General features: G+C 42.1%; 42 protein-coding genes (1 of these 42 running past the window's edge). 16 read left to right on the top strand and 26 right to left on the bottom strand.

Going from position 1 to position 57671, the window contains the following annotated elements:
- From OCK74_RS18150 to ruvA, 11 genes are all read right to left on the bottom strand, one after another.
- On the bottom strand, positions 1 to 1205 hold the 5' end (the start) of the coding sequence (locus tag OCK74_RS18150; protein ID WP_279298489.1) for a PKD domain-containing protein. The gene continues 1420 nt to the left of window position 1, outside the view; only the first 1205 of its 2625 coding nucleotides appear in the window; it begins with the start codon at positions 1203 to 1205; the stop codon falls past the left edge of the window.
- Positions 1206 to 1254: 49 nt separating this feature from the next.
- Entirely contained in the window at positions 1255 to 2073 is an 819-nt protein-coding gene (locus OCK74_RS18145; protein WP_279298488.1) for an alpha/beta fold hydrolase, read from the bottom strand.
- A gap of 89 nt (positions 2074 to 2162) precedes the next feature.
- Complete coding sequence (locus tag OCK74_RS18140; protein WP_279298487.1) at positions 2163 to 3341, bottom strand: Lnb N-terminal periplasmic domain-containing protein; 1179 nt, start codon at positions 3339 to 3341, stop codon at positions 2163 to 2165.
- Positions 3342 to 3400: 59 nt separating this feature from the next.
- On the bottom strand, positions 3401 to 4066 hold the full coding sequence (locus OCK74_RS18135) for a hypothetical protein (RefSeq protein ID WP_279298486.1): 666 nt from the start codon (positions 4064 to 4066) through the stop codon (positions 3401 to 3403).
- Between the two features lie 121 nt (positions 4067 to 4187).
- The gene (gene guaB, locus OCK74_RS18130) at positions 4188 to 5669 is read right to left on the bottom strand and encodes an IMP dehydrogenase (protein ID WP_279298485.1); all 1482 of its coding nucleotides are present in this window, start codon (positions 5667 to 5669) and stop codon (positions 4188 to 4190) included.
- Positions 5670 to 5694: 25 nt separating this feature from the next.
- The gene (gene dprA, locus OCK74_RS18125; RefSeq protein ID WP_279298484.1) at positions 5695 to 6714 is read right to left on the bottom strand and encodes a DNA-processing protein DprA; all 1020 of its coding nucleotides are present in this window, start codon (positions 6712 to 6714) and stop codon (positions 5695 to 5697) included.
- Positions 6715 to 6840: 126 nt separating this feature from the next.
- Complete coding sequence (locus tag OCK74_RS18120; RefSeq protein WP_279298483.1) at positions 6841 to 8769, bottom strand: OmpA family protein; 1929 nt, start codon at positions 8767 to 8769, stop codon at positions 6841 to 6843.
- 85 nt (positions 8770 to 8854) lie between these two features.
- Positions 8855 to 9505 carry a 7-carboxy-7-deazaguanine synthase QueE gene (locus OCK74_RS18115; RefSeq protein ID WP_279298482.1) on the bottom strand — a complete coding sequence of 217 codons (651 nt, stop codon included), beginning with the start codon at positions 9503 to 9505 and terminating at the stop codon, positions 8855 to 8857.
- Between the two features lie 35 nt (positions 9506 to 9540).
- Positions 9541 to 10422 (bottom strand): bifunctional methylenetetrahydrofolate dehydrogenase/methenyltetrahydrofolate cyclohydrolase FolD, encoded by an 882-nt coding sequence (gene folD, locus OCK74_RS18110; RefSeq protein WP_279298481.1) that lies wholly within the window; start codon positions 10420 to 10422, stop codon positions 9541 to 9543.
- A gap of 39 nt (positions 10423 to 10461) precedes the next feature.
- Positions 10462 to 17589 (bottom strand): T9SS outer membrane translocon Sov/SprA, encoded by a 7128-nt coding sequence (gene sov, locus OCK74_RS18105; protein ID WP_279298480.1) that lies wholly within the window; start codon positions 17587 to 17589, stop codon positions 10462 to 10464.
- A gap of 57 nt (positions 17590 to 17646) precedes the next feature.
- Complete coding sequence (gene ruvA, locus OCK74_RS18100) at positions 17647 to 18228, bottom strand: Holliday junction branch migration protein RuvA (protein WP_279298479.1); 582 nt, start codon at positions 18226 to 18228, stop codon at positions 17647 to 17649.
- An 88-nt stretch (positions 18229 to 18316) separates the two neighbouring features.
- On the opposite strand from ruvA, the gene OCK74_RS18095 reads away from it, so the two are divergent.
- Both OCK74_RS18095 and OCK74_RS18090 read left to right on the top strand, forming a co-directional pair.
- Positions 18317 to 19315, top strand: a complete 999-nt coding sequence (locus OCK74_RS18095; RefSeq protein WP_279298478.1) for a beta-ketoacyl-ACP synthase III — start codon at positions 18317 to 18319, stop codon at positions 19313 to 19315.
- Between the two features lie 122 nt (positions 19316 to 19437).
- A complete protein-coding gene (locus OCK74_RS18090; protein WP_279298477.1) occupies positions 19438 to 20316 on the top strand; it encodes a DNA/RNA non-specific endonuclease in 879 nt (292 codons plus the stop codon).
- Here OCK74_RS18090 and OCK74_RS18085 read toward each other — a convergent pair.
- From OCK74_RS18085 to OCK74_RS18070, 4 genes are all read right to left on the bottom strand, one after another.
- Positions 20309 to 20704 (bottom strand): hypothetical protein, encoded by a 396-nt coding sequence (locus OCK74_RS18085; protein ID WP_279298476.1) that lies wholly within the window; start codon positions 20702 to 20704, stop codon positions 20309 to 20311. The two genes, OCK74_RS18090 and OCK74_RS18085, sit on opposite strands and share 8 nt — an antisense overlap.
- A gap of 261 nt (positions 20705 to 20965) precedes the next feature.
- Positions 20966 to 21388, bottom strand: coding sequence for a response regulator (locus OCK74_RS18080; protein ID WP_279298475.1), 423 nt, complete (start codon positions 21386 to 21388; stop codon positions 20966 to 20968).
- A gap of 65 nt (positions 21389 to 21453) precedes the next feature.
- Positions 21454 to 23472: a T9SS type B sorting domain-containing protein gene (locus tag OCK74_RS18075; RefSeq protein ID WP_279298474.1), complete on the bottom strand. Its 2019-nt coding sequence runs from the start codon at positions 23470 to 23472 to the stop codon at positions 21454 to 21456.
- 122 nt (positions 23473 to 23594) lie between these two features.
- Complete coding sequence (locus tag OCK74_RS18070) at positions 23595 to 25868, bottom strand: PAS domain-containing sensor histidine kinase (RefSeq protein ID WP_279298473.1); 2274 nt, start codon at positions 25866 to 25868, stop codon at positions 23595 to 23597.
- 301 nt (positions 25869 to 26169) lie between these two features.
- Here OCK74_RS18070 and OCK74_RS18065 point away from each other — a divergent pair, with 301 nt between their 5' ends.
- Both OCK74_RS18065 and OCK74_RS18060 read left to right on the top strand, forming a co-directional pair.
- Positions 26170 to 26811 (top strand): response regulator, encoded by a 642-nt coding sequence (locus tag OCK74_RS18065; RefSeq protein WP_279298472.1) that lies wholly within the window; start codon positions 26170 to 26172, stop codon positions 26809 to 26811.
- 323 nt (positions 26812 to 27134) lie between these two features.
- Positions 27135 to 27509, top strand: a complete 375-nt coding sequence (locus OCK74_RS18060; protein ID WP_279298471.1) for a DUF6717 family protein — start codon at positions 27135 to 27137, stop codon at positions 27507 to 27509.
- 45 nt (positions 27510 to 27554) lie between these two features.
- On the opposite strand, the gene OCK74_RS18055 is transcribed toward OCK74_RS18060, so the two are convergent.
- Entirely contained in the window at positions 27555 to 28694 is a 1140-nt protein-coding gene (locus tag OCK74_RS18055; RefSeq protein ID WP_279298470.1) for a TIGR03118 family protein, read from the bottom strand.
- A gap of 572 nt (positions 28695 to 29266) precedes the next feature.
- Here OCK74_RS18055 and OCK74_RS18050 point away from each other — a divergent pair.
- From OCK74_RS18050 to OCK74_RS18035, 4 genes are all read left to right on the top strand, one after another.
- Entirely contained in the window at positions 29267 to 29890 is a 624-nt protein-coding gene (locus OCK74_RS18050) for an HAD family hydrolase (RefSeq protein ID WP_279298469.1), read from the top strand.
- Positions 29891 to 30077: 187 nt separating this feature from the next.
- A complete protein-coding gene (locus tag OCK74_RS18045) occupies positions 30078 to 32549 on the top strand; it encodes a sodium-translocating pyrophosphatase (RefSeq protein WP_279298468.1) in 2472 nt (823 codons plus the stop codon).
- Positions 32550 to 32957: 408 nt separating this feature from the next.
- Positions 32958 to 34511, top strand: a complete 1554-nt coding sequence (locus OCK74_RS18040) for a SulP family inorganic anion transporter (protein WP_279298467.1) — start codon at positions 32958 to 32960, stop codon at positions 34509 to 34511.
- A gap of 43 nt (positions 34512 to 34554) precedes the next feature.
- Complete coding sequence (locus OCK74_RS18035) at positions 34555 to 37410, top strand: M16 family metallopeptidase (RefSeq protein ID WP_279298466.1); 2856 nt, start codon at positions 34555 to 34557, stop codon at positions 37408 to 37410.
- Between the two features lie 75 nt (positions 37411 to 37485).
- Here OCK74_RS18035 and OCK74_RS18030 read toward each other — a convergent pair whose 3' ends face one another.
- Together OCK74_RS18030 and OCK74_RS18025 are read right to left on the bottom strand one after the other, a co-directional pair.
- Entirely contained in the window at positions 37486 to 38109 is a 624-nt protein-coding gene (locus OCK74_RS18030) for an L-threonylcarbamoyladenylate synthase (RefSeq protein WP_279298465.1), read from the bottom strand.
- A gap of 300 nt (positions 38110 to 38409) precedes the next feature.
- On the bottom strand, positions 38410 to 39768 hold the full coding sequence (locus OCK74_RS18025) for a 3-keto-disaccharide hydrolase (RefSeq protein WP_279298464.1): 1359 nt from the start codon (positions 39766 to 39768) through the stop codon (positions 38410 to 38412).
- A 150-nt stretch (positions 39769 to 39918) separates the two neighbouring features.
- Between OCK74_RS18025 and OCK74_RS18020 the strand changes: the two genes are divergently transcribed.
- Complete coding sequence (locus OCK74_RS18020) at positions 39919 to 41253, top strand: Gfo/Idh/MocA family protein (protein WP_279298463.1); 1335 nt, start codon at positions 39919 to 39921, stop codon at positions 41251 to 41253.
- Positions 41254 to 41290: 37 nt separating this feature from the next.
- Here the strand turns inward: OCK74_RS18020 and OCK74_RS18015 are convergent, their stop codons facing one another.
- Complete coding sequence (locus OCK74_RS18015) at positions 41291 to 41770, bottom strand: Calx-beta domain-containing protein (protein WP_279298462.1); 480 nt, start codon at positions 41768 to 41770, stop codon at positions 41291 to 41293.
- Positions 41771 to 42200: 430 nt separating this feature from the next.
- Positions 42201 to 42821, bottom strand: a complete 621-nt coding sequence (locus OCK74_RS18010; protein WP_279298461.1) for a ribonuclease HII — start codon at positions 42819 to 42821, stop codon at positions 42201 to 42203.
- A 38-nt stretch (positions 42822 to 42859) separates the two neighbouring features.
- On the opposite strand from OCK74_RS18010, the gene OCK74_RS18005 reads away from it, so the two are divergent.
- Positions 42860 to 43837 carry a c-type cytochrome gene (locus OCK74_RS18005; RefSeq protein ID WP_279298460.1) on the top strand — a complete coding sequence of 326 codons (978 nt, stop codon included), beginning with the start codon at positions 42860 to 42862 and terminating at the stop codon, positions 43835 to 43837.
- A 248-nt stretch (positions 43838 to 44085) separates the two neighbouring features.
- On the opposite strand, the gene OCK74_RS18000 is transcribed toward OCK74_RS18005, so the two are convergent.
- The gene (locus OCK74_RS18000; RefSeq protein ID WP_279298459.1) at positions 44086 to 44778 is read right to left on the bottom strand and encodes a hypothetical protein; all 693 of its coding nucleotides are present in this window, start codon (positions 44776 to 44778) and stop codon (positions 44086 to 44088) included.
- Between the two features lie 150 nt (positions 44779 to 44928).
- Between OCK74_RS18000 and OCK74_RS17995 the strand changes: the two genes are divergently transcribed.
- From OCK74_RS17995 to OCK74_RS17985, 3 genes are all read left to right on the top strand, one after another.
- Positions 44929 to 45342 (top strand): DsrE family protein, encoded by a 414-nt coding sequence (locus tag OCK74_RS17995; RefSeq protein ID WP_279298458.1) that lies wholly within the window; start codon positions 44929 to 44931, stop codon positions 45340 to 45342.
- 66 nt (positions 45343 to 45408) lie between these two features.
- Positions 45409 to 46467, top strand: a complete 1059-nt coding sequence (locus tag OCK74_RS17990) for a COX15/CtaA family protein (RefSeq protein ID WP_279298457.1) — start codon at positions 45409 to 45411, stop codon at positions 46465 to 46467.
- Between the two features lie 177 nt (positions 46468 to 46644).
- A complete protein-coding gene (locus OCK74_RS17985) occupies positions 46645 to 48789 on the top strand; it encodes a patatin-like phospholipase family protein (protein ID WP_279298456.1) in 2145 nt (714 codons plus the stop codon).
- 56 nt (positions 48790 to 48845) lie between these two features.
- On the opposite strand, the gene OCK74_RS17980 is transcribed toward OCK74_RS17985, so the two are convergent.
- A complete protein-coding gene (locus OCK74_RS17980) occupies positions 48846 to 49745 on the bottom strand; it encodes a diacylglycerol/lipid kinase family protein (protein WP_279298455.1) in 900 nt (299 codons plus the stop codon).
- Between the two features lie 126 nt (positions 49746 to 49871).
- Between OCK74_RS17980 and OCK74_RS17975 the strand changes: the two genes are divergently transcribed.
- From OCK74_RS17975 to OCK74_RS17965, 3 genes are all read left to right on the top strand, one after another.
- Positions 49872 to 50096 carry a DUF2905 domain-containing protein gene (locus OCK74_RS17975; RefSeq protein WP_341483205.1) on the top strand — a complete coding sequence of 75 codons (225 nt, stop codon included), beginning with the start codon at positions 49872 to 49874 and terminating at the stop codon, positions 50094 to 50096.
- Between the two features lie 145 nt (positions 50097 to 50241).
- The gene (typA, locus tag OCK74_RS17970) at positions 50242 to 52050 is read left to right on the top strand and encodes a translational GTPase TypA (protein WP_279298453.1); all 1809 of its coding nucleotides are present in this window, start codon (positions 50242 to 50244) and stop codon (positions 52048 to 52050) included.
- A 198-nt stretch (positions 52051 to 52248) separates the two neighbouring features.
- Positions 52249 to 52479 carry a hypothetical protein gene (locus OCK74_RS17965; protein ID WP_279298452.1) on the top strand — a complete coding sequence of 77 codons (231 nt, stop codon included), beginning with the start codon at positions 52249 to 52251 and terminating at the stop codon, positions 52477 to 52479.
- Positions 52480 to 52638: 159 nt separating this feature from the next.
- Here OCK74_RS17965 and OCK74_RS17960 read toward each other — a convergent pair whose 3' ends face one another.
- From OCK74_RS17960 to ruvB, 4 genes are all read right to left on the bottom strand, one after another.
- Positions 52639 to 53580, bottom strand: a complete 942-nt coding sequence (locus OCK74_RS17960; RefSeq protein WP_279298451.1) for a glycosyltransferase family 2 protein — start codon at positions 53578 to 53580, stop codon at positions 52639 to 52641.
- Positions 53581 to 53605: 25 nt separating this feature from the next.
- Positions 53606 to 54661, bottom strand: coding sequence for a glycosyltransferase family 4 protein (locus tag OCK74_RS17955; RefSeq protein ID WP_279298450.1), 1056 nt, complete (start codon positions 54659 to 54661; stop codon positions 53606 to 53608).
- 303 nt (positions 54662 to 54964) lie between these two features.
- The gene (locus OCK74_RS17950; protein WP_279298449.1) at positions 54965 to 55984 is read right to left on the bottom strand and encodes a glycosyltransferase family 9 protein; all 1020 of its coding nucleotides are present in this window, start codon (positions 55982 to 55984) and stop codon (positions 54965 to 54967) included.
- Between the two features lie 407 nt (positions 55985 to 56391).
- Positions 56392 to 57429 carry a Holliday junction branch migration DNA helicase RuvB gene (ruvB, locus tag OCK74_RS17945; protein WP_279298448.1) on the bottom strand — a complete coding sequence of 346 codons (1038 nt, stop codon included), beginning with the start codon at positions 57427 to 57429 and terminating at the stop codon, positions 56392 to 56394.
- Positions 57430 to 57671 lie beyond the last annotated feature (242 nt).

The raw sequence follows: 57671 nt of genomic DNA, 5'->3' as shown, positions 1-57671 counted from the left end.
GTTGGTCTATTCAGACATTGTCCCTGGATTTCCATATTTGGATTAAAGAAAGGATATACATTCACCTTTGTAGTAGCAGAATCGCCACAAGGCTCACCACGGTTGATCACCAACTTCACGTTGTAAGTTCCGGCACTTGCATACGTATGGGTTGCAGAAATATTGGTTGAAGAAGTGCCATCACCAAAGTCCCAGAAGTAGGTTTTATTCAGCGGCGAGTTATTCTCGTTTAAGAAAGAAGCTGACAGGCTTTTGCAATAGCTATAGGAAGGCCTTAGCTGAGCACCGGCAAAATCGCAATCCTCAACATTCACTATAAAATCTTTACGATGAACACCAATGAGTTTTCCTTGCCGGTATTCGCTGATGCAAACACAGATCACATAATCTCCTTCTTCCGGAGCGACGCCTGAAATGAGACCGGTTTTGGGATCAATTATAACAGTAGGCCCCATTGGTGAACTACTGTTAAAGCCATTAATGTAAGGTACAGACCCATAAGGTGGTGGTGCGGGGTTTACATTGGTGGCACTGCGTGTAGCACCGCCATTATAGGCCTCACAGAAAGAATACACCAATTCGTCAGTTCCGTCTGGTTCATCAGCTCGGAAGTCCAGTTGAAATGGCTTTCCATGGCAAATGGGAGAAACGCCTATGAAAAATTTAGGGCTGCTATTATTTTGCCCGGAAGGCAATTGATTTTTACCAGGAATGGAACAAGCATAAGTGGAACCGGTGCCGTCGCCTTGTGAAGGTATATTAAAAACATTGGTAAGCCCGTTGACACGGCAGCATGTTTGGTAAACTGCAGTATAGCCATTGTTATTCTCTGGCAGATCGACAGTAAATATATACTCAGCAATATGATATTCCAATACAGGAGGGTTGACCACACAAGGTGGTGTATTGCCAACAGGCACTTCTACTTCACTGGTTTTCAGAATATCGAAATACCTTCCATCTGAAGGATATTGCCGATTGTCATCATTATTGAAAATGCCTATAAATACATTTGGTGGCATACCTGCACAAGGAGGCACGCAATGTTGGTCACGAAAAAGGCGTAATGTAATACGATACTTTTTGGTACCGGCAGTTGAACCTGCACCTACATACTCATAAATCATCTCTCCACCTACAATATGCGATGCATTTGCACCCAAACAGGGCAAAAGAAAGATTAGTAGAATGAAGATTCTTAACATTGGTTTCGTATCGTTTATTTACATAAACAGCTGGATTTCAACCTGTAACTCAAGAGCTGCCACTTAGTTGAACAAACTCCTTCAACAGCAGATTGCTCTTATCCTCCTCTTCGCGCATGCCCATATGACCAGAGTTTTCCATGATGTACACCTGTGAAATACCAGGCAAATGCGTTTGTTGCAGTCCGTCCTGGAGCGGCACTGCAGCATCGTGTTTACCTAATACGAATAATACGGGGATTTTATTTTGTCTCAGGACATGAGTCCGGTCAGGCCGTCTAATCATAGACTCATAATAAGCAATCAAAGCTGCTTTAGAAAATTCCTTTAACGATTGCAGATGCGCTTCTATCAGTTCCGGGCTGAACTCCTTTGTACCTGGACTATACATATTGGGTATAGCTGTTTTCAAGAATTCGAAGGCTCCATGCTTCTGTACAAAATCGATTCCTTTTCTGCGTGTGTCTTTTTTTTCCTCCGTGTCAGCAAATGCTGTCGAATGAAACAGTCCGAAAGCCGCCAGGTCATCAAAATATTTTTCAGCATAAGCAAGGGTAATATAGCCCCCCATACTATGGCCGATCATGATGGCAGGATTGGAATTTGATTGCGTTTTTTGCTCTGTTTTTATTATTTCCCTAATGGCATCGGCCAATCCTTCCATGCTCATATCTGCTATTATTTCTGATTGGCCGCTTCCAGGAAGATCAGGAATAATCAGTGTATTATTGGGAAATATATCAAACTGCGGTGTCCAAACAATCCCATCTTCACCAAAGCCATGCAGCAATACGACCAATGGACCTTCGCCCTGAATGCGATAAACCAACCTTTTGCTATGGTAGCTAATCTCTTTCTGATGCATCATAAAACAGTTTTGGCATGCCACGGTTTTAAAACCATATTATGTCATTAACAAAGTTCAGGAAGAAAAAAGACAACTCCGATTGATAAGAGCTAAAAAGCCTTTTTAACGTTCTTACCTGAAAGACGCCAACTACGCAGGAGTATTAAAGCTACTAAAGGTAATAATGCATTATTCATTTCCTGCGGGAGAAAGCCCCAGGCTGCTGCCAATAAAATTGTTATCCAGAAAACAACCTTGTAATACTTGCTTACCCACTCTTTCTTGAGGTGTACAAAAAAAGCTATTACCACATGTGTTGGCAAAGCCCATAACAAGTTAAAATTATTCTGGCAAACAACATGATCGGTACCAAACCACATAAACAAGAGCAGAATCCCTGTAAGGCCTAAAATAAAAAAGAAGAGGAAGTCAAACACCTGCAATGCAGCTGTAGCCCAGTTTGCTTTAATAAAAGTCAAAGCAGAAACCAATACAAGCAATAAAGTAAAAACAATTGCCGGTTTGAACAGCGAGCCCTTATTAAGCGGAGAAGGCATTGACAAAATAGTTTGCGGCTTTGATGTCAAAGGCAGCTTTCCTATGGAGGCACTATCGCCAAGAGCGGCTCTATCAAATCCTTGTAAGAGGTAATCCGGCAAGAACATTGCCTGTTGATTCGTCACCCGATGATCTAGTTTGGCCCCGAGCAAAATATCGATGCCTAGTTTGCTCCAGTATTGCCCTCCCCGGTCTAAGTAGGAATGAATCATATCCCGGAAGGTGGGCACATCTTTGGGTAGAATATTTCGGAAAATAACAGCAGGTATTGTGTTACGGGCTACAATATCTCTCGCCCTTGTGGTACAATTGTCAAACAGAAAATCATAGCGGTAATACCTGTTCTCTGGTCTTGAATTTGTCTGAAGGGCAGTGTATAGTTCCTGCTTTTCCTGGCAATCAAGTTGTAATACCTGCTCTTGAATACTACGGCTTTCCCATTGATACTGAGCAACAAAATCATTAAAGTTCTCTACTGACAAATAATAAAGCAACTTACCCCGGATAAACTGAATATAAAAGTCTGAACCGAACTCAAAGGTTCCATAATTGAACACATAATCAGTACCAGCAATACTATCAGTTACCCGCAATGCCGTATGACCAAAAGTAGAATACAATTCTTCGCCAGGAGCACAAGTGAGCAGGCTAATACGCAAATGGCAGGATTGGGAAAATGAAGTATTGAATATATAAAATGTAAAATATAGAAAGAGAAACAGCTTTTTCAATGCAAAGTTTTTTAAAGGTGGAAAGATAGTGGGGAATTACGAATGATTCGAATACCGAATCATGTATGAAGATGGTTAAGCTTTGGCAAGTATTGACGGTACTGTTCTCTTCTCTTTTCTGGTGTGAGGCTTCCCCATTGTTCAGCAAGGGGCGAAGGGGAATAAAGGGTTATCGATTTTATTGGGCGTTGTTTTCCACTTTTTTCTGTAAACAAGAAACTACGCATGCGCGGACCGCTTTTCTGGGTAATCTTCATTTTGCTGGCTCGGTCGGCTTCTTTTAACACCCTGAGTGTGAGTGTTTCTGCATTTACCTTCCCGGAACTGCTGGTAAAAAACAGGGTATCAATTGCAGGATTATTGTCCAATACATCGATGATATAAATGTTTGGCTCTATGTTTTGCAATGCTGTATCCATGGCGCTGCCAGTAGTTTCGCAGGCAAAGATGGCATCAGACATAGCCAGTTTCAGATCGTCCAGCAACTTCATTCTTTCTTTTATGGCTTCCGTTGATCGGTTAAAAGAAAAGGAACGATTATATATGATGCCTAAATCTTTCCAGAAGTTGTTGTCAATGCTGCCATAAAAAAAGTCAACATCGGTAGGCCGTAAACGGCCAAAAGCCTCGCGAACAAGCACGCTGGGGAAGGTGCCAATAAGCAAACAAGTAGCCCCAGGCGGCGTATAGAGGCCTTGTTTAATATAGCGGTGTTCAACACGCATATGGCCAATCACACCCCTAGCCCCTAAAGGGGAATCTGCGCTTCAAATCCTTATTAAATAATTTTTAAAAAGGCTTTGCAGCATAGCCCTCCCCTTTAGGGGCGGGGGTGTGAGGTGGGTTTTATTTTCTTGAGTAGTTGGGAGCTTCCCTTGTAATTTCCACGTCGTGTGCATGGCTTTCGCGCATACCGGCATTTGTAATCTTTACAAAGCGGGCTTGCTGGAGCTCGTCAATGTTTCTAGCACCACAATAGCCCATACCGGCACGGAGGCCGCCTACATATTGATAAACGATCTCTTTCAACATGCCTTTGTAAGCCACACGGCCTTCAATACCTTCCGGTACATATTTCTTTACATCTGCTTCAGGATCCTGGAAGTACCGGTCGCTGCTGCCTGTTGACATGGCGCCTAAAGACCCCATTCCACGGTATTCCTTAAACTTACGTCCCTCGTATATAATGGTGTCGCCCGGGCTTTCTTCCGTACCAGCAAAGATGCTACCCATCATCACACAATCAGCACCGGCAGCAAGAGCTTTCACCATATCGCCAGTGTAACGGATACCACCATCAGCGATCAAAGGGATACCAGCTTTAGACAGAACGGAATGCGCTTCCATCACAGCCGTTAACTGGGGCACGCCAGCACCGGCTACAATGCGGGTGGTACAGATAGACCCAGGACCAATACCTACTTTCACAGCATCGGCACCAGCATCAACGAGCGCCTTGGCGCCTGAGGCCGTTGCGATATTACCTGCAATCAGGTTGATATGTTTGAAGTTCTTTTTCACATTCTTCACAGAATCTAATATTCCCTTGGAGTGGCCATGGGCACTATCCAAACAAATTACATCTACCCCTACGCTTTGCAAAGCGGCAACACGGTCCAGCAAATCGCGTGTAACGCCTACAGCTGCGCCCACCAACAAACGGCCAAAAGAATCTTTAACAGCATTGGGAAAGCTGTATAGCTTCAGAATGTCGCGGTAGGTAATCAGGCCGATCAGCCTGCCAGACTTATCAACCACTGGCAGCTTTTCGATCTTGTGCTTTTGGAGGGTCGCTTCAGCCATTTTCAGGTTGGTACCTTCGGGAGCGGTGATAAGGTTTTCCTTTGTCATTACCTCGCTTACCTTCCGGTGTCCGTCTGCTTCAAAACGAAGGTCACGGTTGGTAATAATACCGGCAAGAGTTCCGTTACCATCAGTAACAGGGATACCGCCTATTTTATTTTCGCGCATCAAACGCAGGGCATCACCAATGGTAGCCTCGGTTGTAAGTGTTATAGGATCCAGGATCATTCCGCTTTCACTGCGTTTTACTCTTCGTACCTGGTCGGCTTGTTTTTCAATACTCATGTTCTTGTGCAGAACGCCAATGCCACCTTCGCGTGCAAGGGCAATAGCGAGGGACGCTTCTGTTACCGTATCCATTGCCGAAGAGAGCATGGGAACATTAAGTGTAATGTCTTTAGTAAGACGGGTTTTAATATCAACGTCGCGAGGCAGGATTTCCGAATAAGCCGGAACCAGCAGTACATCATCGAACGTTAAACCTTCTAATTGGATTTTTTCTGAGGAGGTATTTTTTTCTGCCATGTGCAAAGGTAAGGGTATTATAGGACTATATCAGCCTGTACATCTTTCCGGGCAGGGCTTGTATTAGATTTTGGAGTTCGAGGTTTAGGATGGCGGCGGCGATAGAGGAGCTACTGAGACCGCTGCGCAGGTTGATCTCGTCGATATGTACCATTTCTTTTTCCTGCAGTAGTTGGACCAGTTGGTGTTCCTCGGGAGAAAGTTCTGCGAAGAGCTCAGGTTGCCGTGGAGTATTATCTTTTTTCTTCTCCTCCCAGCCCATTATCTGCAACAATTGTTTGGCATCAGTCAGCAGAATGGCTTTATTGAATTGTATCAGGTAATTACAACCCTTGCTCTTAGAATCATCTACCCTACCCGGCAATGCAAAAACATCGCGGTTATAGGAATCGGCAAGCTTGGCCGTGATCATGCTCCCACCTTTTACGGCAGTTTCAACTACAACTGTGGCGTCGGCCAGACCGGCAACAATGCGGTTACGCAGGGGAAAATTATGTTTATCGGGCTTGGTTTCACTAAAGAACTCCGAAATAATCCCTCCCTCCTGTTGCACCATTTCCTTAGCCAGGCTTTTATTTTCGGAAGGATAAATAATATCCAATCCATGACCAACAGCACCTACGGTAGGCTGCCCATATTTTAATGCAGCCTTGTGTGCTATAGCATCAATGCCAAAGGCAAGGCCGCTGACAACCAGCACATTTACCTCAGCAAGGTCCCTGACCAACTTTTCAGTAAAGTTTTTGCCGTATTCTGTATTGTTTCTTGTACCAACAATAGAAATGATCCGCGGAGCATTCAGGTTTGCTTTTCCTTTATAAAACAAAAGGGCAGGAGCATCGTAACAGTTAAGCAAGCGTTGTGGATAATCCTTGTCGTTTAGAAATAGGGTTTTAATCTTATATTTCTCTATAAAACCAATTTCTTTCTCCGCTCTTGCAAAATCTTTAAATGCCTTAATGCTATTGGCCCGTATAGAACCAATACCCTCAATACTTTCCAGGGTTGAAACTTTAGCTTTGAAGACAGAAGAGGCTTCGCCCAAATGCTGGATCAGTACTTTCGATTGTACATCACCGATATTTGGAACAAGCGTCAGCGCTAGTTGGTAAAGCAGTTCGGAGTTCAGAGTTTTGGTTTTAGATACCGAAAGATATAAAACCTTTTCTTTTTATTTACCAACAATTTTTAACTCTGTCCTCCTGTTTTGTGCGCGCCCTTCGTCAGTTGTATTGTCTGCAATGGGTTGGGTGGCTCCAAAACCTTTGGCAACCAGGCGCTTGCTTTCAATGCCTTTGCCGATCAGGTAATTCACAACTGCTTTTGCCCGGTTTTCTGAAAGCTTAAGATTATCGGTAGCATTACCAATATTATCAGTATGCCCTTCCAGCTGGATCTTAACACTAGGATTTTCTTGCAGTAATTGCACCACTTTATCCAGTTCTGCCTGTGATTGAGGCTCGAGGTCATATTTATTGAAGTCAAAGAATATATTCTTCAATACCACCGACGCATTTACTTCTATTGGTTGCAGTGGTATATCTTTCTTGTAAGTAGAATCCGGAATTTTATTGACCAGCGCATAATTATCCGAATAGAATAAATATCCACGGCGGGCGACATTGAATGCATAATCTTTACCTACTGGCAAGGTGATCAAATAATCACCGTTTTCATCGGTTTGTACCTTTGAAATGGTTTGTTTCGATGCCAGGTCGATCAATTCTACACTGGATGGAAGGCCGGCACTGGTTTTCTTGTCATACACTTTTCCCTTTACCCACAGTGTTTTTGCCGGACGGATATCAGGCCTCAGCTCAAAACTGTATATATCAAGCATGCCTTTACCCTGGCTGCGGTCGCTGGCATAGAAAGCCGTTTTACCATCTGCCGCAATGAACAAAGAACCTTCTTCATTTACTGTGTTGATGGGATAGCCTAAGTTTTTTGGCGTACTCCATTTTCCATCAGTCCCTTTGTGGGACACAAACAGATCTTCCTTACCATAGCCGGGCCAACCTGTTGAAGTAAAATAGAGTGTCTGGTTATCGGCATGAATAAAGGGACTGAATTCATTACCAGAGGTATTGATCTGGGGCCCTAAATTCTCTGGTTCACTCCAGCGGCCATTGGCCTGGAGATGAGAAACATAAATGTCGGCACCGCCAAGGCCTCCGGGGCGATGACTACTGAAATAGAGGTCTCTTTTGTCTGGAGAAAGGCATGGCTGGGAATCCCACTGTTCCGAATTGACCTTGCTTCCCAGATTGACAGCTTCACTCCAGCCGCTGGTTGTTTTATAAGAAATATAAATATCACAACTGCCATTACCGTCTGGGCGATTACACCCGGTAAAGACAAGCCATTGGCCATCCTGCGAGATCATTTGAGCGCCCTCATTTTGAGGCGTGTTGATACTACCAGTCAACCTGTGAGCAGGCCTCCAGGTACCATGGTCGTTTTCACTTAAAAAGAACTCTTCATTGAAATTATTCAGCCGCCTGGTGAATACGAGCCCACTTCCATCAATGGGCATGGAAGGAAAATACTCTGCTTCTGCAGAATTAATATTGTCGCCCATGTTTACAGGATTGAACACATAATCTTTATATGGATTGTTGCGTGCATAATCGATGGCAAACTGATAAGTGTTACGACGGTATTCGGCAGCCTTCCTTGTATTGGCTCCAAGATTAGGTCTTGACAGCAGGGCATTGACAGTATTCAAAGCTTTCTCAAACTGTCCCATTGCCGCAAGATTGATCGAATAAGGCAAACGTAGGTCAGATGTAAAGTTCGAATCTAGCGCGAAAGCCTTCTCATATGTAGCGGCACTTTGCTCATGATCCTTTAATTCGCCAAATACGCCGGCCAAAGAAAGATAGGCTTCAATATAACGCGGTTCTCTCTTTATAGCTTCCTGGAAGGATGCTATGGCTTCTTTATAATTGCCGCTCTGGGCTTTTTCAAGACCTTTATTGTAGACTTCAACAGTCTTCTTATTGATCTTAGAAGGATCGTATTGGGCAGAAGCATATGAAATGGAAAATATCAAACATAAAATGCAAATTGTACAACGCAAAGGGTGCAGTTTCTCCATTGGATGAAGTTAATAAATGATGATTCGGGTACGCCAATTGAAGCACCGAATTTAACGTTTACGCAAAACTTGCACCATAATCTTTCTAGGGTACGTTGATATATTTATGTATTTGCAGTGAAAGTTGCCACTGAGGGTGGTCTTTGATATAGTCAATGATGAGCGGAGTAACAGCCTCTCTCTTTCCCCATTCAGGTTGAAGGAATAATTTACAGGAAGGCGGAACAAGGACTGCATGTTTTTCGGCCCAGTCGAAATCGGATTTATTAAAAACAACGACTTTCAGTTCGCTTGCATGTTGCAGCACCTCGAGTAGCGGGGCTTTGAACTTTTTGGGAGAAACTGTGATCCAGTCCCAGGTACCTGATAGAGGTGAGCTACCAGAAGTTTCCATGTGTGTCCTCAGACCAGCAGCCTTCAAAGCCTTGGTCAGTTCTGTCAGGTCATGCATCAGTGGTTCGCCGCCGGTAATCACTACTATTTGTGAGGGTGTTTTCGTTACTTCATTGACTAGGAAGTCAATACTGCGCAATGGATGCCGGCCGGCTTCCCAACTATCTTTTACATCGCACCATACACAGCCAACATCACAGCCACCGAGCCTAATGAAATATGCGGCCTTTCCCTGGTGCACCCCTTCCCCCTGTATGGTGTAGAAGTGTTCCATTACAGGCAGCATTTGAGTATTATATAAAGTTGAAGTTGTAGTTTTCATTTCTAAATTCACAAAATCCATGTTCACCAATTCACGAGTTAACAATTCAAAAGATTTTAATCATAATTCCTTTTAACACAGGAGTGGTATGTATTCTTCAGCAGAGCTGCAATGGTCATCGGGCCTACACCGCCGGGTACAGGAGTAATAAACGAACATTTTGGCGCTACGTTCTTGTAATCTACATCACCTTTCAAAGCAAAGCCAGATTTCTTTGACGGGTCCACAACACGCGTAATACCCACATCTATCACAACAGCTCCTTCTTTTACCATTTCTGCTGTTACAAATTCAGGCCTGCCTAAGGCTGCCACAATTATATCACCCGAGCGGCAAATCTCTTCCAGGTTCTTTGTATGGGAATGGCAAACTGTAACGGTACAATTGCCAGGGTAACCAGAACCGCTCAGCAATATACTCATTGGTCGGCCTACAATATGGCTGCGGCCAATGACAACGGCGTGTTTACCTTTGGTTTCCACCTTATAGTGTTCCAGCAGCAACATAATTCCATAAGGAGTTGCCGGAATAAATGTAGGCTGGCCAAGCACCATTCGTCCTACATTGCTAGGATGAAATCCATCTACATCCTTATCTGGATCAATGGCATTGATTATTTCCTGTTCAGAAATATGTTTAGGGAGAGGTAGCTGAACAAGAATACCATCAATATCCTCGTCGTTATTCAGGTCACGGATAATATCCAATAATTTCAATGAAGTAATAGACTCTTCGGCACGGACCAGCGTAGATTTGAATCCAACTTCTTCACAGGCTTTTACTTTGGCTGCTACATAAGTTTCGCTAGCGCCGTTATTGCCCACCAGGATGGCAGCGAGGTGAGGCACTTTCTTTCCTTCTGCTAATAACTGGGCTACATTAAGCTTCAAGGCATCCTTTATAGATTGTGACGCTTCTTTACCATTTAAGATTTGCATGGCGCAAAGGTAAGATTCCTTAATTGACCCCAATTTAATTTATTGTGCCAGGGAAACGCGCACTTGCACGCCTGCTCTGGTGGTAGTGATCGGAGCAGAGGTTGCAATCTTCGGTATTACCCGGTTTTGTTCGAAATAGAGCTTAACGTTGATGCGGCTACTCATTACATAGTCGATAGAAGGTGATATCCGGATAACTTTTTGTCCGGCTGTACCAAAAGCTGTATTCTGATCGAGTTTGCTATTAGCAGTAGCATCATCGCGCCAGCTGAAATCGAAACGCATAGTCACATCATTTTCCAGCGTTTTACCTTTTTTACCAATCCTTACATTCTGCAGGAACGGCACACCGCGTTTGCGCCAGTTCATCCCTAACACGAATTCAGTTGAGCGGTTTTCAGCTAATTGATAATCAATAAGGCTTAAACTCAGCTGCCGGCTCTTCCTGTATTCAAAGCGAGTGGAAAGATCGTTAGTGAACGACATATCCATCTCAATAAGCGGACTGAATTGCTCCGCAATGGTAATATTTGGTACCAGGAAATAAGGCACAAAGTTGCCGGTCAGGGTATCCTGGAAATAGGGATAACCTACCCGGAAAGGATCCTGGAACAGCAAACTGGAATTGAAACTATTCATGCTCAGGGTACTGTTATAGCCATGGCGGATCGTAAAATTGGTAAATACCTTTTCGAAACCAGGTATCCTCGACAGGCCACTATAAGAAATATTCCAATTGGGCTTTGGCACATAACCTGAGAACGGGTTAGAACGCAGGTTGGGATTGGAGTTTTTAATCAAATCTACTTTTAATGGGTCTTTATCCGTATAAGCTGCAATGAAGGCCGGAACCAGTACATCCTGTGCATAGCGGCCATAACCTTCTGCATAGCCATCAGCAGTTACATTGCCTGAATAATAAGGGTTCTGCTTGGCCAAACGATCAGACAGCACGATCCTGTTAGCTTCAAACTGCTTAAAGGTTTGAGACACTTCATTCGGATCGAATTTTGAAAACAGGGTCTGGTAAGAAATATAGCTGATGCTAAAGCCTCCCATGGCATAAGGATTGTAACGCTGCAAGCCAGATGTTCCGCTGGTATCTTTATACAATTCGGAATATTGCTTGTCAAATGTTTTATCAAAATTGATATCAATGTTCAGATCTCTGATCGGGCTCACTTGCGCAGTGATATTCAATTTCTGGTTAAACCGTTGTTGAATCAGCGTATTTAAAAGAGGACTGTGCGTAAGAAGCCCCTCTTCGCCAAACTTGTTAATATCACTTGTGTCAGGCTGCTTGCCAAATACATAGTTCCAACCAGGCTGGTTGCTTTTCAAATTCATACCCAGGAACTGAGTACTATCCAGGTAGCCAGGCAGAAGTGTCCCCAAATCTTCACCAAACTGTACTCCAACCCTCTTTAAAGATGTCAGGAGACGGGCGAATACCTTAGGAACGGTGTTGACCTGGTTGCCCGTCCTCTCTATTATTTGTTTCGCTGAATCACCATTCTGTTTTGGCTGGGCCGGAACTTCGGCATATATATTCCTTAAGTACTTCGATTTATTGTACAACATATCGAAGTTGAACTCGCCAGTAACATTGCTGGTTTGCCCCATGGTAATAGAGTTACCTTGCTCTTTTGCTTCTGGCAGCAACGAGGATGCTATCCAATCGTACCTAGCTGTATATGAAGCCCGGATGGTAGTCCAGTCGAGTGCCGGCAGTTTTTGCATCGGGAGGTTGTAGGTAAATGTAACATCATGATGGTAGTGCGTATTTCTTCCACCTTTAAAAAGGTTTTTCCTAACAGTCTCCTTCTTGTCTTTAGTATCAATACGGCCTGCAGGCTCATCTACCCTTGCATTGTTAATTGCATTAAAGTCCAGGGCCAGCGAGCGTGTCAGATCCCACCTCATGGTATAATAACGGTCAAAGTAGAAGTATTTATCGTATGTTTCCGGGAATTTATAACTGCCACCCCCAACGTTCCGGGAACGCACTGCTCCAAACTGGCGGAAGACGTCAGCTTTGAATGAAAACATGGACGGTTTATAGTTAAAATTAAAATCTCTGATCAGTGCCAGCCATGGAGAATTTGACTTGACCGCTTTTTTCAACGGCTCTAAGTAGTGCGGTTGAGGCGCATAATTATAGCCTAGAGCAGCCCTTGTTCGGGTCAGTTCCTCGTTTTCGAGAATGGGATTAGTCCGTTCCTGGCGTGTCATTGAATAGTTTAAATCAATGTTTGAAATATCCCAGGGTTGAACAGGCTTATTATTGGTTTTATTCTTTTTGACATTGGTAAAGTTCACTGTTTTGATCGTCAACTCGTCTATGGCATCTTCACGGATAGAATCTTTAGCATTATCAGGAGCATTATTGATCTTATCTTTTAATTTAATATCCAGGTCATATGGATCATATTCCGGTGTGCTGGTAGTTTTGCTGATACTTGCATAAACCGGTACCTGAATAGCAGCACTTTTAGGAAGAAGTTTGCCCAAGTCGAGATTGGTGCTTAAATCAAACTGTTTAAAGTCTTCGCGGCTTCTTTCATTTACCCTTTGTTCCAGCGTACCAAAACCACGGGTGCGTACGCTACCTGCAAAGGTGACATTCCCAAGATCTGCCAAGCGAAGGTCTACACGGCCAACAGCAGCATATCCTCCTTTTTCATCCAGCCTTGAGAGACGCAATTCGTTGAACCAGACTTCCGAGCAGGCTGATTGCTGTCTTGTATTTTGCACAGCCAACATCATACCCCTTACCTCGCCAAGATTAGGATTTCCCAAAATGGCATAAGATCGGCCGTTTATCTCTTCCTTATAATAAGTAGAAGGAGTGACCCCATTACTGTTTCTGCGAGATTTCAGTCCCGTTAAAACATTCAGGTCAAAATCCAGGTTATTCAGTTCAGGCCATATTTCGAGAGAATCAGTTGCCCCCCAGCGGGTAATGTTCAAAGGAATCTTTACTTCGTAAAAATTACCAACAAAGTCATTACCAATGCGTACAACAGCATTCAACTCACCGTTTTTAATATCGTCTGAATAGTTAACGGATTCTGCATGAATAAACATGGAAAGTCTTCCGTATTGGCGAAGGTCCAGGTTCAATGTTTTAAATACCCCCCTTGCGTCGTTTGGTTCAAGACTACAAACTTTTAAGCTGAGAGACTGTTCGTTCAGAAACAGGTTTACATTATTATTGCTGATCTGTTGCTGGCGCTCAATGCCGGGCGGCTGTGCATAATGAACAGGCTCACGCTGGTCATTCTCTTCCAGGTTCACAGCAAGAATGTCCACAGAGGTAGGGTCATTGGCTGGAAGTGGTGTATAAATACCGGAAGAGTCGGTTTCATAATTGAATTTTCTCCACTGGTTGCGAATCAACTCCAGTTTCCCAAAGCGCATTACCGTTGAATCTTCGAAGTTAGTCATGAACATCCTGATGAAGCGAACTGATTTGAAATCCGGAATACTGCCCACTTTAGCAACGTAATCTTTCACAGGTATACGGAACAGGTACCACTTTTCCAAACGCTTAACACCATTCACAGGGGTTACCTCCACTTCGCGTATGTCAGTAATAAAGTTGGTATTCACCTGCATGTTAGGCTTGATTTCCACGCGATATTGGAAATATTCTTCCGTCTCGTTCAATGTATTATCCCGATTCAGCTCTTCCTGGTCCGGATAAAGTGTGAAGGCACTGGTGAACTGGTCGGTATTGTTAGCCACAGGCGAGTTGCCATGTGGGTTGTTGATGTCTTTATATCGAGCCAGGATGCCGGCATTGGCTTTATCATAAAGCGCATCGCGGTATCCTCTGAAATTATCGGCAGAGGGGTCCTGGATAGCCTTTTGGTACAAAGGAGCGTTGGCGCCAAAATTGGCTTGTACTTCTCCCAGGTAAGGCTGGAATTTCCGCACCTCCGCAGTATCTGTCAACCCATCGAAACCCACATCCTGGTATGGTCGGTCAGCAGGTTCATTGCTGAAAGCGTTCGTAACTTGAATAGGATTTCTTGGAACCTGTCCCCAAATGGTTTCTTCCACCGGATTGTTAGGACTGCTAGGTGTAGGCAATCCGTTCTCATACATGCGGCGGCTGTCCTTTAATAAATCTTCAGATAAATTTCCCAAATTAAAATACAATTCACCGCCAGTGCTGTTCGGTTTATTGATAAAAGGATCCTGCATCCAGAACTCAATGAACTCTATATTACTGGATTCAAAGTCTGTCTGGTCAATGTTGCGCATGATACCACCCCAGGATTTCTTTGGCTGCAAAAAATTACCATTGCCATTTATACGGGTTGGGTCGGCCAGGTAATTATAGGGTCCCTTCTCGGTTGGATAATAAGCAAGGTCAAAAGTGGTCAGAAGAGCCTGGCCAAAATCATTGGTACGTTGTGGGAATATTTCACGCTGATATACCTGCCTGGTTTCAGGTTTCGACAATTCTTCTTTATTACCCTTTAGCGGGTTATTTTCATTAGTGGGCTCCTGTAATACAGGTTCAATATTATACCAGGCTAACTTGGCCCGGTTGTAGCCAACAGCCAGGTCATTGGTCAGATCGGCCTCCGGAAATAAAATATTTCCGTTAGCATCAACAGCCCCTTTGGGCACTGATGAGAGTGTCCAGCTGGTGATCGGGAAGCGCAGGTCAATAGAACTACGGGTGCCTTCAAAATCATCAATATAAATAGCACCGGAACTACCCTTTCCTATCTGGGGCGCATGACCGGGATTCAGCATTGCAGCCTCGCCATAAGCTGTAATAGCAGATGGTGTTTTAGAAGAATAAAAGGGAAGCTTATCCAGCCACCTGGTCAGCTTGGGAATTTCATTGCGATAGTCAAAATCCACTCCATACATCGAATTGCGGATTGGGTCCTCGCCATAATTCTGCTTTGTAAAGAAAGGTCTTTCACCCAACCGCACTGCAGTTGCACCTACCGTCAGGTTTTTATTCCACAAATAATCCAAGCGCAAGCCCATATAATTGCGTTGTTGCAAACCAAAGGAGGCATTGTTTTCGTATTGCACCTGCACGGGAAGTCCTGCATTAATGATGGCTGTATTAATAACCCGTAGCGTTCCAAGGTCGTAATTGATTTCATAATCAACATTTTCCTGCAATATCTGCCCCCCGGCAGTTACCGTCACAGAACCCCGTGGAATATTGAAGCCCAACTGGTAGTCGGTGTTGCTGGCTGATTTGGAACGGCCTACCAGTTTAAAACGATTGAAGTTGGCATATGTCTGGGCTATTGCCTTAATAGTATCGTATAATGGATAATATAAATACTTCGACATTTCAGCCTGAGAAGGAAATGCAAATTCCAGGTCGCGGCCAAAGGGCTCCAGTACCGGAAAAACAATTCGGCTTTGTGATGAGATCACAGTAAATCCTTCCACATAATCGAATACACCATCTGGCTGAGGATCATTCTGATTATTCAACCGGTCAAGATTCACCAAGGTCAAAATAGGTGCGCCTCGAAAATCCTGCTTTACGGCAGAATCAGGAAGGTATCTTTTTTCTCCTTTGCTCGGCTCTTCGTAAACAATATTGAGTTGAAAGTCCTGGCGTTCCAGTTGTCCATAACCAACGCCATAGACGTTTTTCATCATGAGATCCCAAATTGGCAAATTCGGGCGTTGAGAGGTGGCCTTTAATAATTTAAGAAACAGTACTTTCTGAGAATTACCTGTGCTGTCCGGTGGAATGTCCTGAGAAAATTCACCAACCTGATATACTTGCCCGTTATATGTATATTGATAGGCCACACCCAGCACTTCATCGGGTTGCAACGGCTGATTTAAAGAAAGAAAGCCGACCTGGGGATTAAAATAATAATCAGTTGGCTGCAATTTGCGGGCAAATGTTTTTTCAAACTCTTCTACCGGCTGCATCCCTGTTGCCGTCAAAAGCCCCTGTACGAGCGCAGTGTTACGACTGTTTGGGTTGCTGATCAGGGTTTGATAAAGGGTATTCGAATTATTAGCCGGGTAAGGTACTGGAGAACTGCCCCATCGTGGATTGTAAGGATTGCTTTCTCCCAGGTCCATCAAGGCTACCACATCCCTTGTATCTGTAGTGATACCCGTACGGTTGGTAACCCATACTTCCATGCGCAGTACCTGTACGTTTGAGTTCACCACAGGCAGGGTCTTCATCCAGTTGTTATAATTGTTTCTAAAGTATTGAGCCAGTAGAAAGTGACGGTTTTCTTCATATTCATCAGCCTTCACGTTGAATAACTGGGAGGCAGAACCGCCCTGCATCCCCAGCGTTTGTCTTTGTGAACGCTGGTTGGCCAGCACAGTTGTCAGGTACAACTTTCCAAATTGAAGCTGCGTTTTCACCCCAAAGAGCGATTGAGCGCCGGGAATCAAGGTACCTTTTGAGCTAAAGCTAATATTACCTGCCTGGAACTGTTTCAGCACTTCATCATCCCGGCCCTGATAATCCAACTTAAGCTGGTTTTCAAAATCAAAGTTGGCCAGTGTATTATAATTTATAGGAAGTTTTATTTTATCGCCAATGTTTGCATCAACCTGGAACTGAGCATTCATAGGAAAATCCAACCCCCCATTTTTTCTAGCCCGTTCCGGCAGGGTTGGGTTCTTAATATTCTGCCCCTGGTATCCTAGGCCGATATCCACATAACCCGATGGGCGGATGTCCACTTTCCCAATACCAGTAAACCTGTTGACCCAGTCTTTTGAAAATCCAAAAGCAGGTTTACTCCTTCGGCGGTTCAGATTGGTCAGCAGGTCGGCTCGTTTACGGAAATAAGCTTCTTCATCTTTTTTACCCTGCAACTGAAGGAACTCCTGCATGGAGAACGTCATGGGAGTGCGGTAATACTTACTCCCTATTTTTTCAATTACATAATACTGCTTTGTGGCAGGATCATATTCAACTTGCCTTTTAATAAAAGAAGTATCCGAAAAGTCAAAAGGGCTACGGCGAGAATATGTATAGGGATCGCCCCTGCGGTCCCGCAGGGGAAAACGCCCTGTATCGCTCACGCCACGCCCGGTAGTATCCTGATAATTGGTTTCAGGATGATAAAAATGACCAGAATATGCAGATACCTTTATACAGGTACCCAACAGCAGGGCTGGTAATATTGCCCTACACATAATATTGTAAAAAAAATGTCCCAAGTCTATTTTCTCAAGGTGGTTCTAGATAGTGTTTCATAGGACCTGCAGCGATTTTTTAATTACATCCTCCACACTGGCTGATGCATGTTGCTTCAATACTTTCTGCACCGCCAATTCTGCAGCCTGCCTGTTGATGCCTAATGCAATCAGTGCATTTAACGCATCGGCTTGCAAACTATTGCCCGCAGGAGTAGAAATATTTACTTCAGTAGCTACCTTACCCAATTTATCCTTGAGCTCCAAAACAATACGCTCAGCCGTTTTGCGGCCTATACCTTTGATTGTTTCCAACAGGCGTGCATTGCCCTGTACAATTGCTTGTATCAGCTCTTCTGGTTTCATGTAAGAAAGCATCACACGTGCCGTGGAAGCACCAATGCCTGAAACTGATATCAATTGAAGAAAGATATCTTTTTCACTTGCGTCATAAAAACCAAATAAGGTATGGGCATCTTCGCGAATCAGGAGATGCGTGAACAAAGTGCCACCTTCAAGGTTTTGAATTTTAGAGTAAGTGTTCAGGCTAATGTTTACTTCGTAGCCTACGCCGTTTACATCTACATAAACGACAGCTGGAGTTTTATTAACGAAATTTCCTTTCAAAAAAGCTATCATATAACAAAGTAAAGGAATTTGGAGCTTGAAGCATGATTACTCCAAACATCAAACTCTCTATCTTCGCACACTCAAAATCTGAATTTACGTGCCAACTAGTAAAAAAATTACGGCTGCCATTACTGCTGTAGGCGGCTATGTACCGGAGGATAAGATCACTAATGCTGACCTGGAAAAGATGGTGGATACCAACGACGAGTGGATCAGAAGCCGAACGGGTATCGAGGAAAGACGAATTTTAAGGGGAGATGGTAAAGCAACATCCGACTTGGCAGTACCTGCTATCCTGCAAATCTGTGAAAAAAGAGGTATCGATCCCTCGGAAATCGATGCAATTATTTGCGCTACGGTAACTCCTGATATGGTGTTTCCGGCAACAGCTAATTTGATTGCACATAAAATTGGAGCAAAAAACGCCTTTGGATTTGATCTCGCAGCCGCCTGTTCAGGCTTTTTGTATGGCCTTACAGTAGGTGCAACACTGATCGAAAGTCGCCGCTACAAAAAAGTGATCGTAGTAGGAGCCGATAAAATGAGCGCCATCGTAGATTACAGCGATCGTACTACCTGTATTTTGTTCGGAGATGGCGCCGGCGCTGTTTTGCTGGAGCCAAATACAGACGGGTACGGTGTATTGGACAGCATCCTGAAAAGCGATGGCAGCGGTGGGGAATTCCTGAAAATGAAGGCCGGAGGTTCACTAAGACCAGCTTCTGCAGAAACTGTGGCGAACCGTGAGCATTTCATTTACCAGGAAGGACAATCTGTATTCAAGTTTGCAGTGAAAGGTATGGCTGATGTGAGTGCTGAACTCCTGGAGCGCAATAACCTGACCGGAGAAGATATCGCATGGCTGGTACCCCATCAGGCCAACAAACGCATTATCGATGCTACGGCAAACCGTATGGGCCTTTCGCATGACAAGGTGATGCTGAATATCCATAAATATGGCAATACGACGGCGGCGACAATCCCTCTTTGCCTGTGGGACTGGAAACAAGAGTTGAACAAAGGCGACCTGATCGTGCTGGCTGCTTTCGGTGGTGGCTTTACATGGGGCGCAACGCTGGTGAAATGGGAATACTGAATCACGGGTATGTAAGTTAATTAAGGATAAAAAGCCGGTAAGACATTGGTTCTTATCGGCTTTTTATCCTTTTACTCAAATTCAAAAAGCATATAAAAATTCATAGCCATTATATTTACGCTATGAACAATAGGGCAAACGCAGGTTTTTTAAGTGGTAGAACAGCGATCTTGATCATTATTTTATTGCTCCTGGCTGCCACTATTTATATAGTAGCCAGTAAAAAACACCAAAGTCAACAGACCTCTAGCCCGAACGTCAATGCACAAACGACAACGACCACTTCATTAGCGAACCTTGAACTTCCTGCTATAAAATCCAACCAGGACATCGTTGCCCATACAGGCTTTGCTCTTTCATACAATGAAGAGCACAAAGAGGCCAATTGGGTAGCGTATAAACTAACAGCATCTCAGGCCAACTCTTCCCAATTTAATAGAACCAATCACTTTATGGAAGACCCTGAAGTGGCTGAAGGAACCGCAAACGATGAAGATTATCAGGGCTCCGGTTATGACCGGGGGCATCTGGCCCCGGCTGAAGATATGGCCTGGTCAGCCAAATCGATGCAGGAATCATTTTATTACAGCAATATGACGCCCCAGGCACCAACATTTAACAGGGGTGTATGGAGAAGACTGGAAGAGCTCATCCGCTTTTGGGCTAATTACTATGACAGCATTTTTATAGTAACAGGCCCGGTATTGACCAATGACTTACCTACTATAGGAAGAGTATCAGTGCCCAAATATTTCTACAAAGTAGTTTTGGAATATAATGCCAAAGAAGTAAGGGCTATTGGTTTTGTGATGCCAAACAATGCATCTTATGCCACTTTGAAAAGTTTTGCAGTTTCCGTTGATAGTGTGGAAAAGCTAACTGGGTTGGATTTTTTCCCCAAGCTCCCTGACGATGTTGAAAATTCGGTGGAAAGCGATCCTGCCATCAATAAATGGCAATGGACCAGAAAAAAGCAAAAATCAGAACAGTCATTTAAATAGCCATAAATTGAACGCGTTGCTCCACCTGGTCAGTTACTCCATACATCGTTAGACTAAAATCCTCTCCATTAGGAAATACCTTAATATAATAGTGATAATCATTAATGTGCTCGAGATTCAAACTAAATTCGGGAATTTGGGAAGTATCCAGGATAAAAACTCCATTTTGATAAAGAAATTTCATCCGGTGTTGATACAATCTGATCACCCGTCTGCTCAACCCGGCCTTGATTTCAATTTCCAGGGAGCTAGGTGATTGCACATTTTTAATCTCAATGAGTTCAATAACAAAACTTTTAGCAGGAGGCCTGTAAAAGTCAATAGTATGCTCACCATTCAATTCATAAATAGTATCGTCCTGGTTTAAACTAATCTTTTTAACCCTCATAAGATCCATTTTAACGTCATTAGATTTTTAACCCGGCCGTTGGCCAACAATCCGTAAAGTAAGATACAGTATTTTGCCTTTTATAAAAACTTGCTTTGCACGTTTTTATAATTGTCACCGTTGCACCGGGGTGTACATATAACCAAATTCAATGCCCATTCCTTTGGGCAATCATAGTTACAAGAGTTAAATAATTATTTTATTCACGCCGGTTGATTGTATACTTAAACGAGTTGCTGAAATGAATTGACTCCTGGACCATCAGGAATTTGGGTGTATGGATTCACGCCAATAGTCGAAGATAATTTTTAATGTGCGGACAAGTTCTTTGTATTGATCGCTTTTCTCAAAAAAGCCTTGTACGGTCATTTTAGTATACGCCAGGTTTACAGTCATTTTATTAGCTGTTGTTGAAAAGAAAACAAAAGGAATGCTTTTTTTTCTTAGTTCCTTGTTTTCATCGATCCGCATTTTCAGTTCAATGCCATTCATTTTCGGCATATTCATATCACACAAAATAATGAATGGTTGCACAGTTGTTGTAACCAGGAACTGGAGTGCATCAGCACCATTATCTAAATAGATGATTTCATTGCTCATACCAACCTCTCTTATTGCTTTCCCAATCAATTCCTGATCATCAGTATCATCTTCAATAAGAATTATAGGTCCAGAGTTAAGCATAAAACTTAGAAAAGTAATTAGTATAGAAAGTTAATGGATTTATTTGAGTAATATCACACCGCTCACTACCTTATTAGCGCAGCAGTGCCCCTCATTATCCTTTTTTCACCAGTATTCCTATCTACGTATTGTAAAATCCAGGCATAAACACCTGCGGGTTGCGGCAACCCGTTTAAAGTTCCATTCCAGCCTTTTTTCCAGTCAGTTGTTTGATACACCAGTTGCCCCCAGCGATTATAAACTTTGAAAACCAATTGGCTTGCCTTAACCGCATTAAGTGGCCGCAGAAAATCATTCCTGCTGTCATTATTAGGGGTAAATGCATTAGGCACTGCCAGGTAACAACTACCATAGACAATGATGTTCTTTTGAGCTGTGCTTTGGCAGCCAATATCATCAGTAACCGTATAGGTGACAGTGAAATTTCTTGTGTTATCAGGCGGAGCAAAGATGTGCGCCGGAGAAGCATCTGTTGAACTGCCTCCATCGCCAAACGACCATTGATGCCTGACAATTGTACCCTGCGCCTGGCTGGTAAATGGAACAGATTCTTTGGGACAATTGTCTTCAAACACAGAAAAATCTGCTTTTAGAAAATTTGTTAACGCTACCGTCTGCGAGGACGTATCGCTGCAAAAGCCATTTGATACGATCAACGAAATATTCTTCTGGTTGAATTGCTTGTAAATTGCCACCGGGTTCTGTGTTGCACTCGACTGCCCTTCATCCAGGCTCCATTTCCAACTATTCACGCCATTAGTACCTGCATGGCGAAAGAGGACCGTATCTACGCTGCACCCATACTTTTTAACATAACTAAAAGTTGCAGTCACAGTGTCTTTTACTGAAAAAGCAATAGAGGAACCTTCAGGTGTTTCTTTACCACATTCATCTAACACAGTATTACCGTCTCCGCCTTTTTTTAATGCCAACGTAAAGTTGCCGCCACCAGACAATGGCTGTTGCAGCCTGATGATAATTTCTTTTGAAGTTGTGGCTGTGCCGCTGCAACTGCCTGAAGCACCAGCGATGCGCACCGGGTATGGCCCAGTGAGTACAAAGTCACTTCCATCCGCAGCTACACTACTGCAAAGCATTGGTTTACGGAAAAAGAGCCGGAGCGTTTGTGGAGCACATTGCACAGGCTGTAGGCTATCCATAGGAGTAGGCAATAGTGGGTAGACCGTAAAATCAACTTTACTACCAACGGGGATGGCATTATCACAATAATCCAGTAAGGTGTTATTATCGGTTCCCAATTTTGCAACCAAAGAAAAAGTGCCTGGCGGCAGGAAACCACTGAGCCTAAGTTCAATAGAATCTGTATCAAAACCAGAGGAACACCCGATACCATTTGCACTAATGACAGAAATACTCCCGGTGTTGATAGAAAATTCGGAACCTGTAGATGTCAAACTTTGGCAACGAATCCTCTTATTAAGCTTCACCCGGATCACATCCCCACCGCAACTTGCTTCAGCACTATGTAAACGAGGCAGTGAAGTATCAGTGATCACGGCAGTCCCTCCACCAAAAGAAAGTTCGTAGCCACTTTGAGAATCAGTGAAATGGCTTACCAGCAATAAATAGGTATGACCTGCTGTCAATTGTGGCATTACAGAAAATGAATTTTGCTTGGCTGCCGGATCAGAAGCACAATGAATAAAGTTGACACCCGAATTGGAGGCACCCGTATTGCCATAAGTACCAGCCCAATTGCCTGTGACCACCAGCGAACGGTTGGTGAAAACTTCATCCGGATCATGGCCAGTGATGTCATACAACTGCCAGTCATAATCATCACCCTGGTTAGTAGGTTTGATCAGGAAACCCAGCGAGCCTGATGTGTAACAGGTGAATTTATACCAGTAAGGATTTTTGTCAGCATAAGCAGCACCGTCGTTACTACAGCCAGGAACATACAGAGAACGAGTGCTGCATATTGGTACATTGGTTTGATGAAAAGTGCTGGTGCCACAAACCGGGAAGGCCGAAGAGGGCGTCTGCCCTAGGGAGGAACAAGTCTGAGCGTTAACACAGTTACCTAACAGTAAAAAATAGAAAACAAGTAGAAAATTTCTCATTGAACAGTCATCCCGATTAATTTACAAATCAATTTTCATTTGAGCATGTAAATATGCACAACGCTGCATAAAGCAATGGTAATAAATTGCTAAAAAGAGAGATTTTAGCGGCAAATCAAGTATTATTCTTGTCCCTGGAGCGGGAAAAACACCTGAAGTTCTGTTCCGTGGCCTACTTGAGAGTTAATCTCCACCTGGCCTCTGAATAGGTTTGCCCGGCTGGAAATATTGCGAAGCCCTAAACCCCTTGGTCCCTTTTGGGGATCAAACCCAATACCGTTGTCCCTCACATAAACTTTGACCTGGTTGTCAAACTGCACAATGCGTATAGCAATCTTTGTTGCCTTGGCATGTTTTACAATATTATTCAATTGTTCTTGTATGATGCGGAAGATGGCCAGTTTCAATGGCGCGGTGATCACTTCTTCATGCTCCAGCAAAAACTCGAATTCAAATTTATAAGCCTTTAAAGATTTAAGATTTAAGAATAATTCATCCAGTGCCTGCTTCAAACTTACTTCACCTAATGAGGGAGGCATCAATGTGCGTGAAAGCTGTCTTATTTCATGGATTGCTTTCGTGATATATTCACGGCTATGCTCTAGTAGTTCTGCTTGCTTATCTTTTTTTGTTAATGCATGTTCTATATATAAACGGGTCGTTGTTAAAACCTGGTTGATATTATCATGCAACTCCTTACCCAGTTCTGCTCGCTCATTTTCCTGGGCCGTCAGCACTGCGTCTGTAATCTCATGCTGCTTTTGCCGACGCTCTTCTTCCAGTTTTTTTTGCAACTGCACTTTTTCTGTAACATTGGTTCCAAGAGTTAATACAGCATCTCTGTCTCCATAACTTATTTTATGTAGGGAAACATTTAAATACATGAGATCTCCGCTTTTGGTTTTATATTTCCAAATTCCCGTGTTTGTTGTGCCCCCTCTTCTGAGGTCCAATGATAAGTGGATGATTCTTTCATGTTCTTCAATTGGCCTCATATCTAAAACACTCATACATTGCAACTCATTTCGTGTATAACCAAATAGGTTAATAGCTGTTTGGTTAACTTCCTGAATGCAGAGGTCATCCAACGTCCATATAATAATTGTAGCAGGACTGTTGTGAAAAAGATACCTGTATTTCTCTTCAGAAGCCAATAGTTGTTCTTCCTGCTGACGCCGGCTGCTGATATCACGGAAATTGAGCACAATAGCCTTGATCGTTTCTTCATACAACAAATTATGAAATGTTCCTTCTAGCCATTTATAGTTACCATCAGGCATTTTAAACCGGAATTCAACAGTTTTTCCATCCTTCGAATCTTTAATAATGTTCTGCAAAACTGTAACTCCAGGTTTAGAAATAGCATCATGACTCTCTAATGAGACTTTCACAGCACAATCAAATGCCTTTTTAACCTTTCGAAAATCTTTAGGATGAATAACCTCTTTATATTTCTTATCACCTATCAAATCGTGAGATTGATAACCCAGTATTTTTCGTCCTGAATAACTAATATCCATTATCTTCCCTCTTGTTGAAATAATGACCCAACCATCAGATATATTTTCTATCAAGGCTCTAAAGCGTCGTTCATTATTAACGATCACATCCTGAGCGTTTTTGCTTTCGGTAATGTTAACCAGAAAAGCAGTTAAGCCCTGTTCTGAAGGATAGGCATTGATTTGTAACCAGATATTTTGCAATGCATAATACTTTTCAAAATGCACAGGCTTGTTTTTACTCATAGCTTCATGAAAACATTTATATAATTTATTTGCATGGCTTTCCTTGATCACATCCCATAAGTAGCAGCCCAGAATATCTTTTCGACTGATGTTAAATATTTTTTCAGCTTGCCTGTTCCAATACTTAACAATCCAATTACGATCTGTAGAAATAAACCCATCCGCAATGCTTTCCAAAATCTGGGACTGCTCCCGGTGCAGGCGTTCTAATTCCTGCCTGGCCTTATCTTCAATTTCTTTCAACAAAACAGAGGACGTAACATCTTCAATAGAGTGGATAATGAAATGTATCTTTTGATCCGGACCCAGCACTGGTGTATTTACCGGCAGCCAATAGTGAACATTAAGATCATTCGTCTCCGGATTTAGGATGTCATATCTCAATATTGGCATCTGATGAGGCAGCTTTGTTTCCAACACGCTCGTTAAGGAAACGATCAAATTTTGGACGTAATCATTACCGGCTCGATTAGATCTTTCTTTGATCACTTCAAATATACCTTTCCCACAGATTTGATCATTGATCATTGCTGCGTTTTGAATTGCCTGATTCATTGCAACAATGGTAAAATGAGGAGCATTAGGCTTTAGGATCAAGTATAAACCTGGTAATGCATTAAAAATCAACTGGCAATCACTATTGGTTATCATTGCTCTCCTGATTTAATGATAAATGATATCAAACCCTAAAGCAGCTTGTTTGCCTCAATTCGAAGACAGTAATCCTGGCATACAATAGCATGAAATTTGCTTATCAATTCTTACAGGTTGCGCATCCTGATTTTCTTATTCCAAAACTATTCCAGCAAACCAGGGCGCTTCAAGAAATTACGGGGTTTATAGAGAACAACTTCGTAAAGTAATTGAAGGTTGGATGCTCTTAACGGTAAATGGATTACAGAATGCTCAATTGCAGGTCTTTTGGACAGGACTTTTGAATAAATGTTTGCAGATGAAAAAGTTTCTGATTATTGATGACCATGAAATTGTACGTCGCGGATTAAAGTTGTTAATTTCTGATTTTTATCCGGATGCCCAGATTTCCGAGGCGAATGATGGAAACTCTGCAGTTCAACAATTAAAAGAGAATAGTTTCGACCTCATCATATTGGATGTGCAGATGCCGAACACTAATAGTTTTGGGCTACTTGAATACATGATTACCCGGAATCCTGAGACAAAAGTTCTAGTTTTTTCTATGGGCTCAGAGAATCTTTTTGGTAAAAGGTTCATTAAATCTGGAGCTAAAGGATACCTGTCAAAAGAGGCTCCAATTGATGAAGTAAAAAAAGCGATCGAAACTGTTCTGAATGGCCGCAAGTATATAAGTGAACAATTAATAGATACTTTTTTAGATGAGGCCACAGGAGAAAGCCAAAGTAATCCTTTCTCAAAGTTGTCTGACCGTGAATTTGTAATTACCTCTTTCCTCTTATCAGGTCTTTCCCTCAGTGAAATCGCCAATCGATTACATTTACAGCCTTCTACTGTAGGCACTTATAAATCCAGGATATTTGAAAAGCTAAATATTTCAAACCTTATACAATTAAAAGAAATAGCATCCTTATATAATTTTTCACAACAGGCTTTGTAGTAAAATAACTACACATTTTTGCTGCTTATATGTACAGGATAAAAAATAGTCGACAGCTAAATTTGTTTCAATAAAAAAATGCCATATGAATAAGCCATTAACCATAAAAACATGCAGGCGACTGCCGCATTGTCCGAACTCTTCATGAAAACAAAGTAATGAACCCTTTACCATACGATAAGTTAGTATTTAAATCAACGGATGATTGCTTGCCAAATCTTCAATTTAGCTACCCTAACGAACTACCCTAAAAGAACTAGAAATAGTAATTTGTCTTGCAAACTCAGCATTAAAAGTTTAACTAACCAACCAATCACCCACATATGAACACTTTCTCATTTACGAAAGAAAATGGAACCTGGTACATTAACCTTAAAAATGACTTGAAGATATTCAACAAAAGTGATTTTGTCCTCTTGGAAGGATCAACTCCGTTACTCGATTATCTTTCCAATGAAAAGAAAAATATTACGCTTGCCATAGATACCATTCCTTTTGACAAGGCATTCAATTTGCAATTAACACAAATGTCTAACAGTCCTGCAGGAGGAGGTTATTATGAACTACGCGACCATAGAGGAAGGGTCATTCAAGAAGAGGTTTGGTTGAGTGATATCCCCCTTTTCGTATTCGGCGACATACCAGAACATATATACTTAAGAAAGGAGAAACATTTTAGCATTCAAAACATTTCGTAAATAAAAAGCCTTGGCAGTCCAAGGCTTTTTATTTACAACATTCATTTAATCTTTGACAATATAACCAAATAAGCCCTCCTCTTCATCATCGGGACCGGCAGTAAAATAGAGCCGGTTCTTGTCAATGTTTGAAGATACCGGAGGAAAAGTGATTGCCCACAGGCCTTCAATTTCGATTATCTTTTCTTCTGTTTTCAACTGTCCTAAGAATTCGCCATCCAGGCTATAAGCATTGATATGGCCATCACCAAAGTTCCCCACAAGAATGGCAGGTTGCCGTTTCCAGTGAAGCACTTTGCCCCAGGTCTCAATCCCATTGTCTTCATTGTCAGCAAAGAAACTTGCCGAAGCCTTTGCAAGCCCCCAGGGAGCATTCAATTTACCAGCTGTCGCAAACCTTTTTACAAACGATCCATCCTTATTAAATACGGATACAATGCCAAGCCCTTCACCCGCTTCTTCATCGCCATCAGCTGCTACTTTTGCATACGCAACATATAACCTGTCTTCTATACTCTGAATATTAAATGGTGCATAACCAGCTGGTATGCCGGGATCCTTAAAATCCATTGTTACAGGTTTGAATTCAGAATCCCATACATTGATTTTTCCTGTCTTGAAATTAGCAGCATATATGTAATCCTGATTATTGAAAGCACCAATGGCAAGGCCGGTGTAAACAGATGATTTTGACTCGTCTTTGATCAGTAGAGCATTATTTCCCGCTGTAGGATTCCAGCCCGACAATATACCATCAATACCTGCAAAGAGAAAAGCAGCTCTTTGGCCATTACTCAACACAAAATCATTTGTGCCGGCAGCACTATTAAAAACAATCCCCGTCGGACTGCCACCAGTTGCACCACCTGGTGAAGGAATGTTGACAGGTGGCCTGAGTGTATTGCCGTCTTTATCATAGATCGTGCTAACATGCCCCTCCTCAGCAGAAACCCAGGCTATACCCGTGGGATTAAAAGCGAGCCCCCAGGCATTTACTAACACGGGGTCTATATGGGCAGGCGCATATTCGTTATTATTACCCACCAGGTTAACCTGTTTGAATTCTTTTAGCGCATGCTCATCAAGATGCTTAATACATCCGCTAAGCAATAACAATAAAAAAGACATGAAAAGGACTGCTGATGAACGTGGCAAACGTTCTAAAGTTGGGTTGGCCGTTTTCATACGAAGCATATTTAAGGTTAAGGGAATACGCCGCCGCTAGCTTCCACGGGTATCATACTATTCAAAACAAAAGCTGTAAGTCCATTCCGTAATCCAATAAGTCCAATGCCCTAATTTGTCAATTATAATAAGTTCGGGATAACATAGTAGATACGAAACAAAATTACAAAGGTTGCTCATTTTATATTGAACGCATACTTATTATGAAACCATCAGCTTATTATTAGATGATTTTGATAAAGCTTTTATTGCTCGATGTAAGTAATTGATGAGATTATAAGTCAAAAAATGACTAATAAATTGAAAAAGCAACCATGTTTCCTTGTTTACGTATGATCATCCAAGTGATCATTGCTTATTGGTTATTATCCGGACAATTGTAATAATATCAATTAAGCCAGCTCATTTGCATATCATAAAAAGCTCCTTTTATAAGCCATCTCATCTTCACCTGGCCTAAAAGGCAAATTTGTATTTGGTAATTTCTCGAACGATTTGTCCATTATTAATGAATACATGAGTATTCATTAATAAACATTTACTTGAATTTAGGCAAAGTTGTACATTCAGGTATGAATAAAAAGGCAATCATTTTTGACCTTGATAATACCATTTACCCGGTCTCATCCATAGGCGATAAGTTATTTGCATCTTTATACCAACTTATACACGATAGTGGTGAACACGAGGAAAACTTTGAAGACATCAAGGCTGATATTCTACGTAAACCATTTCAACTGGTTGCAGCCACTCACGGCTTTAGTAATGAACTAACAGAGCGAGGCATCAACCTTTTAAAAAATACCGCCTACGAAGATGAGATAATGCCATTTGATGATTTCATTGAAATAAGGCGCATACCCGGAGAACGCTTTTTGGTCACTACTGGATTTACCAAATTACAGTACAGTAAGATCCACGGCATGAATATCGAGGCAGACTTCAAAGAGATCCATGTAATAGACCCGCAAACATCTGGACAAACCAAGAAAGATGTATTTGCGGATATACTTCATCGGCATAGATATGCGCCAACAGAAGTATTGGTGATAGGAGACGACCTTGAATCTGAAATAAAAGCAGCTCGAGAACTTGGTATTGATACAGTGCTCTATGATAAATATAACCTCCACCCCAATCACCCGGCAACCTATAAAATATCTGATTTCAAGGAACTAGTCAGCATTGCGCAATGACCTTCTTTCAATCTATTCTCCCAACCATCTCTACCATCATTTTCATTGTTTATTCCGCGGAAAATCTAAGAAAAGATTTTTAATATCTCCATCTCTTTTTACATTCTTCAGAATGATAACTGTCATGTATTTTCTTAGGCCTATTGCATAGCTTGACATCCTAATATTATCCACCAAAATCTTCTGTATGAAAAAAGCACTGGGATTAGCCTTCATCCTGGCATCACCGTTACTTTCACTTGCGGGTGAGGCAGACCTTAAGATCCCTGATTCAATCAAAGAGCAGAACATCCTTTATTACGGATTTGCGATCACTCTATTGGGTTTACTTTTTGGATTGTATCAGTTTCAAAAAGTAAAAAAACTTCCTGCACACGAATCAATGCTGGAAATTGCCCATGTTATTTACAAGACCTGTACTGCTTATCTGAAACAACAAGGTAAGTTTCTTGCACTCCTTTTTGTATTTATTGGCGCTGCTGTGGCTGGTTATTTTGGATTCTTAGCCAAAGATCATGATGGCAATGCATTATTTGGCCCCGGCGGTGTATTATTGATACTATTGTGGACAGTGATAGGTATTTTAGGTTCCTACTCTGTAGCAGCATTCGGTATTCGCATGAACACACTCGCCAATGCCCGTATGGCATTTGCTTCTTTAAGAAAAGATCCGTTAAAACTATTGAACATCCCATTAAATGCAGGCATGAGCATCGGTGTCGTCCTCATTTGCGTAGAGCTCATTTTAATGCTGACGATCCTTTTATTCATGCCGGGCGAACTGGCAGGTGCCTGCTTTATAGGTTTCGCCATTGGCGAATCGCTGGGCGCATCAGCGCTTCGTATTGCAGGTGGCATCTTTACAAAAATAGCAGACATCGGCTCCGACTTGATGAAGGTGGTGTTCAAAATTGGCGAGGACGATCCTCGCAACCCTGGTGTTATTGCCGACTGTACAGGTGATAATGCTGGTGACTCTGTTGGTCCTACAGCTGACGGCTTTGAGACCTATGGCGTTACAGGTGTCGCACTTATTTCTTTTATCCTGCTGGCAGTTACAGGTGGCGAAGCAATGCAAACCCAATTGCTGGTTTGGATTTTTGCTATGCGCATCTTAATGATTATTACTTCCCTGGTAGCCTTTTACATCAACGCAGCATGGAGTAAAATAAAATATAGCGGCAAGGAAGACATGGACTTTGAAGTACCGTTGACAAACCTTGTCTGGATCACTTCCCTGCTATCAATAGCTGTTACCTTTGCAGCCAGTGCCATCCTGATACCTGATTTGGCCGGCAATACCGATATGTGGTGGATACTATCTACCATCATTAGTTGTGGTACACTAGGCGCCGCATTAATTCCTGAATTCACCAAGATCTTTACCTCTCCCAAGTCTAAACATGTAAGAGAAATAGTAAGCGCTGGACGCGAAGGCGGACCATCACTTGTGATCCTTTCCGGTTTTGTTGCAGGCAATTTCAGTGCTTTGTGGAATGGTATGGTATTCTTTGTGCTGATGGCTGCTGCTTATTTTGCCAGCACCTTCGGGTTGGAAACACTCATGGTCTATCCTTCCATTTTTGCTTTTGGCCTTGTGGCCTTTGGCATGTTGGGTATGGGCCCGGTTACGATTGCAGTAGACAGCTATGGACCTGTTACCGATAACGCACAGTCTGTGTATGAACTTTCGCTTATTGAAGAATGGCCTTATGTAGACAAACAAATCCAAAGAGACTTCGGCTTTACGCCAGACTGGGAAAAGGCCAAGTATTACCTTGAAGCCAATGATGGCGCCGGTAACACATTTAAGGCTACAGCCAAACCAGTACTGATTGGTACAGCTGTAGTGGGTGCCACTACCATGATCTTCTCCCTTATTCTGATGATCGAAAAAACATTGGGCGTACAGCCGGAAGCTATTTTAAACCTCCTGAATCCATATACCCTCTTTGGTCTGATACTGGGTGGTGCTGTTATTTACTGGTTTACAGGGGCTTCCACACAAGCAGTGACTACCGGTGCCTATCGTGCTGTAGCCTACATTAAACGCCACATCAACCTTGATCCCAATGCTCCTAAAAAGGCATCTGTTGAAAAATCTACAGAAGTGGTAAAGATCTGTACACAGTACGCCCAAAAAGGCATGTTCAATATTTTTATTGCAGTTTTCTTCTTCTCCCTGGCATTTGCCTGCATCTCCTCCCCAGCTGGACCGGGTGGAAATAATGCAGTAGCCCTGTTTGTTAGCTACCTTATTTCCATTGCAGTATTTGGACTATTTCAAGCCATTTTCATGGCAAATGCCGGTGGCGCATGGGATAATGCGAAAAAGGTAGTAGAAGTAGACCTGAAAGCAAAAGGAACACCCCTGCATGATGCAACGGTTGTAGGTGATACTGTTGGCGATCCCTTTAAGGATACTTCTTCAGTAGCCCTGAATCCAGTTATCAAGTTTACCACCTTGTTTGGCCTTCTGGCAATGGAAATAGCTATATCTGCTTCCTTCCGGGATGCAGCTCCCTATGCAGGCTTGGTATTCTTCGCTATTGCTTTGGTGTTTGTTTGGCGTTCATTCTATAAAATGCGGATTGAAAAAGAAAAAGAACCAACAAGCTCTGAAAAGTCAAAGAAAAAAGAACCCGAAATGGCGTACTAGTCTCTTGATTTTCTGCCCATACATTTGAAAAGTGCCGGAATTCCTTCCGGCACTTTCTTTAACTTTCTCATCCACCCCACCCATACCCTCAGTATGGCTGAAGCACACCTGAAGCATACTTACAGCATACCTGAAGCACGAAACAGATTTTGACCCCTCCTGATCCACCCAACCCCAAACCCCTAATTCCCTCCTCCGAAATCCCAAATCCCATATCCTCACTCACCCCTCATCACCCCATTTCCAGATACCAGGCTCCTTTTAATCCTTTTATGAATTCCTCACAATACCGATACCCCAATCTTTTCATGTCAGCCCTCTCCTACCTGACAAATATCAGCCTTACCTAGCCGCTCACCCCCGACCAATAATGGTAAATTTGCACCAATAAATATATCACCTAGAACTTTGAAAAGAAAATTGAAGTATTACAGGCTTATCTGGCTCAAACATGATATGCCTGCGGGGCTTTCAGTTTTTCTGGTTGCCCTTCCACTCTGTCTTGGTATTGCGTTAGCTTCCAATGCACCATTATCCGCTGGTATAATTTCAGGAATTATTGGAGGACTTGTTGTAGCCCTGCTTAGTGGCTCCCCTTTAGCTGTATCAGGCCCCGCTGCCGGTTTAACTACATTAGTAGCTGCTACAATATTATCCTTAGGAGATTACAGGTTGTTTTTACTTTCTGCCATTGTTGCAGGGCTTTTTCAATTAATCCTTGGATTATTGAAGCTGGGATCCATTGCCAATTACTTTCCGTCATCTGTAATCAAAGGGATGCTGGCGGCAATTGGCATTCTGCTAATTTCAAAGCAAATCCCTATTGCACTTGGATATGATCAGCCCGACTTCTGGACCAGTGGTTTCCTTCGACTATTTTCTTCACACGAGATTCAAAGCAACATCAACAACTTTACCGATCATATTACTTCGGGGGCCATCCTGGTCAGCATGATCTCCCTTGCTTTGCTTGTTCTATTACAACAACCATTTGCTAAAAAGCTCAGGATAATTCCAGCACCGCTGTTTGTAGTAATCGTTGGCATTTTACTGAACCTTGTTTTCACCAATTTTCCGGATGGCGAACTCGCGCTTGATAAGAACCAGTTGGTGAACATCCCTTCCAATATTCTGGCCAGCATCACGTTTCCTGACCTGACCAAAATATTTTCCAACAGCATTATATGGAAACAAGGTTTAGTAATAGGATTGCTAGCTAGTTTGGAAACCTTGTTATGTATTGAAGCCATTGACAAACTAGACAAGCACAACCGGGTTACGCCCGTCAACCGCGAATTGATCGCACAGGGTATAGGTAATATGGCTTGTGGCCTGTTGGGCGCAATACCACTGACCGCCGTTGTGGTTAGAGGTTCCGCCAATGTTGACGCAGGAGCCCGCACCAAGCTCTCAGCTTTTACTCATGGCCTTTTCCTCTTGCTCGCTGTTTTGTTGATTCCTTTCGTCTTGAATATGATTCCCTATGCATCGCTGGCTGCTATCCTGATCATTACAGGTTATAACCTGGCTAAGCCCAGGCTGTTTGCCCATATGTGGAGTCTTGGCATGAAGCAATTTCTACCCTTTCTGATCACCATTGCGATCATCCTCATGACAGACCTGCTCATTGGTGTGAGCATTGGACTGCTGATCTCTATTTTCTTTATTATCCAGAACAACTTCCGTATTGAATACAACATTCGAAAGCAGATGCAGCATGCCACTGAGGTTTATTACATCAGGCTACACAGCAATGTGACCTTCCTTAATAAGATCAAGTTGCGTGAAGCTCTTGAACGCATACCTAAATATTCCATTCTTACTATTGATGGCAGCGAAAGCAGGTTTATTGATTATGACATCCTGGAAATCATCAGTGAATTTGAAGCCAAAGCCCACGACCGGCATATTGAAGTACATCTTAAAGGAATTGAGAAAGTGAATGTGACTGCGATACATTAACTTTCATCTACAATTACATTGTATACTTAACCCAATTCTGTTTATGAAACTTCTTACTTTACGATGGCTGACAACCTTTTTATTTGTCAGCTTTGTTATTCCTGTCTTTGCCCAGTTCAAATTAACAGATCCCATACCAGTAGACCCCAATGTAAAAGTGGGCAAGCTGCCAAACGGCCTTACTTACTATATACAGAAAAATCCAAAGCCTGAAAAGAAGTTAGAGCTACGCCTGGTGGTCAATACCGGCTCAGTATTGGAAGATGCTGACCAAAGAGGCCTTGCTCATTTTATGGAACATATGAGCTTCAATGGATCAAAGAATTTTCCCAAAAACGAATTAGTGGATTACCTCCAAAAGACTGGAGTAGAATTTGGCGCAGACCTGAATGCCTATACCAGCTTCGATGAAACTGTATATATACTTCCAATTCCCTCAGACAAACCAGAAACAGTTGAAAAAGGCTTCACAGTATTGGAAGACTGGGCATTCAACAACCTGATGGATAAGTCGGAAATTGAAAAAGAAAGAGGCGTTGTGCTGGAAGAATCCCGCCTTAGTAAAGGTGCCAATGAACGCATGAGCCGGAAATATTATCCACATCTTTTCAATGGTTCCAAATATGCAATACGTCTGCCTATCGGAAATGATACAATTCTAAGAACCTTTAAGCCCGAAACCTTGAATCGGTTTTATAAGCAATGGTATCGCCCTAACTTGATGGCCGTAGTTGTAGTTGGGGATATCGATCCGGTTGCAGCTGAGAAAAAGATAAAGGCACATTTTAGCAAGTTTACGAATCCGGCCAATGCAAAACCCCGCCCTTCAATTATTCCGATCGCAGTTAGAACCAAACCCGAGGCGATGGTGCTTACCGATGAAGAAGCAACAAATACTGTTCTGAGGGTATACAATTACGTGAAGCCTGCCGAAAAAGTAAAAACCTGGGCGGCCTATCGCGAGCAAGTAATAGAAGAGCTGGTTACCTCGTTGATCAACCAGCGCCTGCAGGAACTCACCCAACAAGAAAACCCGCCATTTATGTATGGTTATACGGGTTTCACTTCTTTCCTGCGTGGTTATGATGCATTTGTCTCTTATGCTGTAATAGGCAATAGCCCTGCTCAAAATGCAGTGGACGCACTAGTAGCAGAAACCGAACGGGCAAGGCAGTATGGCTTCCTGGCAAGCGAATTGGATCGTGCGAAAGCTGTTATGTTGAATGGAGCGGAAATGGCATATCGCGAACGCAACAAATCTGAATCGGGTGAACTTGTTTGGCGCTATGTCAGTCATTATTTGGAAGGTGAACCAGCACCAGGTGATGAAAACAATTATCTCTTCATCAAACAGGTATTACCGACCATTACGCTTGAGGAGATCAATACTACTATCAGCAAAATGCCTTCCAATAAAAATGCTTTTGCCCTCATTACAGCTCCTGCTAAAATGAAGGACAAACTCCCATCCAGCCCTGATTTGCTGAAAGAAATGGTGGCAGCAACAGCAAAGCCTGTAAAACCTTATGAAGAAAAGGCTGTTGCACAACAACTAATAGATAAAGAACCACTTGCGGGAAAAATTACAGATCAATCTGTCAATCAAAAGTTAGGTACCATCGACTTAACACTAAGTAATGGAATTACAGTTACGCTGAAACCTACTGCATATAAAAACGACCAGGTATTAATGGATGCATGGCGCTGGGGTGGATTTCATCAATTTAGCCTGGCAGATAAGGATAATGCGAAATATGCAGCTTCCATTGTTTCTCAAATGGGTGTAAAAGATCTGTCGCCAACAGATCTGAAAAAGTTCCTTTCCGGAAAAACGGCTTCCGTTTATCCTTACCTGAATAACCATGAGGAGGGCATTGAAGGCAGCAGCAGTGTAAAAGACTTTGAGACCTTTTTGCAGTTAACCTATTTGTATTTTACACAACCAAGAAAAGATGAAGGCTTGTTCAAGTCGTTTGTAACCAAGCAGAAAAGCTCTGTGCAGTTTCTCCGGCAAAACCCGCGTGCATTTTATCAGGATACTCTGACAAAGATCATTTATCAAAACAACCCATGGACTGAGGCATTCCCAACAGAAGAAACATTTGACAAACTGAACCTGGATAGAAGCCTGGCTATTTATAATCATATTTTCAGCAATGCTTATGGTATGCACTTTACGTTTGTAGGCAACCTTGATACGATCATGGCAAAACCACTGATAGAAAAATATTTAGGCTCTTTGCCAGCAACACCTAAAGAAAATGCATATAAAGACAACAATGTCCGCCCTGTTAAAGGAATAGTGAATGCCAACATAAAAAAAGGTAAGGAACCTCAAAGTATAATCAGTTTAGTATTTAATGGAGAGGCTGATTACAACCCAAAAGAAAACCTTGTTTTCAGGGCTCTATTGGAAGCCATGAACATTAAAGTAACAGAAAAACTACGTGAGGAAATGAGTGGCATCTATGGTGGAGGCTTTCATGGCGGTATATCTAAACGTCCATATACCAATTATTCCATCACGGCTTATATCCCATGCGGCCCTGAAAATGTAGAAAAACTGACGGCAGCATTGATGAATTTGATTCAAACAGCACAAAATAAAGGCATAGAACAAAAAGACCTGGATAAAGTGAAAGAGACTTGGAAGAAACAATACAATGTAAACATACAAAGTAATGACTTCTGGCTTTCCACCCTTTCCAATGCATGGATCAACCGCGACAATCCGGAAGATGTGCTGAGTTATGTTCAAAATGTAGATTCACTTACTGTTGAAGACCTTCAAAAAGCCGCACGTAAATACTTTAAGATGGATAATTATGTAAAGGCTGTACTCTATCCAGAAAATGCACAAGTTGCTTCGGACAAGATGCAACCCACTAAAAACTTTTAAAAATCACCTGCTATTATGGAAAAGCCCCGAACATCGGGGCTTTTCCATAATAGTCTACATCAACAACATCATTGATTAGATAGTTGCAGAAAGCTCTTCCCAAGCTCCAGCACCTTCCCTAATCATAACAGGCTCTCCTGAGGTAAAATCAACAATTGTTGACGGCACCATACCACCAATACCGCCGTCAATTACTAAATCCACCAGTTTGCCAAAACGATCATTTATGATTTCCGGATCCGTATAATCTTCTACAAATTCACCAGGTAAAGATGTACTTAGAATTGGATTACCAAGTTCCTGCACAATACAACGGGTTATCTTATTATCAGGCACACGAATACCAACTGTATCCTTCTTGGTCTTCAATAGTTTAGGCACCTGCTTGCTTGCTTCCAGGATGAAGGTATATGGGCCAGGCAGGTGTTGCTTCAGAGTTCTGTAAACTGGCGTGGATAATTGCTTAGCGTATTCACTTAAATGGCTCAGATCCTGGCACACAAAAGATAACTGTGCCTTTTGAGAATTGATGCCCTTTATCTGGCAGATACGCTCAATTGCTTTATGCTGAAATATATCGCAGCCTAAACCATAAAGAGTATCAGTTGGATAAATGATGATGCCACCTTTTCGTAGCACATCGGCCACTTGCTTCACAACCCGCATCTGAGGATTTTCCGGATGTATTCTTATCAGCATAAGATCAAAAAGATTACAAGTTTATGAATTCACAAATTCTTGACCTCGTGTACTACTTTATCAGGCGAAAACAACGCCAAATCTTCTTTTATGATTTTTATCCTTTTAAATAGAAGCCTTCCGGAAATAAGACTTTTTTATTGAGGATAAATTTCTTCAATTCAGTTTGGATTATGTTCACTTTACTATCGAAATACATTGCCTCTGGCCATTACTTCCTGGGTCTTCACTGCAAAAGTCGCTTCTTAACAACATAATTTTCGATTAATCGTGAACGATCAATTGCGCATGGTGCATCAATTATTTAAGTTCCTTGATTTTAATACTTCTGAATGAAACCAGGTTTCCATGGTCTTGCAATAGAATGTGTCCTTTAGGTGCCATGCCGAAGTCGGGCCACTTCTCATATTTACTGCGGGCTACAAGCGCATAGTAATAAGGCGCCCCGCGCTGGTATTCCAATACCTTCCAGCCATTGAGCCAATGTTCAACATGATTGTCGGGATAAACGATTACCATGCCCCTGTTCCATTCACCAATGGGTCGCCTGGCGCGTGGTTCTCTAAGAGATGGGATCAGATCATATAACGAAGCTAATGTACGGTTACCCACAACTCCCAGTTTTGCGTCAGGATGCTTTTCATCATCAAGAATCTGATATTCTAAGCCAATAGCAGAACCAGCATTACCTTCCTTTTCAGTTACAAAATATTTTACACCACTATTGGCTCCTTCAGTGAGCTTAAACTCAAATTGCAGAATGAATGCTCCATATTCTTTTTCAGTGACAATATCCCCACCATTCGTTGACTCTCCACCGCCTGAAGGAAGCACACTCAAAACACCATCTTTAATTTCCCAGCCTTTATCCGGGAAATTGTTTTTATAAGCACCTCTCCACCCATTAGTTGTTTTTCCATCCCACAACATTTGTACACCCTGCTTTTTCTCTAATTCAGAAATATTATTGGGAATTAGATTTACTACAAAAACATCACTCTGTGGAGACGCTTTCAAACTTTCCGTCTGGATATGGATATTGCGCCAGCGAATCTGCCGGCCCTCGTCTTCCTTTTTATTGATGGCATGTACCTGCAGGGCTATGAAGCCTTTAGGAGTCATATTATCAATGACATAAGCGGCCGGGATTCCATTTATCCAAGTACGGATATTATTGCCGATACATTCAATACGGCATTTATTCCATTGACCTTGCTTGAATGCCTTTTTTGCGGTGGGATTCAGATCCATTTGATACAGCCAATCCCTACGGGCTTCATCGTAAACTCCACCCGTCCAGGCGCGTGGCGAAGGGTCAATCTCATACTGGTACCCGTGCACTCTTCCGTTCTTGTAATCGGGCTTGCTTTCGCTCCTGAATTGGATACCAGAATTCATGGTACTGTCTACTTTAAACTCAAGTTCAAGTATAAAATCGCTGTAATCTTTATCTGTCACCAAAAAAGAATTGGGTTCGCCGGATACTGTAGTACCCACAATTTCACCATTCTGAATGGTATACTTGGCCTTTCCATTCAACTGCTTCCAACCGGTAAGGTCTTTACCATTGAACAGGTTTTTCCAATTTGAAACTGAATTCTGAGCAGTTGCATTGGATGCACACCAAAACATCATTGCGAAAAAGAGCATTTTTTTCATAATGGCCATGTTAGAAAAGGATGGTTTCTTAAAAGTATTTATCGTACCCCTAAAAATAGGCATAGGAAATTGAATTTCAATTGAAACAGTTTAGGAAAAAAATCTTTTATTTTTATCAATTGTTATTTTCATAAAAACATAACTTGTCATATGTCACTCAACAGAAGAAGCTTTTTGCGCAACACAACTGTAACAGCTATCGGCTCTGGAATACTGGCCGCTGTACCTATGGAAGTATTAGCAGCTATCCGGAAAAAGGTATCGCCCAATGACCACATCAATATTGCCCTGATCGGCTGCAAAGGAATGGGTTGGAGCAATCTTACTTCCATGTTAAAGCTCCCGGAAGTGCAATGCATTGCCCTTTGCGATGTGGACAGTAATGTACTGAACCAGCGTAATGAAGAGTTAGGAAAGATCAATATCAAACCAACGCTTTACACAGACTACCGCAAGTTGCTGGAAAATAAGGATGTGGATGCTGTGATCATTGCCACCCCTGACCACTGGCACTGCCTGCAAATGATCGATGCTTGTGCAGCTGGTAAAGATGTCTATGTGGAAAAACCGGTTTCCAACTCCATTCGTGAAGCACAATTAATGGTGGAAGCGGCCCATAAGTACAATAAAGTAGTACAGGTAAATCAATGGCAGCGAAGCCAGCAGCATTTTATTAATGCCATAGATTTCGTCAAGTCGGGCAAGCTTGGGAAAATTACCTTAACCAAAACATGGATGTTCCGGGCGGGCTCCACGCCTCTGCCAGTCTTACCCAATGAACCGGTACCAGCAGGTGTTGATTATGATTTCTGGCTTGGACCTGCCAAAAAGCGCCCTTTCAATAGGAACCGTTTTCATTATGAGTTCCGTTGGTTTTGGGATTATGCCGGTGGCCTAATGACAGATTGGGGCGTACACCTTATAGATATGATTTTATGGGGTATGAACGCCGAAGCGCCATTAGCAGTTATGGCATCAGGAGGCAAATATGTTTTCCCACAGGATGCTCGAGAAACTCCAGATCAGCAAACGGTAGTTTATGACTACAACAACTTCCAAATGATTTGGGAGCACAATATGGGTTCGGGGACAGGCAACTATGGTTTGCAGCATGGCATAGCCTTCATTGGGGAGAATGGTACCCTCCTTTTAAACCGCGCTGGCTGGGAAGTGCGTCCCGACAAAGTAAAAAATGAAGCCAAAATGGAAGCCATTGCTTGGCAGCAGCAGTCGGATAATGGCCTGGATAAACACACTGCCAATTTTATAGAAGTGCTCAAATCCCGGAAATTGGAGCAATTAAACTGCCCTATTGAGGCCGGGGCTAAGGTCGCCATCAACTGCCACATGGGTAATATCGCCCTGCGCACAGGTGAAAAGGTTTTATGGAATGCTGCGGATAATAAATTCAATTCTGCAAAAGCCAATGAGCTCATCAAGCCTGATTACCAAAATGGGTGGAAGCTACCTAAGGTGCAGGCATGAGGTAAACGTATTAGATGCGTAAAAATCTAAGTGAAATTTAAAAAGGTTGATTGCGGCTTATCCCAGTAATGGGTAGAACACTATTGATCGTTCCTATAACGGTGTCATGCTCCGGGGTTGCATTGACAACTCCGGAGAGTTTGACAAAAAAGGTTTTATCCAGTTTTGAATGCACATTGCAATCTACCTGGATCTTCAATGTTTGCAAAAGCCGATTTGCCGGAAAAGTAAGAATGCCTTTTTTCTGCAAATAATCCTCACCTTCAAGTTCTGTATTGCTTAACGTTTGATACTGAACTTTTACGGGGTCCTTACTTCTCTTACTAAGTGACAGCAATAACACCATATAACACCCATTGTTTTCTCCTTCCGTGACAACAGCACTTTCCACACAGACAACAGGGAGGTTGCTTGAGTTAAAAGCTGGCGTATTAGTTGATGACGTCCATTGAGGTGTTTGAGCTAGAGTAACTAGGCTAGAAACAATAAAGCACAAAAGAATAACAGCTCTTGTCATAAAACAGTATTCATTAACGGGTATTAATTGACTCTGTTTTCAATGAGATGCAGGATTATCGGCTTTCTGAAGGATGAAGGAGAATGGCTTTACATGACAAGGAACTAGGATAATAAATACTTGATTAATTTTTCATGGAGGATTATTTTACAAGTAGCTCAGAAAGGAAAGACATTAACCATCTTGCAAACAAAGCAGTAATTAAAGCTTAGTTTATCTACTCGTATAAAATTTCAAACTTCAACTGCAAAGTAGTAAAGGAAAATGGCTTTTGCAATAGGCTGATCAATATAATAACAAAAACACCGCTCGAAAGCGGTGTTTTTGTTAACCTTCAACCATTTCTTTTACGGCATATCATTTATAAAGATGCAGCAATAAAAAGACAGTCTTGAAACAGGAAAACGCTGCATTGCCATTATAAAAACTTTCAAAACAACTCAGGCTCATGATAACTAAGACGGAAAGATGTACGATGAAAACAGCAAGGACCATACTGATTCAAGGCACGCTGATGCTCTTTGGTACCATAACCTTTGTTTTTTGCCCAATTATACTGCGGATATTTTTCGTGCAAGCCGTTCATGAAATCATCACGGTAAGTCTTGGCTAATATACTAGCTGCAGCTATAGATGCAAATTTTGCATCACCCTGTACAATACACTTGTGCGGAATTCCTTTATAAGGAGAAAAGCGATTACCATCAATCAGTAAAAGCTGGGGGTTTAAATTCAGCTTTTTAATCGCCAGGTGCATACTTTTAAAAGAAGCTTTTAATATGTTCAGCTTGTCAATTTCTTTATTGCACAAACTGGCAACGGCGAAGGCTTTGGCATTTTGTTCTATAAAAGGACGCAATTCATACCGCTGCTTTTCTGATAGTTGCTTAGAATCGTTAAGCAAGGGATGATAAAAGTCTTTAGGCAATATTACTGCCGCAGCAAACACGGGGCCGGCAAGACATCCCCTGCCGGCTTCGTCGCAGCCAGCTTCAATAAATTCCTCCTGGTAAAATAGTTGCAGCATTTTGCCAAAAGTAGAGAATTTCAAATTTTGTAACTTTAATTCTACTCGATCAAACCAGTGTAATGAATCTTATCCGCACATCCTGGTTTCCAATTCTCCTCGGTTTAATTATTTTTATAGTTATCCTAAACCAAACATTTACCTGTTCTAAAACAGCACCGATTACCATTTCATCCGCGAACGTTTATTCTGAAACTGAGGAATGGCAAGCCCCGGATACATCTGAAATTCCATTTACTGATGAAGGCTATTTAATTCATTATGGCCAGGAACTCATAGCAAATACTGCTCAATACCTCGGTCCACAAGGCATTATAGCCCGCAAATCGAATGGCATGAATTGCCAGAATTGTCATTTGGATGCCGGCACTCGTCTGTATTCAAACAGCTTTGCAGCTGTAGCCTCTACGTATCCTAAATACCGTGATCGCAGTGGCAGATTGGAATCTATTGAGTTCAGGATCAATGAATGCATGGAACGGAGCCTGAATGGGAAAGCATTAGACAGCCTGAGTAAGGAAATGCGGGCAATGGTGGCTTATGTGAAATGGATAGGACAAGGTGTCCCTAAAGACATCAAACCCCAAGGTGCCGCAACAGAGGAATTACCTTACCTGGACAGAGCTGCTGACCCTCAAAAGGGGCAAACAATATTCGCCATGAAATGTCAACGTTGTCATGGCGCAAATGGTGATGGTGTTATTTCCGGGGATTCTTCCTTTTATGTTTACCCCCCTTTATGGGGCCCAAAAAGCTATAACGTTAGTGCGGGTATGTACCGGTTGAGCCGCCTGGCAGGGTTTATAAAAAACAGCATGCCTTTGGGAGCAACATGGAAAGAACCACAATTAACCAATGAAGAAGCTTGGGATCTGGCGGCTTTTATCAATTCACAGCCAAGGCCCCTAAAATTTTTCCCATACGACTGGCCCAATATTGCTAAAAAGCCCGTAGACCACCCTTTTGGCCCCTATGCAGATTCCTTTTCAGAACAACAACACAAGTTTGGACCGTTCGGTCCTATAAAAAAAAGCAAGTAGTAACCACCTCGCAGCTTTACTATTCATCAATTCATTTGACCTTGTCATTTAGCCACTCAATCATTCCATAAATATATTCTTGAGGCTCGGAAGATGATGGCTTTTGTTTATTAAAATCACAAAAACACAGGCTAAGATTTGAAATTTGAGCCTGGCATCTCATTATGAGAGCTCTTTCTATGTTTGGAAAAACTTAAAATATAGAACCCCACAATAGGGCGGACCCAAATTTCAAATCTAAATTGCTTTTACCCAGCAAATACGTAACCGCATCCATGCTCTTGCGCACGGCCTAAGGCCCAGACACCTGATGGAACAACTTGAATACCTGGCAGTAAAGCTGCCACCCATTCTTTCTTTACTTCGGCAGGATCCTTCTGCATGCCTTGTGCAGCAATTGCACTATATACAGTTAAGGCCATATCGCAGGCACAAAACATGACGCCGCTTTCTTGTAATTCATTGATACCTATAGCTACGTTACCAATACCCGGCACTTTGAAATCTCCAGGTTTTGGTTTCCAGAAAGGATTGCGGGTAGCAGGAGCCTTGGTTGCAGGGTCTTCTGCTTTAAAAAACTCACCAAATTTGTACTTTTCCCACATACTGTCATCCATGGCATAGCCAATCGCAGAATGGCGAAGAACTACAACAACACTGTTGTCTTTTGCAGGTGTACCTGTTTTTTCATTTGTAACCAAAAAAATCCGGGGCCATGCAAATGGAAAAACATCATTCGGCTCAGTAACATCAAAAACTACTCTGTGTTTTCCTTTTATCTTTTTGAACCATTCGTCCGGATCATTAGGGTCGGTAAAACTGTTGGATATAGCCTTGGCATGAGCAGTAACAGGCGTGGCAATGGTGGTCATGCCGATGGTTGCTGCACTTGCAGCAAGAGCACCGATAAAATGTCGGCGAGTAGGTTGTTTTTGTTCCATGGCTAAGTGTTTAGATGAGGTAGTAAATACAATGAAAGAACTTACTAGTAAGATACGAAAAATAGACCATATCATCTTTTATGCAAAAGAGAATACCTTAACAGAGCGTTTAAAATAATCGTAACTTTTAAGAACATAAAAGCACCAGCCATGAAAAAATCTCTTCTGATTACAGGTGTTTTAACATTGCTCTCCCATATATCTTTTTCACAAACACCTTACAATGTTGTCTTCGACCTCACTAGCAGCGATACGGCGGTCCAGAGTTCTGTGATCCGCTGGTTAAACGGGATTAACAGTTCTCATCCTACAGCGAAGCTGGAAGTTGTTTTATATGGAGCTTCGCTCCCAATGGTTACAAAGAACAAATCCTCAGTTGAAAAACCCTTGCAAGATGTATTGCAAAATAAAAACATCTCCTTTAAAGTATGTGAAATAGCCATGAAACGGCATCAGCTAGACAAGAGTCAGTTGCTGCCCGGCGTACAAACCGTGCCCGATGGTATTTATGAAATTATATCCAAACAAAAAGAAGGTTGGGGATATATTAAAGCAGCACAATAACTACCGTACACAAAGTACGAAGTTAGATCACATCGTATTTCTAACTTCGTACTTACATTTGCGGTCATGCAAAAAGAACGTTCTTCCAGGCCAGTGGCCATCTGGTTGCTCATAGGTGTTTTCATGATCATTGTTCAAATTGTTTTAGGAGGAATTACACGCCTGACAGGCTCGGGCCTCTCTATTACAGAATGGGATGTCATTACCGGCGCCCTACCTCCTCTCAATGAAACTAAATGGATTGAAGAATTTCATAAATACCAGCAAACACCACAATATAGGCTGCTCAATTTTGACTTTACACTCAGTGATTTTAAGTTTATCTTTTTCTGGGAGTGGTTTCATCGTTTATGGGGCCGTTTGATCGGTATTGTCTTTTTCATTCCCTTCCTTGTCTTTTTGTTCCAGCGCCGCTTCCGGGCCGATATGGTGCAGCCGTTAATAATTCTGTTCTTGTTAGGCGCATTGCAGGGAGCAGTAGGCTGGATTATGGTTGCCAGCGGACTCGTTGGCGACGCTATCTATGTGAAGCCCACCCGACTGGCACTTCATTTTGTCTTTGCAATGGCGTTGTTGTTCTACACTTTCTGGTTTGCACTGAAACTACTGGTAAAGGACAGGTCGCGGGTGGTTGCACCACGCTTGAGAAGTTCGACATGGGTGATTATTGTACTACTTTTTATCCAATTAGTATATGGTGCTTTGATGGCCGGCCACAAAGCCGCACCTGCAGCACCTACCTGGCCGGATATAAACGGAAGTTTTATCCCGCACTATATATTTAATCGCCCCGAAGGATGGATCAGCATTATTGAAAACCCTGTAGTCATTCACTTTATTCACCGTATGCTGGCATACCTGATCCTGTTACTCATCCTGATGTGGACCATCAGAGCTTTTAAAATACGCAGGTCAGTATTATTTTCATCTACACGCCTGCTTCCTATAACGTTTGCTTTGTTACAAACAACGCTGGGAATACTCACAGTGCTCACCAGTATTAAAATCAGAGCTGGCAAATGGAATATTTTTGAATGGATGGCACAACTCCATCAAATTGTTGCCATCTTTTTACTGCTTTCCCTCGTCCTTAGCTTATACCTGTTGAAAAAGAAAACAATTTGAGTGAGGAATGATTTAACTAATTCGTAATTAGTTATTTGAAAAATTCGTCATTCGCATGGTTTTTTTGTAAATTACTACACGGTTCACCCCGTTGCCCTTAACATGATGTACCTACGAGGAATATTTTATTCGCTACCCGTTCAACTGGTTTTTTTACACTTCAGAAAATACCAGGTATTGCTACTTTTTTGGGTGATCATGTTTAGCGTAGTCAACAGCTCTTTTATGGATGATTTTGGTGCTGATGCACTTTACCTTGCTCCGGAGTACCTGGGCAATGTAAACCCGCTAAGTGCTGCGATAATGGGTATAGCAGTAGGCATCTTCATCATGTGCTGGAACATTACAACATTTATCCTTTTCAGCCGGCATGTGAATTTCCTGGCGGCTACACAATATCCCTTTGTAAAATACTGCATTAACAACAGCATTATTCCCATTACATTTTTGATATTTTACCTCGTAAAGGCTTACCAGTTTCTGCATTTCAAAGAACTGATCCCAAATGTGGAGATCATCTTTTTGATTGGAGGCTTCATTGCAGGACTGGGGTTTATTCTGGTCATTTCATTTCTTTATTTTTTTAGTGCCGATAAGACGATCCTTCGGAAACTGCAGCCTTTGTTTAATAATGCCAAAGATTATATTCTCCAATTGCAGCCGGAAACTAATACGAACACACGGACGTTGATCCATGCAGAATGGTTTTTAACTTCCTTCTACTCAATACGACGCTGTCGGGATGTATCGCATTATTCTCATAAAATAATGGATGCTATTTTTAAGCGCCACCATTTTGCAGCAGTGGTATCGATCTTGTTTGCCATGATGTTCCTGATCCTGATCGGATTTTTCATCGACCATAAAGCATTTCAAATACCTGCCGGCGCTAGCATTACCTTACTTTTTGGAATCATGATTGGTATTTCAGGCGCCATTGCTTATTTCTTCCAAAGTTGGAGCATGCCTTTCCTGGTTGTGTTTTTTGTAGCGCTTAATTATATGTACCAAATCGGCTGGATAGACCCCCGTAATAAGGCTTACGGGCTCGACTACAATAACGAACACAATTGGCCAGAATATGGAGAGCACTGCCTGAATGCAATGAGCAGCCCGGAAAATGTGGAAAAAGACAAGCAAAACATGATCAAAATTTTAAACAAGTGGAAGGCAAAGCAAAATGATACAGCAAAGCCTTTGATGATCTTGATCGCAACAAGTGGAGGAGGCAACAGAAGCGCAACATTTACGATGAACATGCTGCAAGGACTGGATAGCATTTCCAATGGTGAATTATTCTGCAAAACTTTCCTGATTACCGGAGCATCAGGCGGAATGATCGGCGCAGCCTATTTCCGGGAGCTTTACCGCCAAAAACTGCTCGGCCAACCCATCAACCTACAGGACGATCGCTATGTTGACGCCATTTCAGAAGACTTGCTGAACCCTACCTTTTCGTCATTTGTAGCCCGCGATATATTTTCCCCGGCTCAATATTTCCATGTAGGACCCTACCGGTATATTAAAGACAGGGGGTATTCATTTGAACTGAAATTAAATAGTAATACAAATAAGATATTAAATCATCGGCTTAAAGATTACATCGAAGATGAAAGCAATGCAGTAATTCCTTTGATGTTTTTCCATTCTGTTATTAGCCGTGATGCCAAAAAATTGATTATCAGCACTCAACCAGTACGTTTTATGATGTCACCACCTGTTGACAGCAGTGTAACATCTTCTATTTCGCCGGATGCAGTTGATTTTGTCTCTTTTTTCTCCAGGCAAAATCCTTACAACCTCCGCATGCTCACGATCTTACGCACCAATGCAACATTTCCGATAGTAATGCCTTCCGTTTGGCTGCCCTCAAAACCCGTAGTAGATGTAATGGACGGAGGTCTGCGCGACAACTTCGGCATGGAAAATTGCCTTCGCTTTATATCGTCAATGAAAGAATGGATCAAACAAAACACCCGCGGCGTACTGATTTTACAGATACGCGACAGGCAGGCAGGTGGTTGGGAAATGCCGTACGAAATCAAAGGCTTTGGCGATCATACGGTCAAACCTGTTTTATTGCTCCAACACAGCTGGAGCAAAATGATGGAGTATTTTCAGAACGACATGTACACCTATTTCGCCAGCAATACCAGCTTTCCCGTTTATAAGGTAGTATTTCAATATACATCAGCAAATAAAAACAACCAGGCCGCATTAAGCTTTCACCTGACGGAACAGGAAAAAAGAGATATCAAGGCAGCACTTACTTCTAAAATCAACAGTTCAGGAATGAAAAAGGTACAGGGACTAATGAAATGAAAAGGTGTCTCGCAATTATATGGACAACGCAAAACAAAACCTCAAACTATTTCAGGCTACGGATAAATCAATTGAAAGCATTTAGGCAAAATCCTGATATCAACTTTGCCAGCACTTTCAATAGGCTCACCATCCAGGTGCATTGGTGCGCCGCCTTTATTTAGAATTGCCAGCTCACTGGTCTGAAAATAAACAACGCTGGTCTGATCATTCAGCCTTTCTACCTGCTGCAACTGGTAATAACCAGAAACCTGTAGTATCGTTTGCAGCAGTATATTCCACCGGCTTTGACATGCCATAACTACCACATCGAGCATGCCATCGGTCAGGCTGGCTTTGGGTGCTATGGTAAAATGGTTTCCGAATTGATTACTATTGGCTACTGAAATAAAATAGGCATCGATCTTTATAGTACCATCCTTTAATTTCAGAACAAAAGGATAGCTTTTGGCTTCAAATAAACCTTGAAATATTTTTTTGATATAGGTATACAGTCCCCGCCCCTTGTCCAGGGCAAAATTATGAGCCACCTGGGCATCAAAGCCCAAACCACAAAGCAGGCAGGCAAATTGCCCATTTACGAGAAAAGCGTCAGTCCAGGCACTTTTCCCCTTAAAAATAACGCCCAGGGCTTTTGCAGGATCCTTTGAAATTCCGGCTCCAAAGGCGAGTCCGTTTCCGGAACCGCTTGGAATTATCCCAAAGGGAAGACTGTGCTTTTTTAATCCGGCAATCGCACCATTTACAGTCCCATCCCCTCCTGCTATAACTATATCGGTAAATCCCTGCTCGGGTATGATTTCATCCAGGTAGGAGTAATCACCATCTTCAACTGAAGGATAAATAGAGTAAGGAATACCCACAGTTGCTGATTTTGTCTGTATAAGATCTACTAAAGGTTGTTTGTCCTTAGTACCAGAAATAGGATTGACAATATAAAGGATGCGGCGTTGCATAGGACAAAATAAGTCTGAATGTTTGAAAAAAGAGGCAATTGAAAAGAATTGGTCCATATCTCACCAGGATTACCCTCTCTGAATCCATCTTTTGTAAATTTGAAGAACGAACCTAAGAATTAGAAAATGTTTATGGCTACAGGAAAGTTTTTAATTATAGGCGGAATCATATTGTTTGCAGTAGGAATCATTTTCTACTTTTTCCACGATAAGTTGCGTTGGATTGGTCACCTACCAGGTGATATCCGCGTAGAACGGGATAATTTTCGATTCTACGTCCCGATTACTACAATGATTTTATTCAGCCTGCTGCTGACTGTAATCATAAACCTGATCAAAAAGTTTTTGTAAAACCTTCCTCCGTTCCTCTCCACCCCACTTAATTGGCGTACCTTTGCGCCTCTTTTGGCTTATTAGTGAAAATATTTATTGGTTTTCAGCTGAATATAACTACCAGTAAACATAAATAACAGGAAGCCAACAAACAAATAGACTTATGGACATCAGAAATATAGCAATTATTGCCCACGTTGACCACGGTAAGACAACCCTGGTAGACAGAATCTTACATACCACAAAGGTTTTCCGTGAAAACCAGGATACGGGAGAGTTGATCATGGACAGTAATGACCTTGAGCGTGAACGAGGTATCACCATTTTCAGTAAAAACGCCGCAGTGGAATACAAGGGTGTTAAGATCAATGTTATTGATACTCCAGGCCACGCCGACTTTGGCGGTGAGGTTGAGCGGGTACTGAAAATGGCTGACGGTGTGATTCTGCTGGTGGATGCCTTCGAGGGCCCTATGCCGCAAACCCGTTTCGTACTGCAAAAAGCATTACAACTGAATCTGAAACCCATTGTAGTAATCAATAAAGTAGATAAGCCAAACTGCCGTCCTGATGAAGTACATGACGCTGTATTTGAGCTTTTCTTCAACCTGGATGCAACCGAAGAACAGTTGGATTTCCCAACTTATTATGGCTCCGGTAAGAATGGTTGGTTCAATGACAGTCTGACACAAAGCGAAGATATTATGCCACTCATGGATGGCATTTTAAAGCATGTGCCGCCACCAGTCGTATCCGAAGGTAGCCTGCAATTGCAGATCACTTCATTGGATTATTCTTCTTTCCTTGGGCGTATTGCCATTGGCAAGGTGAGCCGCGGAACGATCAAAGAAGGCCAGCCTATTTCTCTGATGCAGACTGATGGTGTTAAAAAGTCAAGAGTAAGGGAATTGTACGTGTTTGAAGGAATGGGCAAAAAGAAAGTTCAGGAAGTTGTAGCCGGGGACCTATGCGCAGTTGTAGGTTTGGAAGACTTCAACATTGGCGATACCATTGCCGATTTTGAAAATCCTGAGGCTCTGCCTGTAATCAGCGTTGACGAGCCAACGATGAACATGCAGTTCTCCATCAACAACTCGCCTTTCTTTGGTAAGGACGGTAAATTCGTTACTTCCCGCCACTTACGCGACCGCCTGATCAAGGAAACAGAAAAAAATCTGGCCCTGAAAGTTGTAGATACAGACAGCGCTGATAGCTTTATGGTGTATGGCCGTGGCATTCTGCACTTAGGCATCTTAATTGAAACCATGCGCCGTGAGGGTCATGAGCTGACCATCGGACAGCCTCAGGTAATCACCAAAGAAATTGATGGCAAGAAATGCGAGCCTTACGAAACTCTGGTGGTAGATGTGCCGCAGGAATATGCCTCTAAAGTAATTGACCTCGTTACCCGTCGTAAAGGAGAAATGCTGGTGATGGAAACCAAAGGTGAAATGCAACACCTGGAGTTCGATATCCCATCCCGCGGTTTATTAGGTCTTCGTACAAGTATGTTGACCAACACTGCTGGTGAGGCCGTGATGAACCACCGCTTTAGCGAGTACAAACCGTGGAAAGGACCTATCCCAGGCCGCAACAATGGTGTATTGATCGCTAAAGAAGCCGGTAGTACTACTGCTTACTCTATTGATAAATTACAAGACAGAGGCTTCTTCTTTGTTGACCCAGGTGAGGAAGTTTATAGGGGTATGATTATCGGGGAAAACAACAAACCAGGTGACCTGGTGGTGAATCCTAATGAAGGAAAGAAACTGACCAACATGCGTGCTTCTGGTAGCGATGGTACCGTGAGCCTTCCTCCTAAGCGCCTGATGACCTTAGAAGAATGTATGGAATATATCCAGCAAGATGAATGTATCGAGGTAACACCAAACTACATTCGTATGCGTAAGGTAATTCTTGACGAAGAAGAAAGAAAGAGACAACAAAAGAGAATGAGCGCAGAAGCTGTTTGATAAGTTAATGTCCTAACAAAATACAGCCGCCGGAAATCCGGCGGCTTTTTTATTTTTTATACGTTGATCAATTTTAATGGAAACATCCAGCTGGTTTGGCTAGTAAAAGCCCTAGGCAACTTTAGATTTCTTTAACGACTTACAAATCCCTTTTACCAGTATTGACCCAATTGTTTCTTAATTTTGCGGTCACCTTTTATGAAGAAACTTTTCATCACATTAATACTATTTATAAGCTTTAGTATCCTGCATTCCTCAGCAAAAGCCCAATGCTCTGTTTGCACCCGGACGGCTGAACAATTGGGTGAGGAACCAGCCAGAGGCTTGAATGCAGGCATCATTTACCTCGCTTTCACACCTTTGGCCTTGCTTGGTTATATTGGTTACAGGTGGTGGAAGAGTGAGCAAGATGCCCGAAAGGAGTATTAAAACTGTGCTTGAAGTGAGAAAAGGATGACAACGGCCTGTTTTTATAATTGAAAACAACTCTTCGACTTTTAATCATAAATAAGGAAAGCTTCCAATTGTCTTTTCCGTGAATTGACTGGCACCACAATTGATACAAGCATTCAAAAAATAACAAATTATTTAACTGATCTGCTGTCTTTCTCCACGTGCCAGCTTGCGAATATATATCAGGCGGCTGATGAAATTTTTCTTTGAAAAGCGAAAAAGTGATAACTGGTATTTTAACAGGAAAAAAAACAAAGGGTAGCTGAATGAGCCTTTTTCCTTTTGCAGGAAAAGCCGGTGTAAGGAATCATAAAACTGCTGCTCTGCTGATTGCGCATTTTTTTTCAGCACTTCGATCCAATAAAGCTGTTTTAAATAATACTGAAACCGCTTTGATAATGTACGGGTCTGTAAATTCTTTGGCAATAGTGTTTGTGTATATGTATTTTGGTGCTGGCGATAATGAGTTAATACTTGATCGCAGTATTTGATACCAGTAATTGTTGCTGCTTTGTAAGCCAGCCAAATGTCATGTGGAATACCTTCTGGTATGGGCAATGCTGTTGATAATATTTCTCTACGTATCATTAAAGCATGCCCCCAAACAACATTGAATAAAAAGAAACTCTTCGTTTCTCTGCCGCTATACATGTTACGAATGCTGGATAATTTTTTGCCTAAGGATTCTCCATATTCATTTACCAGCAGGCTATCACTATAAACCAGCCATTCGTTTTCGAAACATTTAAATAATGTTTCTATTTTATGCGGCAGCCATACATCATCTTGGTCACATAAGGCAATGAAGGCTCCATTTGCCTTGTTTAAAGCAAATTCAAAGTTTTTAATGTACCCTAAATTCTCAGCCTGATAAAAGACTTTAAATCCAGCGCATTTTTCATATTTGCTTAGAATTTCTTTTGTGCCATCTGTAGAGGCATCATCAGAAATGATTATTTCCAGGATAGGATAGGTTTGTTCTTCAATGGATCGCAGCTGTTCTAGCAGAAAACGTTCACCATTATAAGTACAGAGTACTACTGAAATTAGCGGTAAGTCTGATTTGCTTTCCCTCATGAGAGCCTTAAAAACTTGGTAATAATTACTTCAATAGATCTTCGTAAATTTTACTGTAGGCTTTAGCTGCTTCATACCAGCTAAATCGCTTCGCCCATTGGCTGATGACTTTCGATTTATTATTCACCTGCACATCGTTCATAGAACCAAACGCAAGTTGTGTCATGTGTGCCGGTTCGAAATTATCAAAATAATATGCATGAGGCCCACCAATTTCGGGCAAGCATGTAGCCCGGGAAAGTAGAACCGTTTTCCCAAAATACATTGCTTCAATTACGGGCAAACCAAATCCTTCCGATAGCGAAGGAAAGGCGAAGGCAGCACAGTTCTGCATATACCAGTATTTTTCGCTTTCCTGAATGCCTCCAGTAAATATCAATCTATCCTCAACACCTAAACGTTTTGCTTCCTGCAGAATTTTTTCTTTATAGTTTTCACTTTGCACGATACCGGCAATCACAAGCTGGTAGTCGTTATTAACCAATAAGCCAGGAAGTACATGAAAGTTCTTTTTATCTATGATGGTGCCAATTGTAAAGAAGAAAGGAGCAGTAGGCAGAAGTGGAGGCAATGATAGTTGTAATGTAGCATCGATGGTACAGCCGTTGTGAATAACATGAATTTTTTTTCTACTGATGTGAGTATGTTTTAAAAGATCCTGCTTTACATATTCGGAAATTACCGTAATGGCGTCAGCTCTTTCTAATTTACGCTGAAGCGAACGCAGGAACCTCTTTTTTTTAGCTGCTGGTTTCTGTTCGTGCAAAACATTAAGATCATGAACTGTTAAAACAATTTTAGCTTTTGATGTGGCTGGAAAATAATTAGTGCTTTGATAAGTGGTATGCCATATATCAAAATCGTTAATAAAAGGCATGTAGAATTTATGCCAGGACTGATGCTTCAGCGTTGGAGTAGTGGCATGAAAATGTTCTTTGGCACATTCGGGAAGGTAAAGCCCCATCCTGTAGTTTGACGGCTGCTGAAGCATTGCTTTTGACAGGTGTAAACAAAAATGGTACAGACCCGTATTCGGGTATCTCATTCGTTCACAATCCATTATGATGAGAGGTTGTTGCATAAAAATTATCGTTTTGCTTGCCCTAAAACGATTAATTCCCGTATTTTGATGTGATTAATATGTCAAAGATTAAAATTTATTTCCGTAAAAAAAGGACTCTAAAGTATTTTCACTTTTTGCAGTATTTCTGAAAAATAATATCCACCATACCTTCCGGCAAGGTGTACAGGCTGCTTTAAAAACATTATATGGAGTGAAATCAGAGCCTTCTGAAGCCTTGGCCTTGGTATATTACCGGCAACATGATGATAAGTTTGCCATCGTAAAATAATTCTTGAAAAGCTCTGGTTAACGAGGATTTAACTAGCAACTTACTTTCATATTTGCAATTTCTTCCAGATAGCATTTCACCCATAAAGGCTCGAGTTCTTCTATACAATGACAGGCTTTGGGGCTTTTCTTGCAGTCGTTGCAATCTTTATTCAGAGCAAACACCTTTGCCTTGGGCCCAATTGGCTGCCACCTGCCAGGATGAACTGGGCGAATAGGTGGATACATGCCTAACGCATCTTTACCAAGGACAGCAGCAAGATGCACAGGTCCTGTTCCACTGGCAACCAGTCCGTCGCAATGCTGAATGAAGGAAAGGAACTGGCTCAGGTCCATTTTTCCAGTGATATTGGTTACCCGATCTCCTGCTTCTTCAAATAAAGGCTGCAAAGCTTTCTGTTCTTTCGGTGTTCCGGAAACAAAAATTTTAAAGCGATCCTGATCTAAAGATTGAATGAGTTTGATATAGTTCTGCAAAGGCCATTCCCGCCCACTGCCCTGTGATTTAGGATGAAGAATCAGGTTATACGAGTTTGTATCAATTAAGGATTTAAATTCTGGTCTCAGGAGCTCCAGCCGATCCAAGCCAAACATGGATTCAATTTGCTCCAGGGAGTAATCATTCTGAATACCCAATGGCTTTAATAAAGCAATATTTAATTGGGCCTCGTGCAGATTTGAATTTTTACGGCTAAGCTTCACAAGCTTATTGCAGGTAGGAAGATGATAGAGGCGGTTTGTTGTTCCAATACGATTGGGTATGCCCAAACTTCTTGCCCGAAAAGAAATCTCAGAAACAGGAAATACATGGATAATTGCTTCAATAGGTTGTCCCCCAAGCAAAACTTCCCTGTTCATAAAATCATCCACATCGACATATTCGTCTACGAAACGGCAGGCTTCAATCACAGGTCGAGTGTAGCTCTTGCCCATAAAGCCTATTGTCATATCCGGAAAATGTTCCTTTAAAACAGCAGCAACCGGAAGCGTTAAAACAACATCACCAATACTGTCTGTACGGCTGATCAGGATATTTCTTGGGCTTTTTTTCAAAGATTCCTTTTTAAAAAATATTATAAAACTAAATGAACAACCTACTAATCAGATTGAATTTGAAGACAAAACGGTAGCAACAGATCAATTATTTATAGAAATATTGCTAAACGGCTCTAGTCAGCTTAAAATGTGCGCAAACTTATTGATATTAAAATCCTTTTCCACTCATTCCAATTTGCAATGGCCCAAAAATATACTAGGAGCCTATAAAAATATATCAGGAACCCAATTTTCTGAATTCTTTAGGCCTTCCCAATTATATAAAAAATGAAGGGGGTGTCTCAAAAACAAAATGAAGGCACTAGGCATCGCATAAATGAAAATTGATTCCATCAACCTACCCGAATAAAAAGGGGGCTTGCTCAGACTTGTGAGACAGCCCCTTCATTCTAAAGGTATTTTTATCACATACTAAATAAAGTCCCAGTTGCCCCTAATGTTGGTGGCGTTTTGCCCAAATGCTGATATGCTTTATCAGTAACTTCCCGTCCTCTGGGTGTACGTTTGATAAAGCCCTCCTGGATCAGGAAAGGCTCGTAAACTTCCTCCAGCGTTCCAGGCTCTTCACTGACAGCTGTCGCAATAGTGGTAATCCCTACTGGGCCACCTTTGAACTTTTCAATAATTGCTGAAAGAATCCTGTTGTCCATCTCATCCAAACCATGGGAGTCCACATTCAGAGCTTTCAGTGAATGTTGTGTGATACCCAGGTCAATTTGGTTGTCATTCAGCACCTGTGCAAAGTCACGTACACGGCGCAGCAGACCATTAGCAATACGTGGGGTGCCCCGGCTGCGGCGTGCAATTTCACCTGCAGCTTCAGAAGAAATACTGGCTTTCAGAATATCAGCTGACCGCAAAATGATCTTCTGAAGAGTTTGGGCATCATAGTATTCCAGCCTCGATTTGATCGCGAAACGAGAAAGCAGGGGCGCTGTAAGCAAACCACTTCGGGTTGTTGCGCCAATAAGCGTAAAAGGGCTCAGATTGATCTGGATACTTCGGGCGCTGGGACCGCTGTCAATCATAATATCAATGCGGTAATCTTCCATGGCCGAATACAGATACTCTTCTACAACTGTGCTCAACCGATGTATCTCATCAATAAAAAGTACGTCCTTGGGACCTAAACTGGTTAACAACCCAGCAAGATCGCCGGGCTTTTCAATTACAGGACCGGATGTTTCTTTAATATTCACACCCAACTCGTTCGCTACAATCCTGGAAAGGGTTGTCTTTCCCAAACCAGGAGGGCCATGGAACAGAACGTGATCCAGAGCTTCACCACGCAGCTTCGCTGCCCTGATGAAAATGATCAGGTTATCGATGATCTGCTGCTGACCCGAGAACTCATTTATCTCCTTAGGCCGGATATTGTTCTCAAACTCCTTGTCAGCCGAAGTAAGTCCTTCTGTTTGATTATTTAAATTTGGATTCGCCATAATTTATAAGTGCGTAAAGCTACGTTTTTTACCAAAATTTTTAGCATATCTTAGCGATGAAAAATGTGAAATCTTTGAAAGGAACCATTGAATTTTTCTATGCTACATTTTACATTTCCCACCCCACCTTACAGAGACTTTATAGAGACATTATAGAGACATTATAGAGATTCTGTGTTAAAAGTCAAGAGATTTTTACTTTAATTTTGTGTTTTAGGCGGCTGTATGCCAGCCTGTTTAGG

The sequence above is a fragment of the Paraflavisolibacter caeni genome, from assembly GCF_025628885.1.
Taxonomy (GTDB): Bacteria; Bacteroidota; Bacteroidia; order Chitinophagales; family Chitinophagaceae; genus Flavisolibacter; species Flavisolibacter caeni.
The sequence above is the reverse complement of the archived record's forward strand: the minus strand, read 5'-3'. Positions and strand labels throughout refer to the sequence as shown.

Bases quoted from the DNA above. Each gene is read 5' to 3' on its own strand.
- OCK74_RS18145 (WP_279298488.1), bottom strand. From the start codon at position 2,073: ATGATGCATCAGAAAGAGATTAGCTACCATAGCAAAAGGTTGGTTTAT.
- OCK74_RS18135 (WP_279298486.1), bottom strand. From the start codon at position 4,066: ATGCGTGTTGAACACCGCTATATTAAACAAGGCCTCTATACGCCGCCT.
- guaB (WP_279298485.1), bottom strand. From the start codon at position 5,669: ATGGCAGAAAAAAATACCTCCTCAGAAAAAATCCAATTAGAAGGTTTA.
- OCK74_RS18120 (WP_279298483.1), bottom strand. From the start codon at position 8,769: ATGGAGAAACTGCACCCTTTGCGTTGTACAATTTGCATTTTATGTTTG.
- OCK74_RS18115 (WP_279298482.1), bottom strand. From the start codon at position 9,505: ATGGATTTTGTGAATTTAGAAATGAAAACTACAACTTCAACTTTATAT.
- folD (WP_279298481.1), bottom strand. From the start codon at position 10,422: ATGCAAATCTTAAATGGTAAAGAAGCGTCACAATCTATAAAGGATGCC.
- sov (WP_279298480.1), bottom strand. From the start codon at position 17,589: ATGTGTAGGGCAATATTACCAGCCCTGCTGTTGGGTACCTGTATAAAG.
- ruvA (WP_279298479.1), bottom strand. From the start codon at position 18,228: ATGATAGCTTTTTTGAAAGGAAATTTCGTTAATAAAACTCCAGCTGTC.
- OCK74_RS18090 (WP_279298477.1), top strand. From the start codon at position 19,438: ATGAACAATAGGGCAAACGCAGGTTTTTTAAGTGGTAGAACAGCGATC.
- OCK74_RS18085 (WP_279298476.1), bottom strand. From the start codon at position 20,704: ATGAGGGTTAAAAAGATTAGTTTAAACCAGGACGATACTATTTATGAA.
- OCK74_RS18080 (WP_279298475.1), bottom strand. From the start codon at position 21,388: ATGCTTAACTCTGGACCTATAATTCTTATTGAAGATGATACTGATGAT.
- OCK74_RS18075 (WP_279298474.1), bottom strand. From the start codon at position 23,472: ATGAGAAATTTTCTACTTGTTTTCTATTTTTTACTGTTAGGTAACTGT.
- OCK74_RS18070 (WP_279298473.1), bottom strand. From the start codon at position 25,868: ATGATAACCAATAGTGATTGCCAGTTGATTTTTAATGCATTACCAGGT.
- OCK74_RS18065 (WP_279298472.1), top strand. From the start codon at position 26,170: ATGAAAAAGTTTCTGATTATTGATGACCATGAAATTGTACGTCGCGGA.
- OCK74_RS18060 (WP_279298471.1), top strand. From the start codon at position 27,135: ATGAACACTTTCTCATTTACGAAAGAAAATGGAACCTGGTACATTAAC.
- OCK74_RS18055 (WP_279298470.1), bottom strand. From the start codon at position 28,694: ATGAAAACGGCCAACCCAACTTTAGAACGTTTGCCACGTTCATCAGCA.
- OCK74_RS18050 (WP_279298469.1), top strand. From the start codon at position 29,267: ATGAATAAAAAGGCAATCATTTTTGACCTTGATAATACCATTTACCCG.
- OCK74_RS18045 (WP_279298468.1), top strand. From the start codon at position 30,078: ATGAAAAAAGCACTGGGATTAGCCTTCATCCTGGCATCACCGTTACTT.
- OCK74_RS18035 (WP_279298466.1), top strand. From the start codon at position 34,555: ATGAAACTTCTTACTTTACGATGGCTGACAACCTTTTTATTTGTCAGC.
- OCK74_RS18030 (WP_279298465.1), bottom strand. From the start codon at position 38,109: ATGCTGATAAGAATACATCCGGAAAATCCTCAGATGCGGGTTGTGAAG.
- OCK74_RS18025 (WP_279298464.1), bottom strand. From the start codon at position 39,768: ATGAAAAAAATGCTCTTTTTCGCAATGATGTTTTGGTGTGCATCCAAT.
- OCK74_RS18020 (WP_279298463.1), top strand. From the start codon at position 39,919: ATGTCACTCAACAGAAGAAGCTTTTTGCGCAACACAACTGTAACAGCT.
- OCK74_RS18015 (WP_279298462.1), bottom strand. From the start codon at position 41,770: ATGACAAGAGCTGTTATTCTTTTGTGCTTTATTGTTTCTAGCCTAGTT.
- OCK74_RS18005 (WP_279298460.1), top strand. From the start codon at position 42,860: ATGAATCTTATCCGCACATCCTGGTTTCCAATTCTCCTCGGTTTAATT.
- OCK74_RS18000 (WP_279298459.1), bottom strand. From the start codon at position 44,778: ATGGAACAAAAACAACCTACTCGCCGACATTTTATCGGTGCTCTTGCT.
- OCK74_RS17995 (WP_279298458.1), top strand. From the start codon at position 44,929: ATGAAAAAATCTCTTCTGATTACAGGTGTTTTAACATTGCTCTCCCAT.
- OCK74_RS17990 (WP_279298457.1), top strand. From the start codon at position 45,409: ATGCAAAAAGAACGTTCTTCCAGGCCAGTGGCCATCTGGTTGCTCATA.
- OCK74_RS17980 (WP_279298455.1), bottom strand. From the start codon at position 49,745: ATGCAACGCCGCATCCTTTATATTGTCAATCCTATTTCTGGTACTAAG.
- OCK74_RS17975 (WP_341483205.1), top strand. From the start codon at position 49,872: ATGTTTATGGCTACAGGAAAGTTTTTAATTATAGGCGGAATCATATTG.
- typA (WP_279298453.1), top strand. From the start codon at position 50,242: ATGGACATCAGAAATATAGCAATTATTGCCCACGTTGACCACGGTAAG.
- OCK74_RS17965 (WP_279298452.1), top strand. From the start codon at position 52,249: ATGAAGAAACTTTTCATCACATTAATACTATTTATAAGCTTTAGTATC.
- OCK74_RS17960 (WP_279298451.1), bottom strand. From the start codon at position 53,580: ATGAGGGAAAGCAAATCAGACTTACCGCTAATTTCAGTAGTACTCTGT.
- OCK74_RS17955 (WP_279298450.1), bottom strand. From the start codon at position 54,661: ATGCAACAACCTCTCATCATAATGGATTGTGAACGAATGAGATACCCG.
- ruvB (WP_279298448.1), bottom strand. From the start codon at position 57,429: ATGGCGAATCCAAATTTAAATAATCAAACAGAAGGACTTACTTCGGCT.